General features: G+C 63.6%; 52 protein-coding genes (1 of these 52 only partly in view). 26 read left to right on the forward strand and 26 right to left on the reverse strand.

Going from position 1 to position 56,571, the window contains the following annotated elements:
- Positions 1–28 precede the first annotated feature (28 nt).
- Complete coding sequence (locus tag LB513_RS10155) at positions 29–421, forward strand: Rid family hydrolase (RefSeq protein ID WP_224663360.1); 393 nt, start codon at positions 29–31, stop codon at positions 419–421.
- A 229-nt stretch (positions 422–650) separates the two neighbouring features.
- Entirely contained in the window at positions 651–1,508 is an 858-nt protein-coding gene (locus LB513_RS10160; RefSeq protein WP_224663361.1) for a DNA adenine methylase, read from the forward strand.
- On the opposite strand, the gene LB513_RS10165 is transcribed toward LB513_RS10160, so the two are convergent.
- The 6 genes from LB513_RS10165 to LB513_RS10190 form a co-directional block, all read right to left on the reverse strand.
- A complete protein-coding gene (locus LB513_RS10165) occupies positions 1,509–2,369 on the reverse strand; it encodes a hypothetical protein (RefSeq protein WP_224663362.1) in 861 nt (286 codons plus the stop codon).
- On the reverse strand, positions 2,366–3,352 hold the full coding sequence (locus LB513_RS10170) for a ParB/RepB/Spo0J family partition protein (protein ID WP_224663363.1): 987 nt from the start codon (positions 3,350–3,352) through the stop codon (positions 2,366–2,368). Before LB513_RS10170 ends, LB513_RS10165 begins: the two co-directional genes overlap by 4 nt.
- Positions 3,353–3,467: 115 nt before the next feature.
- A complete protein-coding gene (gene carB, locus LB513_RS10175) occupies positions 3,468–6,959 on the reverse strand; it encodes a carbamoyl-phosphate synthase large subunit (protein WP_224663364.1) in 3,492 nt (1,163 codons plus the stop codon).
- Between the two features lie 363 nt (positions 6,960–7,322).
- The gene (locus LB513_RS10180) at positions 7,323–8,510 is read right to left on the reverse strand and encodes an SH3 domain-containing protein (protein ID WP_224663365.1); all 1,188 of its coding nucleotides are present in this window, start codon (positions 8,508–8,510) and stop codon (positions 7,323–7,325) included.
- Between the two features lie 252 nt (positions 8,511–8,762).
- Positions 8,763–9,518, reverse strand: coding sequence for a metallophosphoesterase family protein (locus LB513_RS10185; RefSeq protein ID WP_224663366.1), 756 nt, complete (start codon positions 9,516–9,518; stop codon positions 8,763–8,765).
- A 361-nt stretch (positions 9,519–9,879) separates the two neighbouring features.
- On the reverse strand, positions 9,880–10,236 hold the full coding sequence (locus LB513_RS10190; RefSeq protein WP_224663367.1) for an ArsR/SmtB family transcription factor: 357 nt from the start codon (positions 10,234–10,236) through the stop codon (positions 9,880–9,882).
- A 206-nt stretch (positions 10,237–10,442) separates the two neighbouring features.
- Between LB513_RS10190 and LB513_RS10195 the strand changes: the two genes are divergently transcribed.
- Positions 10,443–11,621, forward strand: a complete 1,179-nt coding sequence (locus tag LB513_RS10195) for an MFS transporter (protein WP_224663368.1) — start codon at positions 10,443–10,445, stop codon at positions 11,619–11,621.
- Between the two features lie 27 nt (positions 11,622–11,648).
- Here LB513_RS10195 and LB513_RS10200 read toward each other — a convergent pair whose 3' ends face one another.
- The gene (locus tag LB513_RS10200; RefSeq protein ID WP_224663369.1) at positions 11,649–12,107 is read right to left on the reverse strand and encodes a MarR family winged helix-turn-helix transcriptional regulator; all 459 of its coding nucleotides are present in this window, start codon (positions 12,105–12,107) and stop codon (positions 11,649–11,651) included.
- A gap of 189 nt (positions 12,108–12,296) precedes the next feature.
- Between LB513_RS10200 and LB513_RS10205 the strand changes: the two genes are divergently transcribed.
- A complete protein-coding gene (locus LB513_RS10205) occupies positions 12,297–13,091 on the forward strand; it encodes an SDR family NAD(P)-dependent oxidoreductase (protein ID WP_224663370.1) in 795 nt (264 codons plus the stop codon).
- Positions 13,092–13,662: 571 nt separating this feature from the next.
- Here LB513_RS10205 and LB513_RS10210 read toward each other — a convergent pair.
- Positions 13,663–14,259 carry a LysE family translocator gene (locus tag LB513_RS10210; protein ID WP_224663371.1) on the reverse strand — a complete coding sequence of 199 codons (597 nt, stop codon included), beginning with the start codon at positions 14,257–14,259 and terminating at the stop codon, positions 13,663–13,665.
- A 98-nt stretch (positions 14,260–14,357) separates the two neighbouring features.
- Between LB513_RS10210 and LB513_RS10215 the strand changes: the two genes are divergently transcribed.
- On the forward strand, positions 14,358–15,227 hold the full coding sequence (locus tag LB513_RS10215; RefSeq protein WP_224663672.1) for a LysR family transcriptional regulator: 870 nt from the start codon (positions 14,358–14,360) through the stop codon (positions 15,225–15,227).
- Positions 15,228–15,257: 30 nt separating this feature from the next.
- Here LB513_RS10215 and LB513_RS10220 read toward each other — a convergent pair whose 3' ends face one another.
- Together LB513_RS10220 and LB513_RS10225 are read right to left on the reverse strand one after the other, a co-directional pair.
- Positions 15,258–15,908 carry a dihydrofolate reductase family protein gene (locus tag LB513_RS10220; RefSeq protein WP_224663372.1) on the reverse strand — a complete coding sequence of 217 codons (651 nt, stop codon included), beginning with the start codon at positions 15,906–15,908 and terminating at the stop codon, positions 15,258–15,260.
- Between the two features lie 121 nt (positions 15,909–16,029).
- Positions 16,030–17,388: an Nramp family divalent metal transporter gene (locus tag LB513_RS10225; protein ID WP_224663373.1), complete on the reverse strand. Its 1,359-nt coding sequence runs from the start codon at positions 17,386–17,388 to the stop codon at positions 16,030–16,032.
- A gap of 229 nt (positions 17,389–17,617) precedes the next feature.
- Here LB513_RS10225 and mntR point away from each other — a divergent pair, with 229 nt between their 5' ends.
- Both mntR and LB513_RS10235 read left to right on the forward strand, forming a co-directional pair.
- The gene (mntR, locus tag LB513_RS10230) at positions 17,618–18,067 is read left to right on the forward strand and encodes a manganese-binding transcriptional regulator MntR (protein ID WP_224663374.1); all 450 of its coding nucleotides are present in this window, start codon (positions 17,618–17,620) and stop codon (positions 18,065–18,067) included.
- Between the two features lie 102 nt (positions 18,068–18,169).
- Complete coding sequence (locus LB513_RS10235; RefSeq protein ID WP_224663375.1) at positions 18,170–18,358, forward strand: hypothetical protein; 189 nt, start codon at positions 18,170–18,172, stop codon at positions 18,356–18,358.
- A 32-nt stretch (positions 18,359–18,390) separates the two neighbouring features.
- Here LB513_RS10235 and LB513_RS10240 read toward each other — a convergent pair whose 3' ends face one another.
- On the reverse strand, positions 18,391–20,460 hold the full coding sequence (locus LB513_RS10240; RefSeq protein ID WP_224663376.1) for a hypothetical protein: 2,070 nt from the start codon (positions 20,458–20,460) through the stop codon (positions 18,391–18,393).
- Between the two features lie 193 nt (positions 20,461–20,653).
- Here LB513_RS10240 and LB513_RS10245 point away from each other — a divergent pair, with 193 nt between their 5' ends.
- From LB513_RS10245 to LB513_RS10255, 3 genes are all read left to right on the forward strand, one after another.
- Positions 20,654–21,589 carry a neutral zinc metallopeptidase gene (locus LB513_RS10245; RefSeq protein ID WP_224663377.1) on the forward strand — a complete coding sequence of 312 codons (936 nt, stop codon included), beginning with the start codon at positions 20,654–20,656 and terminating at the stop codon, positions 21,587–21,589.
- A gap of 203 nt (positions 21,590–21,792) precedes the next feature.
- Entirely contained in the window at positions 21,793–23,058 is a 1,266-nt protein-coding gene (locus LB513_RS10250; protein WP_224663378.1) for a TCR/Tet family MFS transporter, read from the forward strand.
- Positions 23,055–23,972 (forward strand): aldo/keto reductase family oxidoreductase, encoded by a 918-nt coding sequence (locus LB513_RS10255; RefSeq protein WP_224663379.1) that lies wholly within the window; start codon positions 23,055–23,057, stop codon positions 23,970–23,972. The genes LB513_RS10250 and LB513_RS10255 overlap by 4 nt, the downstream gene beginning before the upstream one ends.
- Positions 23,973–24,098: 126 nt before the next feature.
- On the opposite strand, the gene carA is transcribed toward LB513_RS10255, so the two are convergent.
- Complete coding sequence (carA, locus tag LB513_RS10260) at positions 24,099–25,316, reverse strand: glutamine-hydrolyzing carbamoyl-phosphate synthase small subunit (protein WP_224663380.1); 1,218 nt, start codon at positions 25,314–25,316, stop codon at positions 24,099–24,101.
- A 275-nt stretch (positions 25,317–25,591) separates the two neighbouring features.
- Here carA and LB513_RS10265 point away from each other — a divergent pair, with 275 nt between their 5' ends.
- Complete coding sequence (locus LB513_RS10265) at positions 25,592–26,041, forward strand: GatB/YqeY domain-containing protein (protein ID WP_224663381.1); 450 nt, start codon at positions 25,592–25,594, stop codon at positions 26,039–26,041.
- 8 nt (positions 26,042–26,049) lie between these two features.
- Here the strand turns inward: LB513_RS10265 and LB513_RS10270 are convergent, their stop codons facing one another.
- Positions 26,050–27,042, reverse strand: coding sequence for a murein L,D-transpeptidase catalytic domain family protein (locus LB513_RS10270; protein WP_224663673.1), 993 nt, complete (start codon positions 27,040–27,042; stop codon positions 26,050–26,052).
- Positions 27,043–27,133: 91 nt separating this feature from the next.
- Positions 27,134–28,111 carry a hydrogen peroxide-inducible genes activator gene (locus LB513_RS10275; protein ID WP_224663382.1) on the reverse strand — a complete coding sequence of 326 codons (978 nt, stop codon included), beginning with the start codon at positions 28,109–28,111 and terminating at the stop codon, positions 27,134–27,136.
- Between the two features lie 301 nt (positions 28,112–28,412).
- Here LB513_RS10275 and katG point away from each other — a divergent pair, with 301 nt between their 5' ends.
- Positions 28,413–30,599, forward strand: a complete 2,187-nt coding sequence (gene katG / locus LB513_RS10280) for a catalase/peroxidase HPI (RefSeq protein ID WP_224663383.1) — start codon at positions 28,413–28,415, stop codon at positions 30,597–30,599.
- A 243-nt stretch (positions 30,600–30,842) separates the two neighbouring features.
- Here katG and LB513_RS10285 read toward each other — a convergent pair whose 3' ends face one another.
- Positions 30,843–31,673 (reverse strand): SDR family oxidoreductase, encoded by an 831-nt coding sequence (locus LB513_RS10285; RefSeq protein ID WP_224663384.1) that lies wholly within the window; start codon positions 31,671–31,673, stop codon positions 30,843–30,845.
- Between the two features lie 96 nt (positions 31,674–31,769).
- Here LB513_RS10285 and LB513_RS10290 point away from each other — a divergent pair, with 96 nt between their 5' ends.
- Positions 31,770–32,666 (forward strand): LysR family transcriptional regulator, encoded by an 897-nt coding sequence (locus tag LB513_RS10290; RefSeq protein ID WP_224663385.1) that lies wholly within the window; start codon positions 31,770–31,772, stop codon positions 32,664–32,666.
- Positions 32,667–32,673: 7 nt separating this feature from the next.
- On the opposite strand, the gene LB513_RS10295 is transcribed toward LB513_RS10290, so the two are convergent.
- Both LB513_RS10295 and LB513_RS10300 read right to left on the reverse strand, forming a co-directional pair.
- Positions 32,674–33,858, reverse strand: a complete 1,185-nt coding sequence (locus LB513_RS10295) for an MFS transporter (RefSeq protein ID WP_224663386.1) — start codon at positions 33,856–33,858, stop codon at positions 32,674–32,676.
- 157 nt (positions 33,859–34,015) lie between these two features.
- Positions 34,016–35,680 carry a Na/Pi cotransporter family protein gene (locus LB513_RS10300; protein WP_224663387.1) on the reverse strand — a complete coding sequence of 555 codons (1,665 nt, stop codon included), beginning with the start codon at positions 35,678–35,680 and terminating at the stop codon, positions 34,016–34,018.
- A gap of 383 nt (positions 35,681–36,063) precedes the next feature.
- On the opposite strand from LB513_RS10300, the gene LB513_RS10305 reads away from it, so the two are divergent.
- The 7 genes from LB513_RS10305 to LB513_RS10335 all read left to right on the forward strand — a co-directional run bounded on the left by LB513_RS10305 (position 36,064) and on the right by LB513_RS10335 (position 43,838).
- Positions 36,064–36,429 (forward strand): RcnB family protein, encoded by a 366-nt coding sequence (locus LB513_RS10305; RefSeq protein ID WP_224663388.1) that lies wholly within the window; start codon positions 36,064–36,066, stop codon positions 36,427–36,429.
- A gap of 140 nt (positions 36,430–36,569) precedes the next feature.
- Positions 36,570–38,516 carry a DNA primase gene (gene dnaG, locus LB513_RS10310; RefSeq protein ID WP_224663389.1) on the forward strand — a complete coding sequence of 649 codons (1,947 nt, stop codon included), beginning with the start codon at positions 36,570–36,572 and terminating at the stop codon, positions 38,514–38,516.
- 515 nt (positions 38,517–39,031) lie between these two features.
- Positions 39,032–41,056 (forward strand): RNA polymerase sigma factor RpoD, encoded by a 2,025-nt coding sequence (gene rpoD, locus LB513_RS10315; RefSeq protein WP_224663390.1) that lies wholly within the window; start codon positions 39,032–39,034, stop codon positions 41,054–41,056.
- Between the two features lie 91 nt (positions 41,057–41,147).
- Positions 41,148–42,212 (forward strand): DMT family transporter, encoded by a 1,065-nt coding sequence (locus LB513_RS10320; protein ID WP_224663391.1) that lies wholly within the window; start codon positions 41,148–41,150, stop codon positions 42,210–42,212.
- Between the two features lie 5 nt (positions 42,213–42,217).
- Positions 42,218–42,610, forward strand: a complete 393-nt coding sequence (locus tag LB513_RS10325) for a thiol-disulfide oxidoreductase DCC family protein (RefSeq protein ID WP_224663392.1) — start codon at positions 42,218–42,220, stop codon at positions 42,608–42,610.
- A gap of 157 nt (positions 42,611–42,767) precedes the next feature.
- Complete coding sequence (locus tag LB513_RS10330; RefSeq protein ID WP_224663393.1) at positions 42,768–43,436, forward strand: PadR family transcriptional regulator; 669 nt, start codon at positions 42,768–42,770, stop codon at positions 43,434–43,436.
- Between the two features lie 105 nt (positions 43,437–43,541).
- A complete protein-coding gene (locus tag LB513_RS10335) occupies positions 43,542–43,838 on the forward strand; it encodes an HlyU family transcriptional regulator (protein ID WP_224663394.1) in 297 nt (98 codons plus the stop codon).
- A gap of 28 nt (positions 43,839–43,866) precedes the next feature.
- Here LB513_RS10335 and LB513_RS10340 read toward each other — a convergent pair whose 3' ends face one another.
- The gene (locus tag LB513_RS10340; RefSeq protein ID WP_224663674.1) at positions 43,867–44,340 is read right to left on the reverse strand and encodes a VOC family protein; all 474 of its coding nucleotides are present in this window, start codon (positions 44,338–44,340) and stop codon (positions 43,867–43,869) included.
- A 151-nt stretch (positions 44,341–44,491) separates the two neighbouring features.
- On the reverse strand, positions 44,492–44,950 hold the full coding sequence (locus LB513_RS10345; protein WP_224663395.1) for an Lrp/AsnC family transcriptional regulator: 459 nt from the start codon (positions 44,948–44,950) through the stop codon (positions 44,492–44,494).
- Between the two features lie 171 nt (positions 44,951–45,121).
- Here LB513_RS10345 and LB513_RS10350 point away from each other — a divergent pair, with 171 nt between their 5' ends.
- Both LB513_RS10350 and LB513_RS10355 read left to right on the forward strand, forming a co-directional pair.
- On the forward strand, positions 45,122–45,856 hold the full coding sequence (locus LB513_RS10350; protein ID WP_224663396.1) for an AzlC family ABC transporter permease: 735 nt from the start codon (positions 45,122–45,124) through the stop codon (positions 45,854–45,856).
- The gene (locus LB513_RS10355) at positions 45,853–46,152 is read left to right on the forward strand and encodes an AzlD family protein (protein WP_224663397.1); all 300 of its coding nucleotides are present in this window, start codon (positions 45,853–45,855) and stop codon (positions 46,150–46,152) included. Before LB513_RS10350 ends, LB513_RS10355 begins: the two co-directional genes overlap by 4 nt.
- 30 nt (positions 46,153–46,182) lie before the next feature.
- Here LB513_RS10355 and LB513_RS10360 read toward each other — a convergent pair whose 3' ends face one another.
- The 5 genes from LB513_RS10360 to LB513_RS10380 are packed head-to-tail and all read right to left on the reverse strand — an operon-like array spanning position 46,183 to position 51,237.
- Complete coding sequence (locus LB513_RS10360) at positions 46,183–47,241, reverse strand: ABC transporter ATP-binding protein (protein ID WP_224663398.1); 1,059 nt, start codon at positions 47,239–47,241, stop codon at positions 46,183–46,185.
- Positions 47,242–47,251: 10 nt separating this feature from the next.
- Positions 47,252–48,184 (reverse strand): 3-keto-5-aminohexanoate cleavage protein, encoded by a 933-nt coding sequence (locus LB513_RS10365; RefSeq protein WP_224663399.1) that lies wholly within the window; start codon positions 48,182–48,184, stop codon positions 47,252–47,254.
- A gap of 26 nt (positions 48,185–48,210) precedes the next feature.
- On the reverse strand, positions 48,211–49,053 hold the full coding sequence (locus LB513_RS10370; RefSeq protein ID WP_224663400.1) for a carbohydrate ABC transporter permease: 843 nt from the start codon (positions 49,051–49,053) through the stop codon (positions 48,211–48,213).
- Positions 49,050–49,985: a carbohydrate ABC transporter permease gene (locus tag LB513_RS10375; RefSeq protein ID WP_224663401.1), complete on the reverse strand. Its 936-nt coding sequence runs from the start codon at positions 49,983–49,985 to the stop codon at positions 49,050–49,052. Before LB513_RS10375 ends, LB513_RS10370 begins: the two co-directional genes overlap by 4 nt.
- A gap of 1 nt (position 49,986) precedes the next feature.
- Entirely contained in the window at positions 49,987–51,237 is a 1,251-nt protein-coding gene (locus LB513_RS10380; RefSeq protein ID WP_224663402.1) for an extracellular solute-binding protein, read from the reverse strand.
- 150 nt (positions 51,238–51,387) lie between these two features.
- Here LB513_RS10380 and LB513_RS10385 point away from each other — a divergent pair, with 150 nt between their 5' ends.
- From LB513_RS10385 to LB513_RS10395, 3 genes are all read left to right on the forward strand, one after another.
- Entirely contained in the window at positions 51,388–52,314 is a 927-nt protein-coding gene (locus LB513_RS10385; protein ID WP_224663403.1) for a BadF/BadG/BcrA/BcrD ATPase family protein, read from the forward strand.
- A 2-nt stretch (positions 52,315–52,316) separates the two neighbouring features.
- On the forward strand, positions 52,317–53,336 hold the full coding sequence (locus tag LB513_RS10390) for an SIS domain-containing protein (RefSeq protein WP_224663404.1): 1,020 nt from the start codon (positions 52,317–52,319) through the stop codon (positions 53,334–53,336).
- Positions 53,337–53,475: 139 nt separating this feature from the next.
- Entirely contained in the window at positions 53,476–54,684 is a 1,209-nt protein-coding gene (locus LB513_RS10395; protein ID WP_224663405.1) for an ROK family transcriptional regulator, read from the forward strand.
- 54 nt (positions 54,685–54,738) lie between these two features.
- Here the strand turns inward: LB513_RS10395 and LB513_RS10400 are convergent, their stop codons facing one another.
- Positions 54,739–55,374, reverse strand: coding sequence for an FMN-dependent NADH-azoreductase (locus LB513_RS10400; RefSeq protein ID WP_224663406.1), 636 nt, complete (start codon positions 55,372–55,374; stop codon positions 54,739–54,741).
- Between the two features lie 110 nt (positions 55,375–55,484).
- Here LB513_RS10400 and LB513_RS10405 point away from each other — a divergent pair, with 110 nt between their 5' ends.
- Positions 55,485–56,438: a LysR family transcriptional regulator gene (locus LB513_RS10405; protein WP_224663407.1), complete on the forward strand. Its 954-nt coding sequence runs from the start codon at positions 55,485–55,487 to the stop codon at positions 56,436–56,438.
- 45 nt (positions 56,439–56,483) lie between these two features.
- On the opposite strand, the gene LB513_RS10410 is transcribed toward LB513_RS10405, so the two are convergent.
- Positions 56,484–56,571, reverse strand: partial view of a S1C family serine protease gene (locus LB513_RS10410; RefSeq protein ID WP_224663408.1) — the end only. 863 nt of this gene lie beyond the right edge of the window; the window shows 88 of its 951 coding nt (coding positions 864–951); the start codon falls outside the window, past its right edge; the stop codon is at positions 56,484–56,486.

Here is a 56,571-nt window from a genome sequence, read left to right on the forward strand (position 1 = left end):
GCTCCGTCCACCCAAACGGAGCACCACCATGAAAAAAGAAATCATCGAAGTCCCCGTCATGTCGGCCAAGGTGCGCGCGCTCGGCCTGCCCTGCTCGACGGCGGTGAAGGCCAACGGCTTCGTGTTCATCTCGGCGACGCCGCCGGTGGACATGGTGACCGGCGAGATGGTGCGCGGCGACATCGAGGTGCAGACCGAGGCCTCGCTGAAGGCGCTGATACATTGCCTGGAAGCGGCCGGCACCTCGCTGGAAAACGTGGTGATGGTGCGCATCTACGCCGTAAATTCCGGCTTCTACACCGCCATCAATCGCGTCTACGCGAAGTATTTCAGCGTCAACCCGCCGGCGCGGAGCTTTGTGCCGGTGGCGTCATGGCCGATGGAGTTTGACATCGAGATTGAGTGTGTGGCGGTGGGGTGAGTGGGCGATCTGACGCTGTCGAAAATGGGCGAAATGCTGCTTAGGCCCAGCGGCTGTGGGATCGCCGCCAAGACAGCGATGGTGACACCCACGAGGTCGCCGCAGATCCTTTGGGGGTTTGGAGATTTACCAATGGAACTGAATGTCAGGACCGGCTCTAATGCAATCTCGGTAGAATCAGCAAACGTGGCTGGATTCGTCCTAGCTTCCTCGTGCAAGTGCGATCAGCATGCCCAACACGGAAAATAGTAACTTGCCTATAGTCGTGCCGGATTCTCTGTACGACGAGCGGTCTCGCCCATTTTTGCGCTGGGCCGGATCGAAGCAGCGCCTCCTGGCTCAGATTATCCCGTTAATCCCAAAGTCCTTCGGGCGTTACTACGAGCCCTTTCTGGGTTCCGGAGCCCTTTTTTTTGCCCTTGAGCCTGACCGAGCCACTTTGTCAGATGTAAGCACAGAGTTGGTCGAGACTTGGCGCTCGGTTCGAGATCATTGCAAGGATTTATGTGACTATCTTGATCCGCTAAAGCCATCCAAAGAACTTTTCTATCAGATAAGATCAGGGCGCTCTTCGGAATATCCGAGGAGGGCCGGCGAATTTCTCTATCTCAACAAGACGTGCTGGAATGGCTTATATCGCGTTAATGGAAAAGGGGAATTTAATGTTCCTTACGGGGCTCCGCAAAGTGATTTTATATTTGATAGGGCGAATTTGATCCGCTGCTCGAGGCTGATTTCGAAGAAAAATATCTCAATACTGAATGTTGACTTTCGCGTATCGCTAAAGAGTGTTCGTGAAGGGGATTTGGTATTCCTTGACCCGCCATATGTCACGAAGCATAATTTTAATGGATTTCGGGATTGGAACGAGCAGCTTTTTAGTTGGGCTGATCAAGAGCGTTTGGCGGCCACTGCAAAGCGACTTGCTGACAAGGGGGCCTATGTAGTCGTCTCCAATGCGGATCATCCGGACGTAGCCGAGCTCTATACCGGATTTACTAGATCAAGCCTTGAAAGAGCCTCTACCTTAGCGTCGAACGCTGCACGACGGGGACGGGTTACCGAAGCTCTTTTTCGCTCATTCTGATTAAGCTGCCTTTATCAGATTGCGTGGGAATGGCCCCTCCCACCGATCGTGATTGGCATGAAGAACCGGTAAAGTATTGTTAGGAGTTTTATGGCTTAAAACCAGAGTAAGTCCGCATCCGCCAAATCCGCGAGGATGGTCTTTCCATGCGATCTTTCCGTACTTTTCTAACGCCGCCTTCTCGTCATCCGTAAAAATTTTGCATTCTTCGCTGAAGACATTCTTGCATTTTTCTAATGTTATGCTGGCTCTTAGTTCAAGCTCGGTTTTATCTTTGATTGCCTTTGCTGCGTCGGTAGTAACTGCTGTTAGAAGCAAGTAACATTTCGCCTCCGACGCAACTAATTCTTCCATAATCGGCCAATAGTCAACCATTTGATTTCCTGTCCCAGCGAAATCGTCCACAAATACAACGTGGTCGAACGCGCTAAGTGCAAGTCTAGGAAGGTCTTTTGCCGTAATAAAAAAGCTTTGCCAGCTATCAGACGTCAAACCGTTCGCCTCGCGAAACATTCGAAGCATAGCTGGGCCGCTTTCACCTGCGCTCCCAACTCCGACAAAGTACCAACGTCCAGCTCTCTCTTTTGCGGATTTGCTCCACCCTCCGAGGTCGGCGAGAGCATCCTTGTAGCCCTGATGGATTTCCATTTCTGAGACAACCTGCACCGCATCGAGAAGCTTATGCCCGATGATCACGTGCTCGGGCAAAAAGCGCTCAAGCCACGCCAAAAGCGCCTTCTTGCTCGGCCTGTGGCGATAGTCCGAAAATCGCTCAACCCAACCGACTAGCTGTTCTTCGCTGGCCAATTCAACTTTATCGTTCTCTGCAGGCGCCCTTTTTCCCTCCTCAGTAGCCGTCATAGAACTGAACGCCTCTCCGCCTCTGCCAACTTGTTCCTAACAAGGATTAAAAAATTTTCAATTTCTACCCACAGATCTTCCTCGGCAGAAAAACTATCCGGATCTATAGATGATATGTCTTGACCAAGTTTGCTTAGCTGCTTGGCCAGAGTCTCAGCCTCTCGGTGAATTCTGGCAGCCTCTATCTCTAAATCCGAGATCATAATTTCATCGTTCTCGATCAAATTATGCAGTTTTTTTACAATTTCTGTTTCTCGATCTGCTTTCCTCGCTATCGTAAGGTAAGATTTAATTTTTCTGAAATCAGTGACAGATTTGAACCCCGATTTCTTACCAGTGTATTTATGGATAAATGCATCAACTATCTTCTTGCGGCTGTACCAAGCCGCGTTCCGTACAGACCGGTCGGTCACGATGGGGTACATTTCAATAAATAGGTCTGCCGTTAACCTTCTAGCTGGTTCAGGATCGAGCATTCGATCTTGATACTCTGGCTCGAATGACAGCAGCTTTTTACATCTTGTGACAACCGCGACATCCAGTCCAGTGAGATCTGCCAGTGCTGATTCACGACTTTCCTCTAGCTCGTCGATCAAAACACCTAATTTCAATGCAGTCGGCATAAGCTCCCAATCTTTTCGAAGCTTATGAATTTGAAACATCGTTACGATGTTTTGGGCCAGAGAAGGTTCGGTGACCGCGTTAATCGGTACATCTTTAAGACCGATTCTCTGCGCGCAAATCCAGCGTCGTTGACCGTCGAGAATTGTGTATTTGGCAGACCCTGTCGCGCGGTAAACTGTGAGAGGAACTAAGATTCCGACTTTTCGAATGGACGCTTCCAGAGTCTTTAACGGCTCCTCATCAAAGAGAACTCTAGGATTGTGAGGATTAGGTCGCAGAGAGTCGGTTGGGACTGTCTGTGGTTTAGGCGGCGCCACCGGTGCCGGCTGAATGGAGTCGTTTTTGCTTTCGATGGGCATACTTGCACTATAGGTAGATGCATATCTGACGCAATTGAAAAGAGAAGTCGTCGATCGATAGGTAGTACAGGACTTGACGGGATGGGCGGTTGAGCGTGGCGCGGTTAACAGTCTGCTACGCAAAATACTCCTGCAACGGCCTGACCTCCAGGCTCCCTGCCTTCAGCGCCGCAATAGCCTCCGCCACCGCAGCCGCGCCCGACAGCGTCGTGTAATACGGCACCTTCTGCATCAGCGTGGCGCGGCGGAGCGACTTGGAGTCCGACACCGCTTTCTGGCCATCCGTCGTGTTGAAGACGATCTGCACCTGGCGGTTGCGGATGGCGTCTTCGATGTGGGGGCGGCCTTCCAGGACCTTGTTGATCTTCTGGGCGTCGACGCCGTTTTCGGCGAGGAAGCGGGCGGTGCCGGAGGTCGCCAGCACCTTGAAGCCGAGGCCGGCGAGGCGCTTGACCGCCGGCAATATGCCGGACTTGTCCTCGTCGCGCACCGAGACGAAGACGGTGCCGGAGCGGGGCAGGTCGACGCCGGCGCCAAGCTGGCTCTTGGCGAAGGCCAGCGCGAAGTCGCGGTCGAGGCCCATGACCTCGCCGGTCGAGCGCATTTCCGGGCCGAGCAGGATGTCGACGCCGGGGAAGCGGGCAAAGGGGAAGACGGCTTCCTTGACCGCGATGTGGCCGGGATTGCGCGGGTCGGGCATGGCGCCGTAATGGGCGAAGGCATCTTCCAGCGTCTCGCCGGCCATGATGCGGGCGGCGATCTTGGCGATGGGACGACCGATGGTCTTGGCGACGAAGGGGACGGTGCGCGACGCGCGCGGGTTGACCTCAAGCACATAAACCGTGCCGTCCTTGATCGCATATTGCACGTTCATCAGGCCGCCCACATGGAGTGCACGGGCCAGCGCCGATGTCTGGCGCTCCAACTCGTCGACCAGGTCGGAAGGCAGAGAGTGGACCGGTAGCGAGCAGGCACTGTCGCCCGAATGGATGCCGGCTTCCTCGATGTGCTCCAGAATGCCGGAGACGAAGGTCGCCGTGCCATCGCAGAGGCAGTCGACATCGACCTCGATGGCACCGGAGAGATAGGTGTCGAACAAAAGCGGGTTCTTGCCCAGCAACGTGTTGATCTGGCCGGTCTTGTCGTTGGGGTATTTCTGCTTGATGTCCTCCGGCACCAGGCCGGGCACGGTGTCGAGCAGGTAGCTCTGCAGCATGCTCTCGTCATGGATGATCTGCATGGCGCGGCCGCCCAGCACATAGGAGGGGCGCACCACCAGCGGGAAGCCGAGCTCGCCGGCGACGAGGCGGGCCTGCTCGACCGAATAGGCAATGCCGTTCTTCGGCTGGCTGAGGCCGAGCTTGTGCAGCAGCTTCTGGAAGCGGTCGCGGTCCTCGGCCAGGTCGATCATGTCGGGCGAGGTGCCGAGGATCGGGATGCCGGCCTTCTCCAGCGCATCGGCGAGTTTCAGCGGCGTCTGGCCGCCGAACTGGACGATGACGCCGACCAGCTCGCCCGAGGCCTGTTCGGCGCGCAGGATTTCCAGCACGTCCTCGGCCGTCAGCGGCTCGAAATAGAGCCGGTCCGATGTGTCGTAGTCGGTCGAGACGGTTTCCGGGTTGCAGTTGATCATGATCGCTTCGTAGCCGGCATCGCGCAGCGCGAAGGCCGCGTGACAGCAGCAATAGTCGAACTCGATGCCCTGGCCGATGCGGTTCGGTCCGCCGCCGAGGATGACCACCTTGCGGCGCGACGAGACCTTTGCCTCGTTGGCAAGCGCGCCGGCGAAGGGCACTTCATAGGTCGAATACATATAGGCGGTGGGCGAGGCGAACTCGGCCGCGCAGGTGTCGATGCGCTTGTAGACCGGATGAACGTCGAGCCTGTCGCGGATCTTGGAGATCACCTCGACATCGCTCCTGGTCAGCGAGGCAAGGCGGGCATCGGAGAAACCCATCGCCTTCAGCATGCGCAGATTGACGGCGTCCTTGGGAATGCCGTGCTCGCGGATGCGGGCCTCCATGGCGACGATGTCGGCGATCTGCTCGAGGAACCACGGGTCGATCTTGCACATGGCGTGCACGTCTTCCAGCGAGGTGCCCATGCGGATCGCCTGCGCCACCATGCGCAGCCGGTCGGGCGTCGGCGTGCCGAGCGCGGCGCGGATGGCGTTGCGGTCGTCGGCATGGCTGGCGGAGCCAAGGCCGGGAATCTCGATCTCGTCGAGGCCGGTGAGACCGGTTTCCAGGCCACGCAGAGCCTTCTGCAGCGATTCCTGGAAGGTGCGGCCGATGGCCATGACTTCGCCCACCGATTTCATGGCCGTGGTCAGCACCGGCTCGGCGCCGGGGAATTTCTCGAAGGCGAAACGCGGGATCTTGGTGACGACGTAGTCGATCGACGGCTCGAAGGAGGCCGGCGTGGCCCCGCCGGTGATGTCGTTCTCCAACTCGTCCAGCGTGTAACCGACGGCGAGCTTGGCGGCGATCTTGGCAATGGGGAAGCCGGTCGCCTTGGAGGCCAGCGCGGAGGAGCGCGAGACGCGCGGGTTCATCTCGATGACGACGAGGCGGCCATCGGCCGGGTTGACGGCGAACTGCACGTTGGAGCCGCCGGTCTCGACGCCGATCTCGCGCAGCACCGCGATCGAGGCGTTGCGCATCATCTGGTATTCCTTGTCGGTCAGCGTCAGGGCAGGGGCGACGGTGATCGAGTCCCCCGTGTGCACGCCCATCGGGTCGATGTTCTCGATCGAGCAGACGATGATGCAATTGTCCGCTCTGTCGCGGACAACCTCCATCTCATACTCCTTCCAGCCGAGCACGCTCTCCTCGATCAGCACTTCGGTGGTCGGCGAGGCGTCGAGGCCGGACTGGACGATGTCGTAGAATTCGGCGCGGTTGTAGGCGATGCCGCCGCCGGTGCCGCCCATGGTGAAGGAGGGGCGGATGATGGCGGGCAGGCCGACATGGTCGAGCGCCTGGGCTGCGATCGCCATGCCATGACTGATATAACGCTGCTTGCGGTCGCCTTCGCCGAGGTTCCAGCGGGTTTCCAGCGCATCGAGCGCGGCATCGAGTTCGGCCGGCGCCTCGGCCTTGAGCGCCGCGCGCTCGGCCTCATGCATCTTGCGGTCGGCGTTCTTGACGTCGGTGGCATTGGCCAGCATCGATTTCGGCGTTTCGAGGCCGATCTTCTGCATCGCCTCGCGGAACAGCGCGCGGTCCTCGGCCTTGTCAATGGCCGTGGCGTCGGCGCCGATCATCTCGACATTGTAGCGCTCCAGTACGCCCATGCGGCGCAGCGACAAAGCGGTGTTGAGCGCGGTCTGGCCGCCCATGGTCGGCAGCAGGGCGTCGGGCCGTTCCTTGGCGATGATCTTGGCGACGACCTCGGGCGTGATCGGCTCGATATAGGTGGCGTCGGCCAGTTCCGGATCCGTCATGATGGTGGCCGGGTTGGAATTGACCAGGATGACGCGGAAGCCTTCTTCCTTCAGCGCCTTGCAGGCCTGGGTGCCGGAATAGTCGAACTCGCAGGCCTGGCCAATGACGATGGGGCCGGCCCCGATGATCAGGATCGACTTGATGTCAGTGCGTCTTGGCATGGCGAAGATCCGTTCGGCGGGCGGCTTGCACAAAAAACCGGGACGGGAAGACCCGGCCGGTTGTGCTCGCGATTCTGGTATCAGGCTAGGAGGGCCTTATAGGGAAGAGTCTCGCGGATGTAACCCCGAAAATGCGGGATTGGGCGGGGTTGCCAACAATCAAACGCCGCGATCCGTCGCACCCCCCTCTGCCCTGCCGGGCATCTCCCCCGCAAGGGGGGAGATCGAATGGCGCGACGGCTTTCGTCAATTCTCAACGCTGAAAACGGATGGCTGGGATTGAAGCTGCCAATCTCCCCCCTTGCGGGGGAGATGTCCGGCAGGACAGAGGGGGGTGCTGTCCCGCCGACCTCCGAACATCAGCTAATCCCCCAGCGCCAGCGAGTCCGTGACCTCGAACCGTTCGGCGGCGCCGACGCGGATCATGTTGAGGCTGCCTTCCCTGGTGAAGCGGAAGTCGCTGCGTGAGTTCGAGCCGGCGGGCTGGCCGGCGTAGAAGGAGATGACGCGCGTGCCGCCATCGGGCCATGTCACGATGATGTCGGCCTTGCCGCTGCCGTTGCGCAGGACGCTGACCTCGCAACGCGTCATCGGCTGGCCGAAATAGCGGGCGCAGGGGATTTCGCCGGTCGCGTCGGGAGCACGGGCCAGTGGCTGCGGCGGCTCAACCCGCGCGACGACCTGCGGATCGACGGCGGATGCTTCAACAGTTCGGCCGGGGCGCGGCGTCGGGATCGGGATCCCGCTCGCAACCGGTGCGGTGCTGTCATCGACAGGATCGGGGCCGATGGCCGGATCGGCGACGGCTTCCTCGGTGGGCGCCGTTGCGGCAGCCGGCGCTTCGGCCGCAGGCGCTGGCAGAGACGCCTCTGCGGCGGCTGCGGCGGGCGCTTGCCTGATTTCGCCGGCCGTCGGGTTTTCCTGCGCCGCAAAGGCGAGGCCGTATGCGTCCTGCATCGCCGCGCGGCCGATGTCGGCAGCGGATTTCAGCGTGCTTTCGGCGGGAGGGGCCGGATCAACTCCGCCAAGGCGCGCCGTCAGGTCGGGCGGCGGTGCGGAAAGCCGAGCCCTGGTGGCAGCGTCTGCATCGGAATTGTTCGCCGTGACTTGCGGCGCAGTTTGCGGTCCATCCGTTTCATCACCTGCGCCTGTAGCGGCGACCTGTGGCGCTTCGGCCGGTTTCGCCTCGGCGGCGCGCTCGACATAGGGGGCAGGGTTGAGCGGGATGAGATAGCGCGCCGGCGTCCATCCGGTGAACTTCGTCTTGCCAGCGCCCTCGATGCGGCACCATTTGTAGCCGTTGACATCGTTGCAGCCTAGATTGGTGACGCTGTCGCCATTGACCAGGCGGGTCTCGATCCTGGCGACGGCCGAGGCGGCGGCCCGGACATTAAGAAGGTCGTTCGGCGCCACGCCGTACACGATGGAGATGACGAGATCCGGCTCCTCTTCGGCCATGGCCGGAGCGGCCGAAAGCCATGCCGTCATCAGCAACGGAACGGCGACCAGCGCATGCAGGGGTGTTGGGAGCGAAACTGTGCGCCTCATCATGTGGCCGGTCGCTGATACTCAAATACGATGGCGCGGCGGATCGCGCCCACCGCATGCCCGGCCGGTTTTATAAGGGACCGCGCGCCGCCATGTAAGCCCGAAAATTCGGAGGTTATGTTCAGCCGTTCCGCCTGAGGCATGAACGCTAAGGGGTTCAGCCTGAAGGCACGAACTGCGTTCAGCCTGGCATGAACGAAGACGTTCAGCCTGGAGGCACGAACTGCGTTCGGCCTGGCATGAACGCTAACGCGTTCAGCCTGAGAAGCCCGTCCGCAGAGCGTGCGCCCATTCCGGCCGGCCGGCCTGCTCCGCCTGTCTGGCCGCTGCCTCGTGGTCGTAATCGACGGCGATCCCTTCGAAACGGTCAGGCTCGGCTTGCCCACCCAATGTAACGATGCCGTAGCGAGCGTGCGGCGAACCCTGCTCGGAGACATGCGCCGGCGGCGTCGAATCATCATAGGCGGGGCAGCCGATACTGCCCGGGTTGAAGATGACGGGGCCGTCGGGGATGCGGATCAGTTCCGTCCGGTGGCTGTGGCCGCACAGCGCGATGCGGCAGGCCGGGTCGAGCGCTTCCAGCCGCCGCCGGATCGCGGCCAGCGGCGCGCGCACCAAGCGGCCATCGACGACCGTGTCGGCCAGGTATTTCTCGTCATGATCGGGGCGGGCGTGGAAGGCGATCACGCCGGGCGCGATCTCCAGCGTCAGTGGCTGGGCGAACAGGGCTTCGCGTTGCGCCTGCGTCAGCCGCTCCTGCGCATAGGCATCGGAGGGCCACATGTCGTCATCGGCCGGATCGCGGGCGACGCGGCGGTCGTGATTGCCGCGCACCGTCGGCAGATTCAGCGCCTCGAGCCGCGCCATCGTTTCGCGCGGCCAGAGCGGCCCGGAAACGCTGTCGCCGAGATTGACGGTCAGCTCGGCGCCGCCGCGCTGCCGGAGATCCTCCAGCACGGCGTCGAGCGCCAGCACGTTGCCGTGGATATCGGCGAGGACGGCAATGCGCATGGGTGCGACTCCGTGGAATGAATGACTGGTCGGAACGCTACCCTAGCAGGACTTGGTTTCCTTGCCGCACTTCGGCATTGGCTATTTCCAGATATCTTGATTGATCGGCCCGAGGCTTGATGGCTAGGTGGTTCCCCCAATCCGTCGCTGCTTCGCAGCGCCACCTTTCCCCCCTCCGGAGGGAAAGGAAGGGAGTCTCGTTGGAACAGCGCTGGCGGCAACAGGCTCGCGCCCTTCCTCTACCCCGTCGATCGGGGGAGAGGTGGCTCGGCGAAGCCGAGACGGAGTGGGGGTCGACCAGCGCTGCCATAGCCGCCTCTCCGATATTCACGTGGGGCCAGGAACCCCAAATCCCGCAAGGTCAGGCCGGCACTTCGATATTGTGGCCGCCAATCATCGGCAGAGCGGCATCATCGCCGGCGGCAGTGATGACACTGTCGAGCAGGCCGGGGAAGCGGCTGTCGAGGTCGGCGCGGCGCAACGTGATCAGCCGGCTGGTGCCGACCACTTCAGCGCGCGTGACGCCGGCCTCGCGCAATTTGGCGAGGTGGTAGCTCAGATTGGTCTTGGAGCCGAGATCGAGGAACTGGCTGCAGTTGAGCGGCACGCCCTCCTTGCTTGCGAGGTAGCGCACGATGGCCAGACGCGTCGGATCGCCGAGCACGCCAAGCACGATCGGCAGGCTGATCTGGTCCGTATTGGGATGTGGCAAGGTCATGGCCGGAACCTAAGCACAGTCGCGGCCGATTTCAACGCATCCGTCCTGCCGTGCCCGTACACGCCGTTTCTCCTATCGGATCTATGCCGGCCGGCCGTGCTGACACAGGGCTGTCAGGAGGCTTCAGCTATTTTCGATCGGCTTCATTGACATCATGGCCTGTTATGTCCAATTGTTCAATAACTTTTGAACTAAGGACACATGCCATGGACAAGCGTCTCTTCTGGCTTGCGCTCGGATCGTTCACGATCTCGACCGAAGGCTTCGTCATCTCCAGCCTTCTGCCCGATATCGCCAGGGATGCCGGCATCTCCATCCCGCTGGCCGGCACGCTCATCACCGCCTTCGCGCTGGCCTACGCGGTCGGCACGCCGATCCTGGCGACGCTCACCGGTGAATGGGACCGGCGCCGGGTCATTCTCTGGACGCTGGTGTTCTTCGTCCTCGGCAACATCGCAGCGGCCTTGAGCTCCTCCTTCGAATTGCTGCTGATCGCGCGCATCGTCATGGCGTTGTCGTCGGGCCTATTCGCCGCGACCGCGCAGGGAACGGCCGTGGCACTGGTCGATGACCGTCACCGGGCGCGGGCGATCGCCGTCGTCGTCGGCGGCACCACGGTCGCCGTCGCCGTCGGCGCGCCGCTCGGCGCGCTGGTGGCTGCCTTCGCCGGCTGGCGCGGCACATTCTACGCCATCGCCGGCCTTGGCGCGCTTGCCGGCGCCATTCTGTGGTACCGGCTGCCGCGCGGCATCATCGGCACCAAGCTGCCGCTGCGGCGAAGGCTTGGCGCCGCCCTGCGTCCCGGCGTGATGCCGATCCTGCTGACGACCTTGCTGGCGCTGACCGGCGCCTTCACCGTCTTTGCCTATGTCGCGCCGCTGGCCATCGAAAGCGGCGGGCTGAGCGAGATCGCGCTGCCCGGAATGCTCCTCGCCTTCGGCATCGGCGCCGTCATCGGCAACATTGCCGGCGGCCAGGCGGCCGACCGCTTCGGCGCGACCCGCACCGTCGGCTGGTCGCTAGCGCTGAGCGCGGTCATGCTGGTGCTGTTGTCGGTGGTGCCGACCTTCCTGCCGCGCGAGATCGCCGGTCCGGTGCTGATGGCGATGATGGTGCCATGGGGCATCGTCGGCTGGGCCTTCCCTCCGGCACAGGCCAGCCGCATCATCAGGCTGGCGCCCGACGCGGCGCCGATCGTGCTCTCGCTCAACGGCTCGGCGCTCTATCTCGGCGTGGCGCTGGGCGCAATGGTGGGTGGCGGCGTGCTGCGCTATGGTGCGCCGGCCGACCTCGGCCTGGTCGCGGCGATCTTCCCGCTCATCGGGCTGGGCATCGTGCTGGCCGGCAGGATGTTGGCGAGGCCGGTGGCCGTCGCCGCCGAGTAAACTGGGCCCGTAACGCCGGCGCAATACTCAGAGCGTGGCCGGCGGCGGGTCGAGATCCAGCGAGGCGATATCGTCGAGCGCCTCGCGCAGGCTTGCCGCTTTCTTCTTGCCCACCCTGTCCTCGAAGTGCTGTTGGGCACGGCGCCACAGCCTCATGGCCTCGTCGAGCTTGACCAGCCCCGACGGCGTGAGCCGCACCCGTTTGACCCGGCGATCGTCGGGATCGGCGAAGGTCTCGACATAGCCGTCGCGGATCAGCGGCTTCAGCGTGTGGCCGAGCGCCGAGAGGTCCATGATCAGCGATGCGGCAATGGCGCCCATGGCAGGCTCATCGCCAATATGGATTTGGTAGAGCAGGCCCTGCTGCGTGGCCTTCAGGCCCGAGGGCGCCAGCACATCATCATAATATTGGCCGATCTTGCGCGTCGCCCGGCGCAGCATGGCATTGTTGCAGAGCGTGAGGCCGGGCAGGCTATCCCTGGGCATCATGGGTCCTTGGCGCCGGTATGATAACCAGCTTCTGGCCGAAAGATAATCCCCTATCCACCGGTTGACAAGATAGTGGCATATGCCTATTTGGCAATTAGTGGCATATACCACTAATTGATTTATGCAGCTTGGCGATCGGGAGATGCCGACGCCAGCGGCGAACAGTTAAACAGAAGGAACAAGACAATGAGCGAACAAGGCAACAAGGGAACGGCGGTCGTCACCGGGGCCTCTTCCGGCATCGGCGCGGTCTATGCCGACCGGCTGGCGGGGCAGGGGTACGATCTTGTGCTGGTGGCGCGACGCGCCGACCGGCTGGACGAGCTGGCGGAAAAGCTGCGTTACGCCTACGGCCGCAAGGTGAGCTTCATCACGGCCGATCTCTCCAACGACGATGATGTGCGCCGCGTCGAGCGGACTATAGCCGCCGATGACAGCGTCACGCTGCTGGTCAACAATGCCGGCCTCGGCGGCCAGCAGGTGGTGGCGACGGCCGACGCGGACGCGGCCGAGCGCATGATCAAGGTCAATGTCATCGCCCTGACGCGGCTGACCCGTGCCGTGCTGCCCGGACTGCTGGCCCGGAACCGCGGCGCCGTCGTCAACATCGCCTCCGTGCTCGCCTATGAGACCGCGTTTGGCGGCATCTACAGCGGCACCAAGGCCTATGTCGTCAACTTCACCGAGGCGCTGCAACGCGAGGTGGCGGGCACCGAAGTTACCGTGCAGGCAGTGCTGCCGGGCGCGACGCGGACCGATTTCTGGGAGCTTGCCGGTAGCGACGTCGACGCCCTTCCCAAGGAGATCGTCATGACGGCGGACGATATGGTCGATGCCGCCCTGGTCGGTCTTGCCAGAGGCGAAGCCGTCACCGTGCCGGCGCTGGCCGACCCGGCCAAGCTCGACACGTTCCTCGGCGCCCGCCAGGCCTTCTACGGCAGCCTGCACGCCGACAAGCCGGCGGCACGGTACGGGGTTTGAAGCCCATCCGGCTCGCGATGACGATTGGCGTGATCAGCGCGCGTCCTCGATCATGCCATCGGCCTCGCATGTCGTGACTGATCGGCGCAAGGCTAGATTGCCACGTGGTTCCCCCAATCCGTCGCTGCTTCGCAGCGCCACCTTTCCCCCCCCTCCGGAGGGAAAGGAAGGGAGCCTCTTTGGACCCGCGTAGACGGCAAAAAGCCTAGCGCCCTTCCTCTCCCCCGTCGATCGGGGGAGAGGTGGCTCGGCGAAGCCGAGACGGAGTGGGGGTCGATAGGGGCCGTCGTCCTCACGCCGTCTGTGCCTGGCTTGGATGATCGGCCCGCCGCTCGATTGCCACGTGGTTCCCCCAATCCGTCGCTGCTTCGCAGCGCCACCTTTCCCCCCTCCAGAGGGAAAGGAAGGGATCCTTGGAGGAAGCTTTGGCGGCAAAAGGCTTGGTGCCTTTCCTCTCCCCCGTCGATCGGGAGAGGTGTCGAGCGAAGCCGAGACGGCGTGGGGATCGACCGACGCAGCATACGACAATGGCCGCAGGTGAGGAATTAAAGGTCCTGCCAGAACTACTCTCCTACGACCGCCACATCGGGATGATCGAGGCGGCCAGCACCAGCGCCAGCACGATGTTCAGGGCACGCCATTGCCATTCGGTCTTGAGCAGCCGCGCCAGAACCATGCCGGCGACGCACCACAGCGACAGGGAGGCCGCGGCGGCGAGGCCGAACGTGGCGCCGAGCAGCAGCGCCAGTTGCAGCGGTCCGCTGGCCAGAGCCGCGAAGGACGCCGCCGCTCCCAAACCCATCGCCCAGCCCTTCGGGTTCAGCCATTGCACGCCGGCGCCCCCGAGAAAGCTGTTCGGCGTGGCCATGGTCATGTCGAGATTGGGCGGCCCAGCGCGGCCGATCTTGACCGCCAGCCAGAGAAGATAGGCCGAGCCGGCAATCTTCATGGTCAGCTCCAGCGAAGGCACTGCCAGCAGCAGGCCGGCAAGGCCTGCGCCGGCCGCGGCCGTCACGGTGGCAAGGCCGGCGGCGCTGCCGACCAACAAGGGCACGGACCGGCGGAAGCCGAATTGCGCGCCGGACGCGGTCGACAAGGTCGTGGCGATGCCGGGCGTCGTGGTGGCGACGATCGCGAACAGGACGAGGGGAAGGATGGGCTCGATCATGCGAAGTCCAATTGCACAGGGCTGCCATCGTAGCCGGCACCGAGCTTCAGTAAATGCAATGTTTGCCATGCCTGCCATTAGCAGCCATAATGCTGTGTATGCTTCGAAACCTCGACATGACCCTGATCCGCACCTTCGTGACCGTGGCCGACAAGGGGACCATGACGGCGGCAGCCAACGCGCTGCACCTCACCCAGGGTGCGGTGAGCCAGCAGGTCAAACGGCTGGAGGAGATGTTCGGCGCGAGCCTGTTCGAGCGCGATCGCCGTGGACTTCGGCTGACGCATGCCGGCGAGCGCCTGTTCGGCAAGGGCAAGCGCCTGCTTGGGCTCAATGACGAGATCTGGGCGGAGATGGCTGGTACGCCGGTGGGCGGCAGGGTGCGGCTCGGCGTGCCCTACGATCTCGTCGGCACCTTGCTGGCGCCCGTGCTGAAGGTCTATGCCGAAGCCTATCCGAGGGTCGAGATCTCGCTGGTCTGCGCCTCGTCGCCGGAGCTGGCGTCGGCGCTTGCGGCGGGAACCATCAATCTGGCGGTGATCGAGGAACGGATCGGTCCGACGTCAGGCGAATGCCTGGCGATCGACCGGCTGGTCTGGGTCGGCGCCAAGGGCGGCGTTGCCTCCGCCAAGCGGCCGCTGCCGGTCTCGATGGTCGCCGACACCTGCGCCTTCCGACCGGCGGTGCTGTCGACGCTCGGCGAGCATGGGCTGGAGTGGCGAACAGTGTTCGAGAACGGCAACATCGACGCCACGATGGCGACGGTGCGCTCAGACCTCGCCGTAACCGCCTGGCTGGCCTCGACCGTGCCGGCCGATCTGGACATATTGCCTCTCGAGGCCGGCCTGCCGCCGCTGCCGAATTTCTCGATCAACCTGCATCTGCCGGAGCATGGCGTCAGCCCGGCCGCCCAGGAATTCGCGCGGCATATCAGGGATGGGCTCACCCGGCGGCCGCTGGCGGCCTGAGCTCTAGACTTGGCGCCAAGACCGACCGCCTTACTTCCAGGTCCTGCGCCGCTCGAGTTCGGCTTCGGACGGCTCTTGCGTGGCAAAGGAGCCGACCTTGATCTCGCCGCCGCGCTCATAGGTCGCCATGATGACGCCCGTGCTGGAAGCCTGAGACTTCACAAGCCTGAGCGCGGCCGGGATCGCATCATCGCCGAACAGCCGTTTGCCCTTCCCCAGCAGCAAAGGGAAGATCATCAGCCGGATTTCGTCGATCAGCCCAGCGGCGAGCAGTGCCTGGATCAGTTCGCCCGATCCCTGGATGAGCAGGTCCGGGCCATCTTCCTGCTTGAGCCGTCGCAACGTCGCGACGATATCCGGTCCAAGCCATTGCGTGTTCTGCCAGCTCAATGTGTCCGGGCGATGTGTCGCCACATATTTGGTGGTCGGGTTGAAGACATCGGCGATCGAATCCTTCTGGTACGGCCAGTAGGCGGCGAAGATGTCGTAGGTTCGGCGGCCGAGCAGCAGGTCGAACGGTTTGGAGAACAGGTCCTCCATTGCCGTTCCCGCTATCTCGTCAAAGTAGTGGAAGGTCCAGCCGCCGAACTCGAAGCCGCCGACCGGATCCTCTTCCGGCCCGCCCGGCGCCTGCATCACGCCGTCGAGACTGACGAAGGTTGAGGCGACGATCTTTCTCATGGTTCACTCCTGGGCTCTGCGTCCTGGCCTTCGAAGCCGGACTTCGGCCCAAGGACGGGCGACCGGGCGCCGTCCCGACACGATGCCAGAATTTTTGCAGGCACGGCAGTGGTGGAGGGGCTCAGCCGACCCCGAACATCGTGTCGTAGAGCAGCTTGAAGTTGAGCCCGAGGATCATAGCTGCAACCACCCAGGCGAGCGCGGCCACACCGCGGGGAATGGCGAGGCTGCCCATCTTCTTCCTGTCGGACACGAAATGCACCAGCGGGACGACGGCGAAGGGCAGTTGCATCGACAGGATCACCTGGCTGAACACAAGCAACTGGCCCGTGCCTTTTTCGCCATAAAGGGCGGTGACCACCACAACCGGGATGATGGCGAGGCCACGCGTCAGCAAGCGGCGGGCCCAGTTGGGGATGCGCAGGCGCAGGAAACCTTCCATGACGATCTGACCGGCTAGCGTTGCCGTCACCGTCGAGTTCAGGCCGGAGGCGAGCAGCGCGACCGCGAACAGGATCGAGGCGATGCTCAAGCCCAGCAGCGGCGACAGCAGCTCGAAGGCCTGGCCGATTTCCGCGACATCCTGGTGGCCGGTGCCATGAAAGGCAACCGCCGAGACGATGAGGATGGCGGCGTTGACGAACAGCGCCAGCATCAGCGCGATGGTCGAGTCCGCCGTTGCCCATTTGATGGCGTCGCGCTTGCCCTTGTCGGTGCGCTCATAGGCGCGGGTCTGCACGATCGAGGAGTGCAGGTAGAGATTGTGCGGCATGACGGTGGCGCCGATGATGCCGATGGCGATGTAGAGCATTGCGGGGTTGGTGACGATCTGCGACGAGGGGACGAACATGGCGTGCAGGATCGAGCCCGGCGGCGGCGCGGCGACGAAGATCTGGATGGCGAAGCAGCTGAAGATGATGATCAGCAGCGCGACGACGAAGGCTTCGAGATAGCGAAAGCCCCTGTTCATCAACAGCAGAACGAGGAAGGCATCGAGCGCGGTCAGCATTGCGCCGCCGATCAGCGGAATGCCGAACAGCAACTGCAGCGCGATCGCCGTGCCGATGACTTCGGCCAGGTCGCAGGCAATGATGGCCAGTTCGCAGGCGATCCAGAGCACGAAATTGACGGGGCGCGGATAATAGGCGCGGCAGGCCTGGGCGAGATCTCGGCCGGTGGCGATGCCAAGCCGTGCCGCCAGCGCCTGCAAGAGGATCGCCATCAGGTTGGACAGCATGATGACGAACAGCAGCGTGTAGCCGAACTGGGCGCCGCCGGCGAGATCGGTCGCCCAATTGCCGGGGTCCATATAGCCGACGGAAACCATGTAGCCGGGGCCCATGAAAGCGAACAGGCGGCGGAACCAGGCGCCGGAGCTCGGCACGGCGATGGAGGAATTAACTTCCTGCAGGCTGGGCTGATCGTCCTCGTCAGGCCTGGCGAACCGCCATGAGGAACTTCGGGCTGTGGCTTCGGACATGCAGAAAACTTCCCAGGCGCATTGGCTACGAATTCATAATCTATGGCGCGCCCAACATTATGCAATAGGCTATATTTCATTGTTTGTGCTTTTTGGCCGGCGTGCGGCAAGATTGTCGGGAGGCGCCGAAAATGGGACGATTGCGCCGTCGCCGCGATGCGGATAGACCCATGAAGAATGAAAGCCTGTGCTATGAAAGCACAAAGGGATCATTCTGGAGGAGCCTGTATTGCCGTCGAAGAACAGTCCGGTCCGGCGCTTGCCGCTGCCGGACGCGGAAATTCATTCCGAGGGCTTCCGGCAGCAGCGCGAAGCCCGGCGCGGCGCGCTGGTCGAGGATTATGTCGAACTGATTGCCGACCTGATCGAAGACGGCAATGAGGCACGGCAAGTCGATATCGCCGCGCGGCTCGGCGTTGCCCAGCCGACCGTGGCCAAGATGCTGACCAGACTGTGCGCTGACGGGCTGGTTTCCAGAAAACCCTATCGCGGCGTTTTCCTGACCGATGCCGGCCGCAAGGTGGCGCAGGAAAGCCGCATCCGCCACCAGACTGTGGAGGCCTTCCTGCGCTCGCTGGGGGTCAGCGCCGAGACGGCGCGCATCGATGCCGAGGGCATCGAGCATCACGTCAGCGCCGAGACGCTGGAAGCGTTCCGCAAGGCGATGACGGCACGCTGACCGCACCTCCGCCAGTCTGTCGACCGACGCCATCGGAACCGCTCGATGCCATGGGCGTTGTTTCGGGATCGCGCGAATTGTCGTGCGGCAAGGGAGGAAGCAATGGGCGTCGAACAGGCACCGACCGAAAAAGGCAAGCAGGCGGCCAAGGGGCTGCGCGAGGCAGCAGCCAAGGATGAGCGCAAGACCGAAGGTGAAACCGGCCACCCGCTGAAGAAAGGCGCCGACCGTTTCGAGGAGCGTTCGAAGAGCTCGGACGGCAAGAGCGCCGGCGCCAAGCAGAAGGACTAGGGGCTCGGCAGCTTAATCGAAGCGATGGCCATCTAGTCGCGGACGTCCTGCACCCAGCTGCGCGGGTGGCCGTCGACGCGGAACTGGAAGATGAAATAGGGCGGGATGCAGGTGCCTTTGCCGGGCTTGGCCTGGGCCAAATCATCGTAGCCGGCGGTGCAGATATAGTCCTCACGGCACGGATGCGCCTTGTCGCAAGCGCGCAGGCCCGCCGTCTTGGTAAACTCCTTGGTGCAGAATTTGTGGTCCCTGCCGGAAGCGATGCAATCGTTGAAGCCGGTCTTGGCGAGGCGGCCGCATGTCGCTTCGTCGGGAAGTTTGTCGCAGCTTGCCTTGCGCAGCATGCCGCCGGGAAAGCCGCCGGTCATCTGCGGCGGGTTGTCGTAGCGCTGCCGCGCCGCGCCGTATCCGGCGAATTTCACGAGAGGCTTCTTGTCGCGCGCCGGATCTATCGCGCACGCCTTGGCGGTGGCTGGCGAGAGGCGACAATATTGGTCGCTCCCCCATGTCGACATCTTGATCTCGCCGAACTCAACCGGGTCGCCGACCGCCGTTCCCGCCTCGCTGACGCAGGTGCCGAAACCGGGATGGATGGCGCTTTCATGCACGCCGGCGCAGCGCAGGCCGGCGCCGCAGGTCCAGTCCTTGAAGCTCTCATCGACGCCGCGATAGCAGATCGAACCCCAGCCGTCATAGAGGTCGGTTCCCTTCAGCGCCTCGGCGTATTTGCGGTCCGGGCGGGCGGCGAAGCCGCGGGTGAAATCCGGGTGGCCGCCGGCGGCGAACTGCTCGACGATGGCGCGGCGTCGCGGCAGATCCGCAAAGAACACAGCGGAGCCCGGCACGAAGACGGCGTTGCGGCGCGGCTCGCCGGCCGGATCGGCTCCGGTGTAGTGAAAGCCGGCTATGCCGTGCGTCTGATGGCAGCCGGTGCAGCTCATTTCATTGAGCCTTAGATTGAAGCCGGCAACCGATTTGATGGTCGAAAGCGTGTTGCCTTTGGCGACGTAATCCCTGAGTGCCTTATCGATCTCGCTATCGTCGACCAGACCGTAGGCGATGTTGTTCTGCGACCGGCCGAGCCCGCCCGGGGCCACGGAAACTGCGCTCTTGGCGAGGAATTTCTCGTCAATGACCAGCCGGCCGTGGTCGAGGTCATAGATATTGCGGTCGGTGAGCAGCCATTTGGAGAAGGACTTGACGTCGGCCAGGACCGTTGCCCGGTCGATCTGGTTTTCCATCTTCGCTTCGTAGAAGGTCGATGTGGACGGGTCCCACTTGAAGATCTTCAGGAGATATTCGGCATGGCCGCCGAAATCGCGGCGCGTCGAAGCCGAGAGGCGCAACACCTGCATGTTGAGTTCAAGCCGCATGATCTGTGAGGAGTTCAGCATGGCGCCGGCTAGCGGACCTTCTTCCGACCGCAGCCAGGCGGCGAGCTGTTCGGGCGGCAGGTCCTTGCGCCCGGCGGACAGCCATCGTTGCGCGACATCGGCACAGGACGGATCGGTGGCGCTTGGCAGATCCTTGGAGCCACGTGCCTGAGCCTGCCTTGGCCTGGCGTTGAACACCAGGCTCATGGTCAGCGGCAGGCGCGAAGAGATGCGCTGCCCGGCCTTGCCCTTTGCCGGCTTTTCCGCGACCGAATAGTGGAAGCGGTAGATCAGCCGGATCTCGCCGCATTCGGTGTGGCCGAGATAGCCGCGATCCATGCGGTTGACGACACCTGTAAGGTCGAGCGTCGAACCGTCGTCATCGATGTAGTTCGGATTGAAGCGCTGGCTCGTGTCCTTGGACCTGGCCATGGCGGCGACATAGGGGTCGGGGCTGGTCTTCGGTTCGTCGGCGATCTGTCGCTTGACGGTATCGCGCACCGTTGCCAGGGCCGGCACCGAAAAGAGACCGCGATTGTCGACTTCGCGAGTGAGGCCGAGCGCCGGCCCGAGCAGGCGGCTGATCGAAAGGCCATTGCGTTCGAGCGCCTGCAAGGTAGCGGGATCGGTGATGGCGACGCTGGAATCGAGCGTGACCGCGCCGGCCTGCGCCAGACCGAGGCAGACCATTGCTGCAAGCAGCGACAGGAGTTCAGCGATGGTCTTCAAGCCGCGCTCACCCCGGTTGCGGGCCTCTCTTCCACGCGGATGCTACAGATGTTCTCGCGCCGCTGCCAGAGCGGAGAACGGGCTAGCGCGCTCCTTAGGGGTCGAAAAATGCTGTGACTTGGCGCAACCATTGGGCTAGTTGTGTGTTGGATGCAGCCGGCTTTGCCGGAACACCGGAACGCGAGGAGTTGCCATGCTCTGGAGAGGCCGTCGTCAGAGTGACAACATCGAGGACGATCGCGGCGGCGGCGGCATCGGAGGCGGGCCCGGTCAGTTCCGCATCCCGATCGGCGGCGGCGTCGGCGGCGGGCGCATGTCGCTGTCGAGCATCGTTATCCTTGGCGTTGTGGCGCTGATCGCATGGGGCGTATTCGGCATCAATCCGCTGCAGCTTCTCACCGGTGAAGGCGGATCGCTGCTGCCCGGCGGCAACGGCCAGATCACCACCGACAATAGCGGCGGCCAGGACAGCGGCGCCGGCGCACCGGCCAATGACGAGACGAAGCAGTTCGTGGCCACCGTGCTGGCCGAGACCGAAGACACCTGGAGCGGCATCTTCCAGTCGATGGGCAAGACCTACGAAGACCCGAAGCTGGTGCTGTTCAGCGGCCAGATTCGCTCGGCCTGCGGCACCGCGTCTTCCGCTGCGGGCCCGTTTTATTGCCCTGGGGACCGCAAGGTCTATCTCGACACGAGTTTCTTCCAGCAACTCGAGCAGCAGTTCGGCGCGGCCGGCGAGTTTGCCCGTGCCTATGTGATCGCGCATGAGGTCGGCCATCACGTGCAGAATCTGTTGGGCACCATGTCTCAGTTCGAACAGGCGCGCCAAGGCGCGAGCCAGGCCGAGGCCAACCAGATGTCGGTGCGCATCGAATTGCAGGCCGACTGCTACGCCGGCGTGTGGGCTCACTTCACCGCCCAGAAAGGTATTCTGGAGCAGGGCGACATGGAAAGCGCGTTGAACGCTGCCCAGAAGATCGGCGACGACACGCTGCAGAAGGAGACGCAGGGCTATGTCGTGCCGGAGAGCTTCAACCACGGCACCTCGCAGCAGCGGCAGACCTGGCTGGCGCGCGGCTACAAGAGCGGTAAGGTCTCCGACTGCAACACGCTGAGCGGTCCCCTCTAGAGGCTGTCCTCCCTCCCGTCGTCAGAACGATTTCGAGTCGGACCCGACTTCGCGCATTCCGATGTCGACCTGATGGCGCGCATGCGTCAGGAATAGGCAGGAATAACAAGTTCCTCCTGTTCCCTCATTGTTCCTTGAGGCGAGCATGATTATAAGGTTCGGCCGCCTTCGCCCCGGGGCGCATGCAGGAGACCTTGACCGTCATGATCGACCCCAAGACCGCCAGGCGGGGCCTCGCGCTGGTTTTCACCACGCTGCTGCTCGACATCATCGGCTTCGGCATCATCATGCCGGTGCTGCCCGCCTATTTGCAGGAGTTGAGCGGCGTCAGCATAAGCGGGGCGGCGATCGAGGGCGGCTGGCTGTTCTTCGTCTACGCCGCGATGCAGTTCTTTTTCGGGCCGATCATGGGCGGTCTCAGCGACCGGTTCGGACGGCGACCGATCCTGCTCGCCTCGGTGCTGACGTTTTCGATAGACAATCTGATCTGCGCGGTCGCATGGTCCTATCCCATGCTGTTCATCGGGCGGGTGCTGGCCGGCATTTCCGGCGCCAGCTATTCGACGACTTCCGCCTTCATCGCCGATATTTCCAACGACGAGAACCGTGCGAGGAATTTCGGCCTGCTCGGCATGGCCTTCGGCGTGGGCTTCGTTATCGGACCGGTGCTCGGCGGGCTGCTCGGCACGTTCGGGCCGCGCGTCCCGTTCTATTTCGCCGCCGGCCTGGCCTTCCTCAACTTCCTGATCGCCCTGGTGCTGCTGCCCGAAACGCTCGATGAGAAGCACCGCCGTCCCTTCGACTGGAAACGCGCCAATCCGGTCGGGACGCTGTTGCAGATGCGCCAATATGAAGGCATCGGCTGGATCGGGCTGGTCTTCTTCCTGATGACGCTGGGTCACATGATGTATCCGGCAGTCTGGTCCTTCGTCTCCAGCTATCGCTACGGCTGGAGCGAGCAGCAGATCGGTTTTTCGCTGGGCGCCTTCGGCCTGTGCGGCGCGATCGTCATGGGCACCGTGCTGCCTCGCGTGGTGCCGTGGCTTGGCGAGTGGAAGACGGCTGCCGTCGGGCTGGCCTTCACGGCGCTTGGGGCCTTCGGCTACGCTTTCGCGTCGCAAGGCTGGATGGTCTATGCGGTGATCGTCGTCGGCTGTCTCGAGGCGCTGGCCGATCCGCCACTGAGAAGCCTTGCCGCCGCCAAGGTGCCGCCTTCGGCGCAGGGCGAACTCCAGGGAGCCATGACCTCGATCTTCTCGATCACCTCGATCATCACCCCGCTGCTCTACACGGCCGTCTTCTCCTGGTTCACCGGGCCAAGCGCGCCTGTGACGTTCGGAGGCGCACCCTATTTGGTGGGCGCATGCTTCCTGGTGTTGGCGCTAATCGTCTTCGTCACCAAGGTGGCGAAGCCGGTAGCGCGCGCAACTGTAACAAGCGGCGTCGCCGAGGATGCGGCACAGGGATGAGCTGCGACAGCCGCATCGCGTTGACAAAGGACGTTTCGCTATCGCGGCTGGTCCTTGGCGCCCGCCGCCTGCTTGACGGCGATAGCGGTCGGGATGCCGACCAGATCGCGTGGCTCATCGCCAGCGCCATTGATCTCGGCCTCACCAGTTTCGACCATGCCGACATCTACGGAAATTGTGAGGTACATGCGGCTTTCGGGGCTGGAATGGCCCGCTGGCAAGGCCGGCGGGAGAAGATCGAACTGGTCTCGAAATGCGACATCATGCTGGTCTGCGCCAACCGACCGCAAAACCGGCTGAAGCACTACGACACCAGTGCTGGCCATATCGCCGCCTCGGTCGACCGTTCGCTGGCCAATCTCGGCACGGACTATCTCGACCTGTTGCTGCTACACCGGCCCGACCCGTTGATGGATGCCGACGAGACGGCCGCGGCACTTGCCGACCTAGTCAAATCAGGAAGGGTGAGGGCGATTGGCGTTTCGAATTTCACGCCCTCGCAGTTCGAACTTTTGGCCTCGCGGCTGCCGTTTGCGATCGCCACCAACCAGATCGAGATGTCGGTGCTGAAGACGACGGCGCTCACCGATGGCAGCCTCGACCAAGCGCAGCGCCTTGGCTATGCGCCGATGATCTGGTCGCCGCTCGGCGGCGGCTCGCTGTTCACCGGCAAGGAAGGGCGTGAGGCCCGGGTGCGTGCGGCGCTCGCGGCGGTAGCCGCCGAACTCGGCTCCGGTGAGCTTGTCTCGGTGGCCATTGCGTGGCTGCTGCGCCATCCCGCCCGACTTGTGCCGGTAATCGGATCGATGAAGCCGGAAAGGTTGGCGTTGATGGCGAAGGCGCTGGAGATCGATCTCGATCGTCAGCAATGGTTCACTATCCTAGAGGCCAGCGAAGGGCGGCCAGTGGCCTGAGCCGGGACAGGACGTCAAAATTCTCCGCCATCACGACACTGTCGAAGGGCTCATCGCCGAGCGGAAACTGAAAGTCGGTTGACGCGTCACAGGTTGCTCAGGCGTCGACCATCAAGCTCGCTGCGATCAGGCCCGTTCCGCCATCAAATCTTCGCCGCGCTTTTCGCGGATCAGGTTGACGAAGCGGCGGAACAGGTAGTGCGAGTCCTGTGGGCCGGGCGAGGCCTCGGGGTGATGCTGGACCGAGAATACCGGGCGGCCGGTGAGGGCGATGCCGCAATTGGAGCCGTCGAACAGAGAGACATGGGTCTCCTCGACGCCGTCGGGCAGGGAATCGGCATCGACGGCGAAACCGTGGTTCATCGAAACGATCTCGACCTTGCCGGTGGTGTGCTCCTTGACCGGATGGTTGGCGCCGTGATGGCCCTGGTGCATCTTGGCGGTTTTGCCGCCGAGCGCCAGCGCCAGCATCTGGTGGCCGAGGCAGATGCCGAACAGCGGGATGTCGGTCTTGAGCAGGTCCTGGATGACCGGCACGGCGTAGTCGCCGGTGGCTTCCGGGTCGCCGGGGCCGTTGGAGAGGAAGATGCCGTCGGGCCGCATGGCGAGGATGTCCTCGGCGCCGGTGCTGGCCGGTACCACGGTGACCTTGGCGCCGAGGCCCGAGAGCAGCCGCAATATGTTGCGCTTGACGCCGTAGTCGATGGCAACCACGTGCAGGGTCGGGTCATCCTGCTCGCCAAAGCCCTCGTTCCACACCCAGGGCGTCTCGCGCCAGACCGAGGATTGGCCGGATGTGACTTCCTTGGCGAGGTCGAGGCCGATCAGGCCTGACCACGCCGCTGCGCGGCTTCTCAAATCGTCGATATCGAAGACGCCATCGGGCGCGTGCGCGATGACGGCATTGGGCATGCCTTTTTCGCGGATCAGCCCTGTCAGGGCACGAGTGTCGATGCCCGATAGCGCGACGATGCCGCGCTTCTTCAGCCATTGGTCGAGACCGGCGGCGGCCCGATAGTTGGACGGATTGGTCACATCAGCCTTGAACACGGCGCCGACGGCGCCGGCGCGGGCGACCGGGTTCAGGTCTTCGATGTCCTCGTCATTGGTGCCGATATTGCCGATATGCGGGAAGGTGAAGGTGACGATCTGTCCGGCATAGGACGGGTCGGTGAGGATCTCCTGGTAGCCGGTGAGCGCGGTGTTGAAGCAGACCTCGGCGACGGCGGAGCCCGTCGCCCCCAGCCCCCGACCCTCGATGACCGTGCCGTCGGCCAGCACCAGCAAAGCGGTCGGCTTTTCAATTGCCCAAGCGGGGGTCGACGCGGCGGTCATCTCGGCCATGGCGGCACTCCTATCGAGCCGCGCTGCAAGCGGCCCGTCGAGCCATCCGCGCGGCAAACGGCGCGAAGCGGCGAAATCGCGGCTTCCACGCAGTCAAGCTTCAGTTCATGCAAGGCCCAGTACATAGGGGAAGGGGGCAGGCTGGTCAATGACGACGCCAAACCGCCCCGGCTTTTATTTCATCAAGCAATATCAGCGGTTTGCCAGACAGTATCGGTGTTTGCCTTGGCTTGCGCCCGGCGCTATTGTCCGCGCCGACCGAAGGAGACAGCATCATGCGTGGCAAAATCGCCGAATCCCTGAAGACCGCGATGAAGGCGCAGGACAAGCACCGCCTGCCGACCTTGCGGCTGATCCAGGCCGCCATCCATGACCGTGATATCCTCAACCGGGGCTCGGCCAAAGAGCCCGCGAGCGACGAGGAAATCCTGCAGATCCTGGCCAAGATGGTCAAGCAGCGCGAGGAAGCGGCCAAGGCCTTCGACGACGGCAAGCGACCTGAGCTGGCGGCGCAGGAGCGCGGCGAGATGGAGATCATCCGCGCCTTCCTGCCCACGCAACTCGACGATGCGGCTGTTACGGCGGCGGCGCGCGACGCGATCGCGGCGACGGGAGCGGCCAGCCAGAAGGACATGGGCAAGGTGATCGCGGCGCTGAAGCAGAAATATGCCGGCCAAATGGATTTCGGCAAGGCGAGCGGCATCGTAAAGAGCCTGCTGCAGTAGCCGTAGTTTTACGATTCCTTGCACATGGGCAGCGGCTGCGGCGGCGCTGCCGGATGATCCTTCCTGTATTGTTCGATCATCGGCTCGAGGGTCTTGCGCGGCCAGAATTTCGGCGCGCCGATTTCCTTCAAGCAGGATGCATTCCAGTAGGGGGCCGACGCTGAATGGTTCTTTGCGGCTTGCGCAACGGCGGCGATATCGCGCGATTCCGGATAGATATAGAGGGTCGTCGGGTTGCCCTTGACCATCGCGATGATCTGGCTGGCATCCGCCTGCGACCAGCTGGTGCAGCCATTGCTGCGTCCGCCGGCATAGTCCACCAGCTTGCCGAAAGGCACCAGACCGTCACGGTCGGCGTAGGAGCTGTTCGGATTCTTGCGCATGCAGGTGGCGCGCAGCACTTGGGCCGCGTGGCCGCCGATCACCCGCGGCCTGGCGTTCGCGGCCTCGCCTTCGCCATCGAACTGGATGAAGGTGCGCAGGAAAGCGGCGTCCTTTTTTGCGCCTGCGCGATAGAAGCCCTTGAACGAGGTTTTCGCCTCGCGGGTGATGTAGGCACCGCCGGCCGTCAAGGACGAATCCATGGCATTGCCGAAGTTCTTCGCGCACCGTTTGCCATTTGAGAAATCGACGACCCCTTTCAAATTCCGTCCGCTGCCGTGACCGGACGAAATCGCGCGAAACGAATGGTCGGCTTCGCACATGACGTAGTAACGGCGCCCAAGCACGCCGTTGCCCAAATCGCTGGGGCGAGTCGCATCCATGGCAAAGTAGCAGGGGTTGCTGACGGCGCCCTGCGCGACCTTCTTCAGGTACAGCGCGCGCGCCCGTTCCAGCACCACCTGGCTGATCTGGCCGTCGCCGTCGCCGACATGGGCCTGCAGCCAGGCCGGTATGCCGGATGGCTGCAGCGCGGCGAAGGACCTTGCCGACGCCGTCAGCACCATGAAGGCGACGAGAAGGGTGGCGACGACACCCAGCGGAACAGATACCAACCGCAATGGACCGGTGCTCATTTCGAAGGACGATTGTGATTCCAATCATAAATCGTCGCGCGCCGGACGGCGACACACATCTTGTTCAACGCCTGATTCAGGTTGGCGATCTGCCCGACCCTGCCGAGCGACCGCCCATGGAGCGGCGGGCCGAGGGGAGCGGTTTTTTATTGTGCTGCAGGCGCGTGGTCTCGGCCGAGTTGCGAACCACATCGGCAATTTGCAGGAGCTGCCTGGCGATCGGGCTCGTCTTGCGCCAGATCATGCCGATCGTCCGCGACGGCTGGGGATCGGCGAAGCGGGCTATCGAAACGGATGCGGAGCGGGTCTCGACGGGCACGGCCATTTCCGGGATCAAGGTGACGCCAACGCCGGCGCCGACCATCTGGACCAGGGTGGACAGCGAACTGCCGTCCAGCAATTCGCGTGGCCGCACCGAATGCATGTTGCAGAACGACAGGGCCTGGTCGCGAAAACAATGGCCTTCCTCGAGCAGAAGCAGCCGCATCTCGCGCAGCATTTCGCGGTTGGGCACCGGCTTGCCTTCGTCCTCGCCGGGGCGGACCAGCACGAAGTCCTCGGTGAACAGCATGATTTCCGTCAATGACGGTTCCGACACCGGCAGGGCGACGATGGCAGCGTCGAGCCGGCCGTCGGCCAGTTCCTGGATCAGCTTCTGCGTCTGCGTCTCGCGCACATGGATATCGAGACCGTCATGAATGCGCGCGAGGTTGCCGATGATGGCGGGCAGAAGGTAGGGCGCAATCGTCGGAATCACGCCGATGCGCAGCCGTCCCACCAGATGGTCGCGGGAGGCGCGCGCCAGATCCGTCAGCTCGTCCACGGAGCGCAGGATGTCGCGGACCCGAGGAGCGAAGGCCTCGCCGAAATTTGTCAGCCGGACCTGGCGCGGACCTCTTTCGAACAGCTCGGAACCCAGCGTTTCCTCCAATTCCCTGATCTGCACCGAGATGGCGGGCTGCGAGATCGCGCACGCATCCGCCGCACGCCCGAAATGGCTGTGCCGCGCCAGCGCCTCGAAATAGCGCAGCTGCTTCAGCGTCAGATTTGTCATAATGTCATCTTATCGCTGTAATCAGGAAATCCAACTTAAAATAATCGGTTTGTACTGTTATAGGGACTCTGAGGGAGACCAGAGCTGCCGGTGTCACGACGCCCCGCACGTGTGCGAGCGGGCGATGCGACACGGTTTTGGGACCGTCTTTGTCCAGGGCACGCTCGCCGCAGCAGGACATTCGCATATTCGAGCTCCTTACCGCCCGGCCGGCGATGGAGCGGACCTATCCAAGGGCATCGAGCCCTTGTTCACGCAGCGGTTGGCACGACGCTCAACACAGCCACGATCGGAGACTATCATGGACGCACATACGGATGATCCCAGCACGGGCAAATGCCCGGTCGTGCACAGCGCCGTCGGTCGGATCAACCGCGATTGGTGGCCCAATCAGGTCAACGTCCAGGTTCTTCATCAGCAGTCGCCCTTGTCCGATCCGATGGGCGAGGCGTTCGATTATGCCGAGCAATTCAAGAGCCTCGATCTTGATGCCGTGATCAAGGATTTACACGCGCTGATGACGGATTCGCAGGAATGGTGGCCGGCCGATTTCGGCCATTACGGGCCCTTGTTCGTGCGCATGGCGTGGCACAGCGCCGGCACTTACCGGATCGCCGACGGCCGGGGCGGCGCCGGGGCGGGTCAGCAGCGTTTTGCGCCGCTGAACAGCTGGCCTGATAACGTCAATCTCGACAAGGCCCGCCGGTTGTTGTGGCCGATCAAGCAGAAGTACGGCCGCAAGATATCCTGGGCCGACCTGATGATCCTCACCGGCAATGTCGCGCTGGAATCGATGGGCTTCAAGACTTTCGGCTTCGCCGGCGGCCGCGCCGATGTCTGGGAACCCGAGCAGGACATCTACTGGGGTCCGGAAGGCAAGTGGCTGGCCGACGAGCGCTACAGCGGCGACCGCGATCTGCAGAGCCCGCTCGGCGCCGTGCAGATGGGCCTGATCTACGTCAATCCCGAAGGGCCGAACGGCAAACCCGATCCGCTGGCTTCGGCGCGCGATATCAGGGACACGTTCGGGCGCATGGCTATGAATGACGAAGAGACCGTCGCGCTCATCGCCGGCGGTCATACATTCGGCAAGACGCATGGCGCCGGCGACGCGGCGCTGGTGGAGGAGGAACCGGAAGGCGCCGACATCGAGCAGCAGGGGCTGGGCTGGGCGAGCAGGTTCGGCAGCGGCAAGGGCGGCGATACGATCAGCAGCGGCCTGGAGGTGACTTGGACCACGACGCCGACAAAGTGGAGCAACGACTTTTTCGACAATCTGTTCGGTTTCGATTGGGAATTGACCAAGAGCCCCGCCGGCGCGCACCAGTGGACGCCGAAGGGCGGCGCCGGTGCCGGCACCGTGCCGGACGCGCACAATGCGGCCAAGCGCCATGCGCCCTCCATGCTGACCAGCGATCTGGCCCTGCGCTTCGATCCTTCCTATGAGACGATCTCGCGGCGCTTCCACGAGAACCCGGACCAGTTCGCGGACGCTTTCGCCCGCGCCTGGTACAAGCTAACCCACCGCGACATGGGGCCGGTGGCACGCTATCTCGGCCCGCTCGTGCCCAAGGAAGAACTGCCCTGGCAGGACATTATTCCGGCAGTAGACCATGTGCTGATCGACGAGCAGGACGCCGAGGCGCTCAAGGCCCGGATCCTGGAGTCCGGCCTCTCGGTCTCGCAGCTTGTATCTGCGGCGTGGGCTTCGGCCTCGACCTTCCGCGGTTCCGACAAGCGCGGCGGCGCCAATGGCGCGCGCATCCGTCTCAGCCCGCAAAAGGACTGGGCCGTCAACCAGCCGGCGGAACTCGCCAAGGTGCTCGAGCAACTGGAAGCGATCGCCAACGACTTCAACGCATCGCAGACCGGGAACAAGAAGGTCTCGCTGGCCGACCTGATCGTTCTGGGCGGCAATGCGGCCATCGAGAAGGCCGCCGGACACAGCGTGGAAGTTCCCTTCTGGCCGGGTCGCATGGACGCCTCGCAGGCGCAGACGGATATCCACTCCTTCGCGCCGCTCGAGCCGACCGTCGACGGCTTCCGCAACTATGTCAGCGGCAAGCAGCGGTTGACCGTCGAGGAGGCGCTGGTCGACCGCGCCCAATTGCTGACGCTGACGGCGCCGGAAATGACGGTCCTGGTCGGTGGCCTGCGCGTTCTCGGCGTCAATGCCGGGCAGTCGAAGCACGGCGTCTTCACCAACCAGCCGGGGACGCTGAGCAACGACTTCTTCCTCAACCTGCTGGACATGGGCACGGAGTGGAAAGCGACCTCCGACGCCAAGGACGTGTTCGAAGGCCGCGACCGCAAGACCGGCGACGTGAAGTGGACCGGCACCCGCGCCGACCTCATCTTCGGCTCGCATTCGCAGTTGCGGGCGCTGGCCGAAGTCTACGCGACAGCGGACGCGAAGGCGAAATTCAAGAGGGATTTCGTAGTGGCCTGGACCAAGGTGATGAACGCCGACCGCTTCGACATCGCCTGAGTTCGCACAGTCCGGCGCGGCATGCGCCGGCCAAGAACTTCCGTCCTCCCAAGGACACAAGCAGGGCCGCGTTTCCAGCGATGGAACGCGGCTTTGCCGTAAATAAGGACGGGTCGGGCTGTCCCTCTATCCTCGACCGTGGTGGTCGGCGCACAGCGCGATGCGCGACGAGCCGAGGCCGGATGCGGCCGCGGCAATCGCGGCGCTGAAGGCGCAGGTATCCCTCGAGGCCGATCCCCCCAATCAGGCGTCGATGTCCATCGCCAGTGCGATGCCCTTTTGTGCCTCCAGTTCCGCCAGCCTGCCTTGGAGCGCGTCGCGGATCGAGGCGTAGGCCGTCGCGCCAAAGGTCAGTCGTCGTGGCGCGGAATCCTGCGCCACGGAGGCGATCATCGCCTCGACCATCTTGGCGGGATCGCCCTTGAGCTCGAAAGAGCCCTCGGAGAAAGCCCGGCGCAAGTCGCCGACGGGCGTGTTCGCATAGTCATTGACGGGCTTGGCACTGACCAGGCTGCCGCCGAAGTTCGTAGATGTCGGGCCAGGCTCGACGAGCGTCATGCCGATGCCGAAGGGTGCGACCTCCTGCCGAACGGATTCCACGAAGCCTTCGATGCCCCATTTGGTGGCGTGATAGAGGCTGAAGCCGGGATAGGCCATCTGTCCGCCCTCCGAGGAGACTTGTAATATCCGGCCGCCTCCCTGGCGCCTCAGATGCGGCAAGGCTGCCCGGATCAGCTGGATGGAGCCGATGAGGTTGGTGTCGATCACGTCGCGGATCTGGTCTTCGCCCAACTCCTCGGCGGCGCCGAACAGGCCGTAGCCGGCATTGCTGACGATGACGTCGATGCGGCCAAGCTCGGCAAAGGCCTTGTCGATCGCTGCCCGGATCGCGTCGCTGTCGGTCATCTCGAGCGAGGTGATCCACAGGCGATCGCCATGCGATGCCTGCAGATCGGCGAGCGCCTGTGGCTTGCGCACGGTGGCGGCGACACGGTCGCCGCGCGCCAGCAGCCTTTCGGTGAGAAGCCTGCCGAAACCGGAGGAGGTGCCGGTGATGAACCATGTCCTGGTCATGGGATATGTCCTTTCATTGTTGACTTCGCCCAAGACTACGCTTCCCAATTCATGATACTATCCGTTCAGTTTTGCATGACTTGATGAAGATATCCCATGAATGGCAGGCCCGGACTCCCGGAGTTGACGGCGCTCACCGCGATCGTCTCGCATCGCAGCTTTCGCAAGGCAGCCGACGATCTCGGGCTTTCCCCCTCGACGCTCAGCCACATGATGCGGACGCTGGAGCGGGACATCGGCGTGCGCCTGCTCAACCGCACGACGCGCAGCGTGGCACCCACCGAGGCAGGCGAGCGGCTGGTCACGCGCTTGCAGCCGCTGCTGTCGGATATCGATGCGGCCCTGGCCGAGGTCGATGATCTTCGCGGCCTCGCGTCAGGCACGCTGCGGATCAACACCAGCGAGATCGGCGCCCGGCTGCTGCTCGGCTCCGTGGTGCCGGCATTTCTGGCGCGCTACCCGAAGCTCTCGCTCGATCTCGTCACCGAGGGCAGGCTGGTCGATATCGTCGCCGAAGGCTTCGACGCCGGCATCCGCCTGGGCGAGGCCGTGCCACGGGACATGATCGCCGTGCGCTTCGGCGGGCCGGCACGCTTCATTGCCGTCGCATCGCCGGCCTACCTTGCCGGTCGACCGGCTCCGAAGGTGCCGGATGATCTGAGGGCTCACACCTGCATCCGGTTCCGGCTGCCGAGCGGCAAGCTCTATCGATGGGAGTTCGAAAGACATGGCCAGGAGATCGCCATCGATGTCCCCGGCGCACTGACGCTGGACACGATGGAGCTGATGGCCGAGGCGGCCGCCCGCGGCATGGGGATCGCCTATCTCTCGGACAAAGCCGCGAAGCCGTATTTCGAGCGGGGCGAGCTCGTTCAGGTGCTCGACGACTGGTCTCCGCCCATTCCCGGCCTGTTCCTCTATTATCCAGGCCACCGGCTGGTGCCGCCGGCGCTTCGCGCCTTCATCGATGTGTTGAAGGAGGCGAAGGGATAAGAGCCGACTACTCCGCCAGGGCCGGCTGCGGCGGCGTCGCTTTTGCGCGCCCCTCCCAGATATAGGAGGCCAGCGCCACCACGACTGCAACCAGCATGGCGATGGCGCCCAGCATCGGCAGGCTGCGGTAGCCATAGCCGGCATTCAGCATCGCGGCGCCTAGCGAGGCTGCCAGCGCGATGCCGACATTGAAGCCCGACGGGATCAACGACGAGGCCAGGTTGGAGGCATCCGCCGTCCAGGACAGGATGCGGGTCTGGATCGGGGTGCCGATGGCGAAGTTGAGGCCGCCCCAGACGGTGATCGCCGCGACCATCGGCACAGGGTAGGGGCTGACGGCATAGATGACGGCGAGTGTGGCTGCCTGCAGGGCAAGCATGATGATCAATGACGGCATCAGCTTCCAGTCGGAGAGCCTGCCGCCCAGGAAGACGCCAAGCGTGGCGCCGACACCGTTGAGCAGCAGCACCCATGGCACGAGATCCTCGTCCAGCCCGGTCACCTCCAGCAAGGTCGGGGTGATGTAGGTGAACAGGCCGAACTGGCCGATCATCAGCATCAGCATGAGGATCAGCGAGGTCCACACCTGCTGGCGCGCCAGCACGCGGACCTCGCTGGCGAAGGCGGCGGGCTTTGCCTGACATCCCGTTGTGCGCGGCAGCAGGATCGCCATGGCCAGCGTTGCCGCCACGCCCAGTCCGCACATCACCCAGAAGGTGGCACGCCAGCCCCAGATGGTGCCGATCGCGGTGCCGGCGGGCACGCCGATGACGTTGGAGACGGTGAGGCCGGACAGGATGATCGCCACCGCCATGCCGCGCTGGTCTTGGCGCACCAGGCCGACGGCAACCACCATGGCGATGCCGAAATAGGCCCCATGCGCAACCGCCACGGCAATGCGCAACAGCAGCATCGAGGTGAAATCCGGCGCCAGCGCGCAGGCCGCCTGGCCGATGGTGAAGGCGATGGCGAGCCCGAGCAGCAGGGTCTTGCGCGACAGCGATTTGGTGGCAAGCGTCAGCAGCGGGCCGCCGATGGCGATGCCGCAGGCATAGCCCGAAACAAGATAGCCCGATGTCGGAACGGAAACGCCAAGCCCCTGCGCCACCTGCGGCAGCACGCCGGCTATGACGAATTCGGTGGTGCCGAAGGCGAAGGCAGCAATGAACAGGGCGATGAGCGGCAGCGACATGAAACGGCCTTGGCTGGGAACGGCCTCAAACCACGGATGGATGCGGGGAGCAATCCAGAAATTTTGGACGCGGGTTTAGGTTTTCTTGAGTGGAGGAGTGCGAGGCAGTGACGAGCCAATCTCCCCCTTCGTCGAGGAGATTGGCAGCTTCGATGCCTCAGCCGACCTTCAGCCGGGAACCGGTCAACAGGCCGCGCTCTTCGAGGACGGGATAGGCCATCGATGCGAGCAGGGAGTTGATCTGCTTGAGGTCGCGAATGGTGTCGAGATGGATCGAACTGGTTTCGACGCTTCTGGCGGTGCCGTCGCGCAGGCGCACGAAATGGCTGGCGCTGGTTTCCTTTTCGCGGGCGCGCAACTGGTCCTTCTCGAGCACAAGCTGGCGCGCGGTCTCGGGATCGCGTGACACCAGGACGTTGAAGGCAAGCCGCGCATTGGCCAGCACCGAGCCGTGGAAGGCGAGCAGCTCGCTCCAGCCCTCTTCGGTGAATTCCAGCCCGCGCTCGAACTTCTTCTTCACATGCATCAGCATGTTGCGAACGATGATGTCGCCGACCTGCTCCAGCTTGACGCAGGCGCCGATCAATTCCTGGCAGCGCAGCGCCTCGTCCTCGCTCAGCGGGTTCCGGGTCAGCTTGGCGAGATAAAGTTTGATCGCCGCATGCTTGCGGTCGACGCGGTCGTCGAGCGCCGCCAGCGCCTTGATCTTGTCGGCGTCGGCGCTTTCGTAGAGCTCGATGATGCGCTTGAGCATGATCTCGACTGTTTCGCAGACCCGCACCACTTCGCGCGTGGCGTTGGCCAAGGCCTGGCTTGGCATGTCGAGTGCGCTTTCGTTGAGCGCGGAGAGCTCGATGACGTCGAGCGAGGCGGCAGGCGCCGGCTTGGTGCCGAGCGCCACGATCCTTTCGGAGGCGCGATAGACGAGGCTGGCCAACGGCAGGCCGGCCAGCAGGATCAGCACGTTGAACAGGATGTGGGCGTTGACGATCTGGTCCGCCGCCGTGGTGCCCAGGAAGGCGAAGCTCGGCTTGGCGATCATGACCAGGATCAGCATGACCAGGGAGCCGAGACCGCGCATCAGCAAATTGCCGATCGGCACGACGCGCACTTCGGGGCTCGACGAGCGCGTCAGCATCGGTGCGATGATCGAGGAGCCGAGATTGACGCCGAGGATGAGGACGACGCCGAGTTCCGGCGTGATCAAGCCACGGCCTGCCAGCGTCGCCATCAGCAGTACCGCCGCGATGCTCGACTGGAACAGCCAGGTGACGACGGCGGCCAGAAGATAGGCGGTGATGGAATCGCTTGAGAAGTAATTCAGGATTACCGGCAGCAACTGGCTGTTGCGCAACGGCTCCGACGCCTGGCCGATCATTTCCAGCGACAGGATCAAGAGGCCGATGCCGACCAGGATGCGGCCGGTCTGGCGCCAGTCGCGCCGCTCGGTGGCCATGAACATCACCGTGCCGGTGATCAGGCAGAGCGGCACCAGCAAGGTGAGATCGAAGGTCAGCAGCTTGACCACCAGGGCCGAGCCGATCTCGGCGCCGCGCACGGCAAGTTGGCCGGCGGCGCCCGAGACGATGCCTGAACCGGCGAAGGAGCCGACCAGAAGCGTGACGGCGGTGGAGCTTTGCAAGGCGATGGCAAGCCCGGTGCCGGCCAGCACCGCCATGACCGGATTGCGCATGGTGGCGCGCAGGCGATGGCGCAGAACGTCGCCATAGGCGCGTTCGACGCCGGTCTTCACCATGCGTGTGGCAAACAGCATCAGCGCCACGGCGCCGGCCAGATGCAGGAGGACGACGGAGCCGCTCATCGAAGCGTCCGAGCGCTGGTCGCCGCTCGGCTGCGGAGAGCGCGGCCGTCAGTGCGGAAGAGGGGGATTCGAATCATGGCGCTACAGTCGTGGATGGGTATCGGAACATTTTAGCCGGATAATAATAATTTGTCGATTTCAAGGACCGCCGGCAGGCGACGGACGCTGTCGTGATATCGACGGACCATCCAGCAACCAGCAGAAGCGCGTCTTCTCAAGGTGGGCATCGGAGTCATGGCGAGCCCCTCAGCTGAACTTTGTCACGATGTTCAAATTCTTGAATTAAGTGGAGGATTTCATTACGAAATTGTAATGCTGACGTTCAGTTTCGGTTCATCCGCCGGTTGCTATTTGTTGCGCATCGACAACCAAGGAGAGATTTCATGAAACGCATCATCCTGTCCACGCTCGCTTTTTCCATGCTCGCCGCCACGTCGCTCACCGGCCAGGCAGCCCCGGTGAATGCCCCGGTCGCGCCGCGCTCCGACTACACCCAGGTCGACTGGAAAAAGCCTACCCACAGGGACGTCAAGAGACACGTCATCAAGAAGAAGGTCGTCGTAAAGCGCAGCAACTGGCGCAATGGCCAGAGGTACTCGTCTTGGAAGCGCCACCAGCCGATCCGCGACTATCACCGCTACGGTCTGCGTCGCCCGGGTCCCGGCCAGGAGTGGATCCGCGTCGGCAACGACTATGTGCTGGTCAGCATCGTCTCCGGCATCATCTTCGGTGCGATCGCCGCGCGGTAGTTTTCGCTACACGCCGGACATGGGAGGCGGCCAGCAATGGCCGCCTCCTTGCTTTTGCCCTGTGGAAACCGGGTATGGCCCGTATTGGGGGTCGTCGGATTTGGCGCGCATGATTATATGGGTGGCAAACGAGTTGCCCAATGCGCTTTCCACCCGCCTTCCTCGACGAGATACGCGACCGCGTGCCGATTTCATCGGTCATCGGCCAGCGCGTTGCGTGGGACAGGAAGAAGACCAACGCGCCGCGCGGCGACTACTGGGCCTGCTGCCCCTTCCACGGCGAGAAAAGCCCCTCCTTCCACTGCGAGGACAAGAAGGGCCGCTACCATTGCTTCGGCTGTTCCGTGTCGGGCGATCATTTCAAGTTCCTTACCGAACTCGACGGAATGAGCTTCCCGGAGGCGGTCGAGAAGATCGCCGACATGGCCGGCGTACCGATGCCGGTGCGCGATGCGCAGGAGGAGCGGCGCGAGAAAGAGCGCGCCAGCCTGACCGACGTCATGGAGATGGCGACCGCCTTCTTCCAGGACCGGTTGCAGGGGCCTGAGGGGGCAAAGGCGCGCGCCTATCTGCGCGACCGAGGGTTGACGCCGGCGACGCAGCAGTCGTTCCGGCTGGGCTACGCGCCTGACAGCCGCAACGCGCTGAAGGAGCATCTGGCGGCCAGGGGCGTGCCGAAGGCCGATATCGAGGCGTGCGGTCTGGTACGGCATGGCGATGACATCCCGGTTTCCTACGACTGGTTCCGCGACCGCATCATGTTCCCGATTCCGGATTCGCGCGGCAAGATCATCGCCTTCGGCGGCCGGGCGCTGGCGCCGGACGCGCTGGCCAAATACATGAACTCGCCGGACACGGAGCTCTTCCACAAGGGCAATGTGCTCTACAATTTCGCCCGCGCCAGAAAGGCGCTGGCAAAGGGCGGCACGGTCATCGCGGTCGAAGGCTATATGGACGTGATCGCGCTGGCGCAGGCCGGTTTCGAGAATGTCGTTGCGCCGCTCGGCACCGCGCTCACCGAAAACCAGCTCGAACTGTTGTGGCGCATGGCGGCCGAGCCGACGCTTTGCTTCGACGGAGACAAGGCCGGACTGAAGGCTGCGTGGCGTGCCGCCGACATGGCGCTGCCTTCGGTGCAGGCCGGGCGCTCGGCGCGCTTCGCGCTGCTGCCCGAGGGCAAGGATCCCGACGATCTGGTCAAGGCCGAGGGACCGGACGCCTTCCGTCTGGTCCTGGCCGAGGCGCGGCCGCTGGCCGACCTGTTATGGATGCGCGAGACGGCCGGCGGTGTGTTCGACACGCCCGAGCGGCGGGCGGAACTCGAAAAGACGCTGCGGGAATTGACGAGCCGCATCCGCGACGAGAGCCTGCGCTACCACTATCAACAGGAAATGCGCGAGCGGGTGCTGAGCTTCTTCGGTGCGCAGCGCGGCGCGCGGCAAGGCCGTCCGGGCGGACGCCAGGACTGGCGCCCTGGCCAGGGCAAGGCCGCCGCGCCCGGCGGACAGTTCGCCAAGGCCGGCGGCGGGCGCACCGCGATCACCGAAAGCCTCGGCCGTTCAGCGCTGGTCAAGCGCGGCAGCGAGGGCATGTCGGTGCGCGAGGCGACGATCATCGTGGCGCTGATCAACCATCCGGCGCTGATCGACGAGAATTTCGCCCATGTCGAGTTCCTCGACCTCGCCAATTCCGATCTCAGGAGGCTGCACGCCGCGATCCTCGACGCGATGGCGCATGACACTGCCGATGACCGGGAGGCCGTGATCGCGACAATAGCGCGCGCCGGCTGCATGGAGATCTGGGAGCGGGCGGTCGGGCTGATCAGGCGGGCGCGGCAATGGCCGGCGCTCGAGGATGCCGCCCTTGACGATGCCCGCGACGCCCTGAACCAGGCGCTGCACTTGCAGCGCAGCGCGCGCACCTTACATAAGGAACTGAAAGAGGCGGAGGCGGCGATGGATGCGGATCCGTCGGATGAAGTCTTCCGCCATATCGTAGAGATCCAGGCCCAGTTGGATGACGTGCAGGCAAAGGAAGCGCTGATCGAAGGATTTGGCGTGTCCTCCGGCAGGGGCGGCCGGGCCTGAGCATATTGGAAACGCGAAACGTTTGCGCAGGAAGATCATGCGCAAAGCACAAGAACGCCGGAGAACTTTACCGGCCTGGAAGGGCGCAAAGGCTTCGGTACGCGAGCAAAAGCGTCAAGACGTCGTCGGGCTTTTGGACGCCGCGAAGCGGGCTAAGTCGGGTAATTGATTCGCTTTTTTCATGCGAATCATGCGAGAGGCGCTTGACCTTCTGGCAGAATGGCGGAATCAGGACGATTCGAAACGTTAACCCGAACCCGCGTCGACGGGAAACAAGCGATGTGAGGAACTGATCACTGGACAGGCACGATGCCTGCCACAGATATCAGGGTTAATCTGGACTTAATGCATGTCGCCCAAGAGTGGAACCCGGTTTTGGGGCAACGGTATGCACCAGGCAAAGTCAATGCGGTTACTGGCCCGGTGAAGCGCGTTTCATAAGCGAGCCCATCCGGTTTGACTGGTCCGACAGCTTACGCGGCTTCGATAGCAGCCGCTTGGAGAAGATAAAAATTATGGCGACTAAGGAAAAGGAAGAGGCCGAGACCGAACGCGAAGGCGCCACCGATGGGCCGCTGCTCGACCTTTCCGATGATGCTGTCAAGAAGATGATCAAGGCCGCCAAGAAGCGCGGCTATGTCACCATGGATGAGCTGAATTCGGTGCTGCCCTCGGAGGAAGTCACCTCCGAGCAGATCGAGGACACGATGGCAATGCTGTCCGACATGGGCATCAATGTTGTCGAGGACGACGAGCAGGGCGAGGAGCCCGAAGCCACCGACACCGCGGCCGATGCCGAGGAAGACGCCAACGAGCTGGCCGAGCAGACCGGCACCGCCGTTGCCGCCACGACCACCAAGAAAGAGCCGACCGACCGCACCGACGATCCGGTGCGCATGTATCTCCGCGAGATGGGCTCGGTCGAGCTTCTGTCGCGCGAGGGCGAAATCGCCATTGCCAAGCGCATCGAGGCCGGCCGCGAGACGATGATTGCGGGCCTTTGCGAAAGCCCGCTGACCTTCCAGGCGATCATCATCTGGCGCGACGAGCTCAACGAATCCAAGATCCTGCTGCGCGAGATCATCGATCTTGAAGCGACCTATGCCGGACCCGAAGCCAAGCAGGCGCCGGTGGTCGAGCGCGTCGAGGAAGCGCCGAAGGCCGAGGAAAAGCCACGCCGCGGCCGCGACGAGGAGGACGACATCACCAATGTCGCCGCCGACACGCGCGGGCTGGTCGATGACGACGAGGAAGACGAGGACGAAGCCAGCCTGTCGCTGGCGGCGATGGAAGCCGAGCTGCGCCCCCAGGTGATGGAGACGCTCGACGTCATCGCCGACACCTACAAGAAACTGCGCAAGCTGCAGGACCAGCAGGTCGAGAACCGTCTGGCTGCGGCCGGCACGCTGTCGCCCAGCCAGGACCGCCGGCTGAAGGAACTGAAGGATCAGCTGATCAAGGCGGTGAAGTCGCTGTCGCTCAACACGGCGCGCATCGAGGCGCTGGTCGAGCAGCTCTACGACATCAACAAGCGCCTGGTGCAGAACGAAGGCAAGCTGCTGAGGCTGGCCGAGAGCTATGGCGTTCGGCGCGAGGAATTCCTGAAGGAATATCAGGGATCCGAACTCGACCCGAACTGGACACGGGCGATCGGCAACCTGACCTCGCGCGGCTGGAAGGAATTCACCAAGAACGAGAAGGACGCCATTCGCGACCTGCGTGCCGAGATCCAGCATCTGGCCACCGAAACCGCGATCTCGATCCTGGAATTCCGCAAGATCGTCAACCAGGTGCAGAAGGGCGAGCGCGAAGCCGCGATCGCCAAGAAGGAAATGGTTGAGGCCAATCTTCGCCTCGTCATCTCCATCGCCAAGAAATACACCAATCGCGGCCTGCAGTTTCTCGACCTGATCCAGGAAGGCAATATCGGCCTGATGAAGGCGGTGGACAAATTCGAATACCGCCGCGGTTACAAGTTCTCGACCTACGCGACATGGTGGATCCGGCAGGCGATCACGCGTTCGATCGCCGACCAGGCGCGCACCATCCGCATCCCGGTGCACATGATCGAGACGATCAACAAGATCGTGCGCACCTCGCGGCAGATGCTGCACGAAATCGGCCGCGAGCCGACGCCGGAGGAACTGGCCGAAAAGCTCGCCATGCCGCTGGAGAAAGTGCGCAAGGTGCTGAAGATCGCCAAGGAGCCGATCTCGCTCGAAACGCCTGTGGGCGACGAGGAGGATTCGCACCTGGGCGACTTCATCGAGGACAAGATGGCGATCCTGCCGATCGACGCGGCGATCCAGGCCAATCTGCGCGAGACGACCACGCGCGTGCTGGCTTCGCTTACACCGCGCGAGGAGCGTGTGCTCAGGATGCGCTTCGGCATCGGCATGAACACCGACCACACGCTGGAAGAGGTCGGCCAGCAGTTCTCGGTCACCCGCGAACGTATCCGCCAGATCGAAGCCAAGGCGCTGCGCAAGCTCAAGCATCCGAGCCGGTCGCGCAAACTGCGCAGCTTCCTCGACAGCTGAGGTTTTCGAGTTCTAAAGATCAAGGGCGCTCGTCGAGGCGCCCTTTTTCATTTGAGCGTGGCCCCGCGCCATGCCGTGGTAGGATGCAGATATGTCGCAATCGCATTCTCACTCCCATCTGTGGCCCGGCGTGCCGCTTGCGCTTGGCTCGGCCGCGCTGTTCGGGGCGACGCCGCCGCTCTCCAAGCTGCTGCTTGTTACGGTCAATCCGTTCATGCTTGCCGGCCTGCTCTATCTTGGCGCCGGTGTTGGCCTTGCCTTGTATCGCCTGCTTCGGGGCAAGCAGGCCATGGACGGCGAAGCGCAACTGAGGAGCGGGGATATTCCCTGGCTCGCCTTAGCGATCGGCATGGGTGGTGTCGTCGCGCCCGTGCTGCTGATGTACGGCCTCAGCCTCAACACGGCATCCAGTTCTGCATTGCTGCTTAACGTGGAAGGGCTGGCAACGATGGCAATCGCCTGGCTTGCCTACCGCGAAAATGTCGATCGCCGCCTGCTGTTCGGCGCTTTTGCCATTCTAGCCGGCGCGGTGCTGCTATCGTGGGATGGCAATGGCGTTGCCCTCAATCCGGGCGCCCTGCTGGTGGTGGGAGCCTGTGTGGCATGGGGGATCGATAACAATTTCACCCGCATGATCTCGGCGACCGACCCGGTGGTGGTCGCCATGCTCAAGGGTCTGGTGGTGGGCGTCGTCAATGTCGGGCTGGCGCTTGCCGACGGCGCATCTTTTCCCGCGGCGTCGATCGTCGCTGCGACCGCGGCCGTCGGCTTCCTCGGCATCGGCGTCAGCCTGGTGATGTTCATCCTGGCGTTGCGCCATCTCGGCACCGCGCGGACCGGGGCCTATTATTCGCTGGCGCCGTTTATCGGCGCGCTGCTGGCGATCGCCATCCTTGGCGATTCCGTCACGGTCAAGCTGGCGATGGCCGGATTCCTGATGGGTGTCGGTTTGTGGCTGCATCTGTCGGAGCGCCATGAGCATGAGCACGACCACGAGACACTGGAACACGAGCACAGCCATGTGCATGACGAGCACCACCAGCACCATCATGACGGCCCGGTCAGCGAACCGCATTCGCATTGGCACCGGCATGCTCCGATGCGCCACCGGCATCCGCACTATCCAGACCTGCACCATCGGCATGGCCACGGCTGAGGATGATGCCCGAGCAAGAGAGCAGTCCTGATCTGACCGTCTGGTACAACACGCGATGCCCGGTCTGCAACGCCGGCATCGGTCGGCAGAAGCGGCGGCTTCTCACAGCCATACGGGCCGGTCGGATTGAATTTCGCGACATCAATCTGGAGCCGGCAGCCCTTGCCCGTTTTGGCGCCTCGCTGGAGGATATACGCCGGCGACTTCATGCGACAGATGGGCAGGGCCGCCTGCTGGCCGGCGCCGATGTGGCGATCGCGGTCTGGGAGGCCACGCCGGGCGAGAGCTGGCTGGCATCCCTGTTCGGCAATCCGATCGCATTGCCGCTGACCCGCTTTGCCTATGATCGTTTTGCCGCCCTGCTCTACGCCTGGAACCGGCGCCAAGGCCGCTGGTGATCCTGCCTGTCGCGTAGCGCGTCCTTCTCGAAAAGCAGTTGCACCCCTTCCGCTAGGGGAGCGTCGAAGATCAGATACATCGTAAGATATATCTTGACTCGTCGACTGTACTTCCCTAATTGAGATATATCGTAAGATACAACTCAAGGAGAAACTCATGCACAATCATTTCGGACATCATCATTTCGGCGAGCGCATGTTCATGCATATGGCCGGCAAGTTCGGCGGCCGCGGCGGCGGTTCCGGCCCGTTCGGCGGCCGGGGTGGCGGCGGACGCGGCGGGCCGGGCGACCTGTTCCGCGCCGGGCGCATGCTGGCCGATGGCGACCTCAAGCTGATTACGCTGTCGCTGCTGGCCGAGGCGCCGCGCCATGGCTACGACATCATCAAGGCGCTGGAGGAGCGCACCAGCGGCATCTATAGTCCAAGCCCCGGCGTGGTCTATCCGACGCTGACATTCCTGGAGGAGGCCGGCTATGCCGCCTCTACAGCCGACGGCAACAAGAAGGTGTTTTCGATTACCGAAGCCGGCCAGGCGCATCTTGCCGACAATCGCGAGATGATCGACGGCGTGCTCGAGCACCTTGAGCGCTTCGGCCGCAAGATGGCCAAGGCGCGCGACTGGTTCGGCTGGAACGATGAGGGCGAGGGCCGGCGCGAAGGCCGGGGCGGCCGTTCTGAAGCGCGCGACGAGTTTCGTGCCGTGCGCCACCGTTTGCGGGCGGCACTTGGCGATTTTGTCGATGCCTCCCCTGAAAAGCAGGCGGAAGCCATCGCTATCCTCGAAGGCGCCGCCGAGGCCCTGGAAGCGCTGTCGCGCAAGTAACAGGGCTCCCTTCCGCCGGCCCTTGCCCGTTGCGCAAAGGACCGATAGTGAAATTCATCCCGCGCAATCCTAGTTGCGCGGGATGAATGCTGTTGGAGGAAGCCCATGTCTTTTCTGAAGCGTCTTTTCGGCGGTGGTGGCGATGGCGAAGCGGCCGCTCCAAAGAGCACGGCGCCGGCCAAGCAGGTCGAGCACAAGGGCTTCCTGATAAGCGCCACGCCCTACAAGACGGACGGTCAATACCAGACCTGCGGCATTGTTTCTAAGGAGATCGACGGCGTGGTGAAGGAACACAAATTCATCCGCGCCGACCGCTTCGCCGGGCTCGATGATGCCGTCGACATCTCGATCAAGAAGGGCATGCAACTGGTGGACGAGCAGGGCGAGCGGGTCTTCAGCTAGCGCCCTGCTTGACTGCGGGTGCGACAGCTCAGCCCCGCCTCGCTGCCTCGATCGCGTCCACATCGATCTTGCGCATATCCATCATCGCCGTGAACGCCCTCTTGGCCTCGGCGCCGCCGGCGGCCATGGCCTCGGTCAACACACGCGGCGTGATCTGCCAGGAAATACCCCAGCGGTCCTTGCACCAGCCGCACGCGCTTTCCTGGCCGCCATTGCCGACGATGGCGTTCCAGTAGCGGTCCGTCTCCTCCTGGTCATCCGTGGCGATCTGGAAGGAGAAGGCCTCGCTGTGCTTGAACATCGGCCCGCCATTGAGGCCGAGGCACGGAATGCCCGCAACGGTGAATTCTACCATCAGGACATCTTGAGCCTTGCCGGACGGATAGTCGGTGGGAGCGCGGTGCACGGCTCCCACCGAACTGCCGGGAAAGGTCTCGGCGTAAAACCGGGCTGCGGCCTCTGCGTCCTTGTCATACCAAACGCAGATCGTGTTCTTTGCGATTGCCATGTTTTGTCCTTTCGCTTCCGAAGTTTTTTCTTTGTCCCGCCGCGCAACGCTTTGCGTGCTGCCTCCCAAGGACGGCGTCGGCCTCGCCGGTCCTACAATCGGCCTCGATTTTATCCTCGAAGGGCGGGGAGGCAACCTGCCCGGATCAGATCGGCAGTTCCGACGTCTGCTTGATCGTCCAGCTCGGCACGTCGGTCTTGACGTTCTGGACACCCCGGATCCGGCTCAGATGCTCCGACTGGAAGCGGCGGTAATCGTCGATATCGGCCGCCACGACGCGCACCATGGCGTCGCAATCGCCAAGCATCAGATAGCATTCCATGACCTGGGGCAGCTTGGCCACTTCGGTCGCGAAATGCGCGATCGTGTCCTCGTCCTGCGTCTTCAGCCAGATCCGGGTGAAGAAGGTGAGGCTTTTGCCGATCTTCGCCGGGTTGAGCACGGCGACGTAACCATCGATGATCCCGGCTTCCTCCAGCAGCTTGACCCGCCGCAGGCAAGGCGAAGGCGACAGGCCGACTTCGCTGGCCAGATCATTGTTGGCCATGCGCCCGTCGCGTTGCAGCGCGCGCAGAATCCGCTTGTCGATCTCATCCAATTTCATGGCCAATAATTCCAACTGTCAGCTCTTTCCTAGCATAGCATGCCAATTTGAAATAAATTCTGACAATCTTTGCAACCAAATTGCGGTCCGAAATGGCTATGGTTGCTCCGACATCATCCGAGAGCAGACGCAACCAAAGGCGGCAGGCGGCGAGCTTGCCGATCGCAAGGCATGAGCATGTTACAGTCCGCCGAAGCCCGGGCCGATGCGCCGCGATCCGAGCTGCGCCGCGGCGTAGCGTCAAGCGGCCCAGTGCTGCTCGGCACCATTCCCTATGCGCTGGTGCTGGGCGCGCAGGCGACGCAGAAGGGGCTGAGCGCGCTGGAATTGTCGACGATGACCGGCCTGAATTTCGCCGGCGGCTCGGAATTCGCGGCGATCCAACTGTGGACCTCGCCGCCGCACATCCTGCTCATTGTCGCCGTCACGTTCCTCGTCAACAGCCGTCATCTGCTGATGGGCGCGGCCCTTGCGCCATTCCTGCGCGACTTGCCGCGGCGCAAGGCGTTTCCGGCGCTGTTCTTCCTATGCGACGAAAGCTGGGCGCTTGGCCTGGCTGACGCCCGGCGGCGCGCTGCGGACGGGACCGTCCCCGCGTTCAGCCTGCCCTACTATATGGGCGCGTCGCTCGCCGTCTATGCCACCTGGGTCGGCTTCACCACGCTCGGCGCCTTGCTCGGGCCGGTGCTGGGAGATGTCGAGGCTTACGGTTTCGACATGGCGTTTCCGGCCGTCTTCCTCGTGCTGATGCGTGGCATGTGGACCGGCATGGCGGCGGCGCGGCCCTGGCTGGTCAGCCTCGTCGTTGCGGCCCTTGTCTACCTCTTCGTTCCCGGCGCCTGGTATGTCGCGGCCGGTGCGGCGTCGGGGCTATTTGCTGCCTGGCTGATGGCGAGTGACGCATGATCGACGCAACAATTGTCCTGACGATCGCGCTTATGGCCGGCGTGACCTATCTGACGCGGATCGGCGGCTATATCGTGCTGCGCAATCGACCGCTCGGCGTCCGCGCCACGGCGGTGATGGCGGCGGCGCCCGGCTGCGTGCTGATCTCGGTCATCGCGCCGGCCTTCGTTTCGAGCCACCCCGCCGATCTTATCGCGCTTGCAATCACCCTGATCGCGGCGACGCGGCTCTCCATGCTACCGACGGTGCTGATTGGCGTTTTTGCCGCCGGCCTGCTGCGGCATCTTATCGGCTAGCGATCGCCGGACGTTCGTCCGGGCCCAGCCCTACTGGACCGGCAGCGTAATGCGGCGTTCCTGCGCGTCGAACAGATGCAATTGCGTCAGGTCCGGCGCCAGGAAGATGTGTTGACCCGGTATCACGGGGACGCGTTCGCGCAGCAAAGCGATCAGGGTGTTGGCGCCGGCCTTGGCGATGACGAGGGTTTCGGCGCCGGTCGGTTCGACCACTTCGACCAGCGCCGGCACGCCGCTGTCGGAGAGCCTGAGATGTTCGGGCCGGATGCCCCAGGCCATGGCGTTCTCCGCCTTGCCGAATGGCGGCGAGGGTAACACGGTGCCGTCGCTCGCGGTGAAGCCGTCAGCCGTGGTGCGGCCCTGTACGATATTCATCGACGGCGAGCCGATGAACTGCGCCACAAACAGGTTGGCCGGCCGGTCGTAGAGATCGAGGGGCGCGCCGACCTGTTCGACGACGCCGCCATTCATGACGACGATCTTGTCGGCCATCGTCATGGCCTCGACCTGGTCGTGGGTGACATAGACGATGGTGGTTCCCAGGCGCTGATGCAGGGCCTTGATTTCGGTGCGCATCTGCACGCGCAGCTTGGCGTCGAGGTTCGACAGCGGCTCGTCGAACAGGAACACTTTGGGGTCGCGCACAATGGCGCGGCCCATGGCGACGCGCTGGCGCTGGCCGCCGGAAAGCTGGCGCGGATAGCGGTCCAGCAGATCCTGCAGGCCCAGGATGGTCGCGGCGCGCGCGATCTTTGCGTCGATCTCGCGCCTTTCGGCCTTCTTCAGCGTCAGCGCGAAGGCCATGTTGTCGCGCACCGTCATATGCGGGTAGAGCGCGTAGTTCTGGAACACCATGGCGATGTCGCGCGACTTCGGCGCGACGTCGTTGATCACCTGGCCGTCTAGCGCGATCTCGCCGGCGCTGATCTCCTCCAACCCGGCAATCATCCTGAGCAGGGTCGACTTACCGCAACCGGAGGGGCCGACGAGGATGACGAATTCGCCCGACGCAATGTCCACCGACACGCCGTGGATGACCTTCGCCTTGCCATAGGCCTTCTCGACGCCCGAAATGCTAACCGTGCTCATAGAGAATTCCTCAGAAAGAGACCTTGTCACCGCCCTTGAGTTCAAGGATCTGCCGCGCTTCGTCAGGGGTGGCCACCGAGGCGCCGAGACCCTCGATGATCTGGCGCACCTTGCGCACCTGGTCGGCGTTGGATTTCGCCAGCTGGCCCTTGCCGATCCACAGCGAGTCCTCCAGCCCGACACGCACATTGCCGCCGAGCGCGATGGCCTGGGTGGCGATCGGCAACTGGCTGCGGCCGGCACCCAGCACCGACCAGCGATAGTCCTGTCCGAACAGGCGGTCGGCGGTGCGCTTCATATGGGCGACGTCCTCTGGATGGGTGCCGATGCCGCCGAGGATGCCGAACACGCTCTGGACGAAGAACGGCGCCTTGACGAGGCCGCGCTCGACGAAATGGGCGAGCGTGTAGAGATGACCGATGTCGTAGCATTCGATCTCGAAACGCGTGCCGTTTTCGGCGCAGGTTCGCAGGATGTGCTCGATGTCGCCGAAAGTGTTGCGGAAGATGCGGTCGCGCGAGCCTTCGAGATAGGGCCGCTCCCACTCATGCTCGAAAGTCTTGAAACGCTCGAGCATCGGGTAAAGGCCGAAATTCATCGAGCCCATGTTGAGCGAGGCGACTTCCGGCGCGAAGGTCGCGGCCGGCTTGACCCGCTCTTCGACGCTCATCGTCGCCGCGCCGCCGGTGGTGATGTTGACGACGCAGTTCGAGCGCTGCTTGATTACTTTCAGGAAGGGCGCGAAGGCCTCCGGGGACTGGTCCGGCCTGCCGTCGGCCGGGTTGCGCGCATGCAGATGGACGATCGCCGCGCCGGCCTCCGCGGCCCCGATCGCGGCGTCCGCGATCTCCTGCGCGCTCACCGGCAGATGGGGCGACATTGACGGCGTGTGGATCGAGCCGGTGACCGCGCAGGTAATGATGATCTTGTTCTGGTTCGCCACGTCTGGGATCCTCGTTATTGGCCGGCCTATTTCACCGCACCTTGGGTGATGCCGGAGATGAACTGCTTCGACAGCACGATGTAGAGCAGGGTGATCGGCAGTGCCGCAAGGGTCAGCCCGGTGAACAGCACGCCCCAGTCGGTGGTGAACTCGCCGACGAAGACGGTCAGGCCCTGCGGCAAGGTCTTGAGTTCGTCCGAGGTGATCAGCACGAGGGGAAAGAAGAAATCGTTCCAGATCGGCACCGCGTTCTGGATCGCGACGATGACCAGAGCCGGGCGCGCCAGCGGCAGCATGATCGAGCGCATGATGCGCAGTTCGCTGGCGCCGTCCATGCGCGCCGACTCTTCCAGCTCGCGGGGCAGGGTCCTGAGGAATCCGGTCATGATGAATACGGCCGAAGGAATCCCCATCGCCACATAGACCAGCACAAGGCCGGCATAGCTGTCGACCAGTCCGAGCGAATCCAGCTGGATGAAGAGCGGGATGATTGCCAGCTTCAGCGGCACCGTCATGCCGCTCAGGAAAAACATCAGCACCAGCGCGCCCAGCCTGAATTGGTAGCGGGCAATGGCGTAGGCGGCCATCGTGCTGAACAGCAGGATCAGCGCCACCGCGGCGGCCGTGATGCCGAGCGAATTGGCGAGGTAGCGCACGAAGTTGGTCTCGTTCCAAACCCGCTCGGCGTTGGAAAGCGAGAAATGCGCAGGCAGGGCGAAGGGCGACGAGAAGATCTCGGCATTGGTCTTGAAGGACGACATCACCATGACGAACAGCGGGTAGACCATGATCAGCGCGTTGATCGCCAGCATCAGCTGGATGGCGCCGTTCTTCAGCAGCTCACCCTTGGGGGCGGTGGCCGCGCTCATAGCTCGATCTCGCGGCGGCGCAGGAAGCGGAGCGCGATCGCCGTGACCCCGGCCACGATGATGAACATCATCACCGCCAGCGCGCTGCCCTGGCCGAAATCCTGGATGCCCGTGGTCGTCGAGCCGAAGGCGGTGCGGTAGAAATAGAGGCCCAGCACGTCGGTGGCGCCGCCGGGCGAACCGGTGAGGCCCGCCATGACATAGGGGATTTCGAACCAGTTGAAGCTGCCGATGAAGGTCAGGATGGTCACGATCGTGACGCTCGGCGCAATCAGCGGCCAGATGATGCGGGTCATCAGGACATAATCGCCGGCGCCATCAAGACGGGCGGCCTCGATCACCTCCTTGCCGACCCGCTGCATGCCGGCAAGAAGCACCAGGGTGGGGAAGCCCAGCCAATGCCAGACATTGGCGAACAGGATGCTGCCCAGCGCCGTATGCTCATTGCCCAGCCACGGAATGGCGCCGATGCCGACCAGCGCCAGCGTCTGGTTCACCAGGCCGAACAGCGGATGCAGGAACAGTTTCCACAGGAAGCCGACGATCACGGCCGAGAGCACGACAGGGAGAAACACGATGACCTGGTGGATGCGATGTCCGGGCAAGGCCTTGAGCAAGGCGTAGGCGAGCAGGAAAGCGGTGCCGTTCTCGAACACCATCAAGGCCACGAAGGCGATGATGTTGTGCTTGAAGGCGTTCCAGGTCCAGCCGCTATAAGGCTGTTCGAACAGCACCTTGCGGAAGTTTTCGAAGCCGATGAATCCGGTCGGCTGCAAGCCGTTGAACTCATAGAAGGCGAGGCGGAAGGCGGACAGCAGCGGCCACAGCACGAAGAGGACCATGACGATCAGGGCCGGTGTCAGCAGGGCCGCGATCCAGAGAGACCGGCGCCACGGAAAGGCTTTTGTGATGTGGCGCCGGCCGCTGTTCATGTCACTTGCCCTGGAAAGGCTTGTACCATTTTGCAAGGCCGTCGGTCAGGTCGGCGGCCAGCTGGTCGGGCGTGATCGAACCCGACATCATCTTGGTGATGTCGCCCTGCAGCAGTTCCGATCCCGTCGGCTTCTCGAAACGGAAGTAGACGACATTGATATGCGGCATGGCGGTCTCGTTCAACTTGGCGACATGAGAAAGCAGTTCGTCCTTGATGACGACGCCCTTGATGGGCGAGATGTTGCCGAGCAGTGCAGAGAACTTGTCGCCGAACTCCTTGGTGCCCATCCAGTTGACCAGCTTGAGCGCCGCCTCCTTGTTGGCCGACTTGGCGTTGACCGCATAGCCACCGTCGAAGAACTTGGTCACCTGCGGCACGTCGCCGGCCTTGGCCACCGGCGGTGCGACAAAGTCCATGTTGATTGAAGGGTTCTGGCTGCGGTAGCTGGCGATGTCGAAGCTGCCGCCGGCGAGCATGGCCGCCTTGCCGCTAATGAAGAGCTGTCCGGCGGTGTCATAGTCGATGCCTTCGAAGCCGTCGGGCATGTAGTCACGCAACTCGAGCAGTTTGCCCAGCGCGGCGACATAGCGAGGATCCTTGAAAGTGGTCTTGCCCGATGTCAGGTCGGTGACAAAATCCTGACCCAGGAACGGGTTGGTGAAGATGGCCACGAACATCTCGTTGAACCAGCTGGTGCCCATTCCGTTGGCGAGGGGATAGATGCCCTTTTCCTTCAGCGCCTTGCTGACGGTGATGAACTCGTCCCAGGTCGTAGGCGGCGTCAGCCCGGCCTTGGCGAAGACATCCTTGTTGATGAACAGGCCGAGCGTCTGCGAGGCGAAGGGCAGCGAATAGACCTTCTTGTCGGCGCGATAGGTGCCCGCGATCAGCGCGTCGGCGGGCTGGTTGGCCAGAGAAGGCACGGTCTTGAGATCCTGCGGCTCGAAATAGCCGGCCTTCACGAACTGCTCCAGCCAGCCATAGGCGTGGGTGTGGATGACATCGCCACCCTTGCCCGCGGCCAGCGCCGTAGAGACGATCGTCGGATAGTTCTCGTCGGGGAACGACTCGAACTTCACATGAATGTCCGGGTTTTCCTTGGTGAAATCGGCGAAAAGTTCGTTGTAGGCGGCCTTGTCTTCCTGGCGCCAGGTCCAGAACGAAATGTCGGTGGCATGCGCCACGCCGGCTGCCAGTCCCCATGCGAAAGACGCGGTGGCGACGGCCAGACCAATCCTTCTTTTGCTCATGTTTGCAATCTCCCAATGCGCTTCATGCGCTTTTTACGACGATTATCAAATCATAGTTCTTGCCGTCTGGAAAGATAGTTTGTAAAGTTTCCTAACTAATATCGATTTGGGCGAGGCAGCCCGCTTCGACCGGCTTTGCGGTGGACATTCGTGACCCAGGAAATCATTGCAGGCGTGGACATAGGCGGCACCAAGACACGTGTGATGGCGTGCCGAGGCGAGCGCACCATCGCCGACAAGGTTCTGGTGACGGAGAGCTGGCGCATCCGCCAGATGGAGACCGATGCGGTCACGCTGGCGGGCGTCGTCACCGATCTGTGCGGCGGCGTCGCGCCTGCCGCTTTGGCGGTCGGCGCGCATGGCTGTGACACCGGCGAACAATGCCTTCGCTTCCAGGCGCTGCTGGCCGAAAGGACCGGCGGTGCCGTCCAGGTGGTGAACGATGCCGAACTGATGGTGCCGGCCGCGGGTCACCTAGACGGCATCGGCGTGGTTTCCGGCACAGGCTCGATCGCCGTGGCGCGCACCGCCGATGGCAGGATGCTGGCCGCCGGCGGCTGGGGCTGGATCCTCGGCGACGAGGGCAGCGCTGCCGCTCTGGTGCGCGAGGCGGCCAAGGCGATCCGCCGCTCGTTCGACCGCGGCGAGGATGGCGGCGACCCGCTGATCGGAGCGCTGATGCGCGAACTCGACACCGGCGACCAGACCAAGCTCGGCATCCTGCTCAACGAGACGCGTGGCGCTGCCGTCTGGGGCCGCTATGCCAATGCCGTGTTCGATGCGGCAAAGGCCGGTTCGCCTCTGGCCATCCGCGTCATCAGGGATGGTGGGGCGGGTCTGGCCGCGCTGGTCGAATTGTTGATCCGGCGCGGCGCCAATCCCAACCTTGTCGTGGCCGGTGGCGGCGTCATCACCGAGCAGCCGATGCTGATGACGGCTTTTGTCGACGCCATGGCGAAGGTTTCGCCGTCCAGCCAGGTGGTGTTGCTGCGCGAACCGCCGGTGATTGGCGCTGTCGCCTTGGCCAAGCGGCTGCTCTTCGGCCGGTCGCCCCTCCCGGAAATTGGAGCTGTTTGAAAATGATGAAGCGTATCGGCTACCGCCAGGCGGTGGCGCGGCAGACGGAAAGTCTCGAGATCGGCCGGCGCTCGGTGGCCGGATCGCTGGATGGTCTCGAGCTCGGCGCTTTCGCCGGCAAGACGATCGGCCTGGCAGGCATCGGAGCCAGCTATCAGGCCGCTCTGGCCGGCGCGCTCTATCTGCGCGCCGCCGGCATCAGGGCTTTCGCCTATACGCCGACCGATCTCTATGGCCGCACCGATGAAGCCGCCGATGCCTTCATCGCGCTGTCGGCTTCCGGGCAGAGCCGCGAAATCTTCGACATCATGCGCGAGGCGTCGGCTTCACCGCGCCTCGCGGTCTGCCGTGGCGCCGACAATCCGCTGGCCGATCTCACCGGCGCCGTGCTCGCCACGGATTCGGGTGACGACAATGGCGCGAGCTCGACCGGCTACACCGGCACCTTGCTCGCGCTCGGAATGCTGATCGACAGGCTTGCCGGCAACGGCTTCGACTGGACCGGTTTGCCGGCCGCGGTCGCAACCGTGCTCTCCGACACGCAACGGGCAGGGGAGGCGGCGCGGTTGCTGCGGGGCCGGACATCCATCGATATTGTCGGCGCCGGCATTGGCTTCGCCAACGCCGGCGAAGCGGCCATGCTGATCCGCGAGGCGGTGCGGATACCGGCGTCCGGATGGGATACGCTGAACTATCTGCACGGGCCGATGGAGTCGCAGGACTCGGCAACCGGGCTGATCGCCATCGGCGATGGCCGCGAGGTCAAGATCGCGCAGGACGTTGCCGGCTTCGGCTGTCCTTCGGTCCTGGTGACTAGGCGCAGCGATGTGGCTTCCGCCGACGGGCTGGTGGTGATCTCCATTCCGGCGCTCGGCAATGCGATGGCCGACGCCATCCTGGAGATCATCGCCATTCAGCTTATTGTCGGCGACATGCAGGACGCCGCCGGCCTGACCAACATCACATTCCGCTACCGCCAGACCGATACGAAGCTGAAGCCATGGTCGCCGACCGAGGTCTGACGCCCTGTTCCCGGAAGCATGGAAATTGCCAAACCGCCCGGCAATGAGGCATTGAGGTCAGCATAGGGGCTTGAGTCGTGAGTAGATCGGGCTCTCCTCGACAGACGGCGGGATTTCGGAGCGAGGTGGGACGGCTGAGATGGCGGCTGCTGACATCCCCAACCTGACCGACAGCGCGCGCGCCGTGCTGCGGGTGCTGGCCGCGCATGGGCCGATGACGCGGCCGAAGCTCGGCGCGATGCTCGATCTGTCGAAGCCGACCATGTCGGCGGCGGTGTCGGAGCTGAGCGCGCTCGGCCTCGTTGCCTCGCGCGGGCGGGAGCGCGGCGCCATCGGGCGCACAGCGACGATCTACGGCATCGGACCGGGTGCGGGCTATGCAATCGGCATCGATGTCGGAGCCGCGCAGGTGCGTGCCGTCGCCTATTCGATAGATGCCCAGCCACTGGCTGCGGCGGAAGAGCCGATACCTGAAGACGGTGCCAGCGATCCCGACGAGGTCGGCGCGATCGTGTTGTCCGTTGCGCAGGCCACCATGGCTGCGATGGGCAAGGGGCCCAATCCCCTCCGTGCCATCGCGGTGGCGGTGCCGCGCATCGTCTCCAACGACCGCTTTGACCGGCCGGGTGGACCGTCGGCCGTGCTTGGCCATCTGCGCCGCCATGTCGACGTACCGATCATCCTGGAAAACAACGTCAACTGCGCGGCCATCGGCGAGATGCATTTCGGCGCGGCGCAAGGCCACCAGACCTTCGCCTTCCTGCAGGTCGGCGTGCGGGTCGGCCTCGGCTTCATCACCGAGGGCCGCCTGTTCCGGGGCGCCAGAGGGGCGGCAGGCGAAATCGGCCGCATGCCGTTTCCGTGGTCGGCCAGCGAGACGCCCTATCGCGAGGGCCTCGAACATTATCTCGGTTCGCGCTCGCTGGTCGAGCGCTGCCGCGCCGACTGGCCAGACGGGGAAGGCGCGCCACCCGATTCGGCCAAGGACCTTTTCGCACGCGCGCTTGAGGGCTCGGCGCCGGCGGCGGCAGCCGTGGCGCGCCATGCCGCCGATATAGGCAGGCTGGCGGCCGGCTGCATCGGCATGCTCGACCCCGGCCTGATCGTGCTTGGCGGTGGTGTCGGCAGGAACCCGCTGATGACGCAGACCGTCGAGCAGGTGGCGGCGGAGCTTGCCTGGCCGACGCGCATCGCCGTCAGTTCTCTTGGCGATGCCGGCACGGCGCTCGGCGCCATGAAGCTGGCCGTCGACTACAGCCTCGGCCTGATGCTGCGCGAAGGCCGCCATCCGGCCGTCGTACTGCCGCCGCTCTCCGACGTGCGGCAGGACGAGGCGAAGGAAGCCTGACGACGAAAGGCAGGCGTGCAGGCCTGCCTTTCGTTCGGATTGGATCCGGCGCCGTTACGCGGCGGCCGCTATGGCGCGGCTGGCGGCAACGACAGCGTCGACCTTGGCGTTTGCCTTGCCGAGCGCGGCGGCTACCGCGTCAGGGCCCATGGCGACACCCTCGATGCGGATGACCTCGACATCGGTCATGCCGAGGAAGCCCAGCACGCTGCGCAGATAGGGTACTGCATGATCGAACTGCACTGCCGCGCCTTCGGAATAGACGCCACCCGAGGCGAGGACGATATAGACCTTTTTGCCGGTAACGAGGCCCTTGGGGCCGTTCTCGCCATAGGCGAAGCTCCTGCCGGAGCGGGCGATGTGGTCGAGCCACGACTTCAACGTCGAGGAAATGTTGAAGTTGATGAAGCCGGTGGCAAGGATCACCGTATCGGCGGCGAAGAGTTCGTCGAGCACCGCGTCGGAAACACCGACGACTTCGGCCTGGCGCGCGGTTCGCGACTCGGCAGGCGTGTAGATGCCGGCCGTATAATCCGCGTCGATGTGCGGCAGCGGGTTGGCGACGAGGTCGCGCACGACAAGCGTCTCCGCCGGATTGGCGGCGATCAGTTTCTCGGCGAATTCGGTGGCGATGCGCGTCGAATGCGAAGCCGCACCGCGCGGGCTGGACGTTACGAGAAGTATGGACATCTGAGGTCTCCAGAGTTTGGAAATGAATTGTCCTCGTCCATATGGATCTTTTGACCCATTCGAAAAACTGGCATATTATCGATATAATCAATCGACTATCTGGATGAGCCATGCAGCCAAACCCAACGCTCGACCAGCTGCAGATCTTCGTCACCGTCGCCGAAACCGGCAGCTTCTCGGCGGCCGGCCGTCGGTTGAACCGCGCCCAGTCCGTCATCAGCTACGGCATCGCCAATCTCGAGAGCCAGCTGGGCCTCAAGCTATTCCAGCGCGAGGGCACGCGCGAGCCACAGCTGACCGAATTCGGTCAGGCGATGCTCGAGGATGCAAGGCGCATGGTCAGCGTCCTGCAACGCATCCGCTCACGCGTCGACGGCCACCATCAGGGGCTGGAGGCCGAAGTCGCGCTCTCGGTGGACGCGGCGCTGCCGGCGCCGGTGCTGGTGCGGGTGCTGAAGGCGTTCGAGGCGCAGTTCCCCACGGTCATGCTGCGCTTGCATATCGGCACGCTCGGCCTGATTCCCGACCATGTCGTCAGCGGCCAGGCCGACCTTGGCATTGGCGGCCTGCTGGGCGATGTCGAGGTGCATCTCACGCGCATCGGCTTCATGTCGATCGTGCTGGCCGCCGCGCCCACCCACCCCTTGGCGTTGCTGCCCGGACCGGTGGCCATCGAAGATGCTCGCGAGCACACGCAACTCGTCGTCACCGACCAGTCCGAACGCACAAAGGGGCGCGATTTCGGCGTCTTCGCCTACCGCACATGGCGGCTCACTGATATGCGCACCAAGCATATGCTGATGCGCGAGGGCCTTGGCTGGGGCGGCCTGCCGCGCTGGCTGATCGCCGATGATCTGGCCAGCGGCCGGCTGGTGGAAATCGATCTCGAACCGTTCAGCGAAACGCGTTCACCGCTGTTTGCCATGCGGCGCTACGACACCAGCCCCAAGCCTGCCGCAGCCTGGCTCATCGATCGGTTCAAGCGCCAGCTGCGCTGCTTCAACGAGTTCGAACCGGGCGAGGTGCCCGAGGACGAGCCGGAGCCCGCCACGCAGGCCTCTTGACGCCTCAGCGACGCCCCCGCCTTTCGGTCCAAGCGGCGTGCCGCCTCAACCGGCCCTCGCCACTGGCATCACCGTTACCTGGCTGACGCCGGTGCGGCGCACCACGGTGCACAGCGTCTCGCGGCCGATGCGC

Source organism: Mesorhizobium sp. ES1-1 (assembly GCF_020164785.1).
GTDB lineage: Bacteria > Pseudomonadota > Alphaproteobacteria > Rhizobiales > Rhizobiaceae > Mesorhizobium.

What these genes read in the sequence shown, in the direction of transcription:
- LB513_RS10155 (WP_224663360.1), top strand. Translation starts at nt 29, where the DNA reads ATGAAAAAAGAAATCATCGAAGTCCCCGTCATGTCGGCCAAGGTGCGC.
- LB513_RS10160 (WP_224663361.1), top strand. Translation starts at nt 651, where the DNA reads ATGCCCAACACGGAAAATAGTAACTTGCCTATAGTCGTGCCGGATTCT.
- LB513_RS10165 (WP_224663362.1), bottom strand. Translation starts at nt 2,369, where the DNA reads ATGACGGCTACTGAGGAGGGAAAAAGGGCGCCTGCAGAGAACGATAAA.
- LB513_RS10170 (WP_224663363.1), bottom strand. Translation starts at nt 3,352, where the DNA reads ATGCCCATCGAAAGCAAAAACGACTCCATTCAGCCGGCACCGGTGGCG.
- carB (WP_224663364.1), bottom strand. Translation starts at nt 6,959, where the DNA reads ATGCCAAGACGCACTGACATCAAGTCGATCCTGATCATCGGGGCCGGC.
- LB513_RS10180 (WP_224663365.1), bottom strand. Translation starts at nt 8,510, where the DNA reads ATGATGAGGCGCACAGTTTCGCTCCCAACACCCCTGCATGCGCTGGTC.
- LB513_RS10185 (WP_224663366.1), bottom strand. Translation starts at nt 9,518, where the DNA reads ATGCGCATTGCCGTCCTCGCCGATATCCACGGCAACGTGCTGGCGCTC.
- LB513_RS10190 (WP_224663367.1), bottom strand. Translation starts at nt 10,236, where the DNA reads ATGACCTTGCCACATCCCAATACGGACCAGATCAGCCTGCCGATCGTG.
- LB513_RS10195 (WP_224663368.1), top strand. Translation starts at nt 10,443, where the DNA reads ATGGACAAGCGTCTCTTCTGGCTTGCGCTCGGATCGTTCACGATCTCG.
- LB513_RS10200 (WP_224663369.1), bottom strand. Translation starts at nt 12,107, where the DNA reads ATGCCCAGGGATAGCCTGCCCGGCCTCACGCTCTGCAACAATGCCATG.
- LB513_RS10205 (WP_224663370.1), top strand. Translation starts at nt 12,297, where the DNA reads ATGAGCGAACAAGGCAACAAGGGAACGGCGGTCGTCACCGGGGCCTCT.
- LB513_RS10210 (WP_224663371.1), bottom strand. Translation starts at nt 14,259, where the DNA reads ATGATCGAGCCCATCCTTCCCCTCGTCCTGTTCGCGATCGTCGCCACC.
- LB513_RS10215 (WP_224663672.1), top strand. Translation starts at nt 14,358, where the DNA reads ATGCTTCGAAACCTCGACATGACCCTGATCCGCACCTTCGTGACCGTG.
- LB513_RS10220 (WP_224663372.1), bottom strand. Translation starts at nt 15,908, where the DNA reads ATGAGAAAGATCGTCGCCTCAACCTTCGTCAGTCTCGACGGCGTGATG.
- LB513_RS10225 (WP_224663373.1), bottom strand. Translation starts at nt 17,388, where the DNA reads ATGTCCGAAGCCACAGCCCGAAGTTCCTCATGGCGGTTCGCCAGGCCT.
- LB513_RS10235 (WP_224663375.1), top strand. Translation starts at nt 18,170, where the DNA reads ATGGGCGTCGAACAGGCACCGACCGAAAAAGGCAAGCAGGCGGCCAAG.
- LB513_RS10245 (WP_224663377.1), top strand. Translation starts at nt 20,654, where the DNA reads ATGCTCTGGAGAGGCCGTCGTCAGAGTGACAACATCGAGGACGATCGC.
- LB513_RS10250 (WP_224663378.1), top strand. Translation starts at nt 21,793, where the DNA reads ATGATCGACCCCAAGACCGCCAGGCGGGGCCTCGCGCTGGTTTTCACC.
- LB513_RS10255 (WP_224663379.1), top strand. Translation starts at nt 23,055, where the DNA reads ATGAGCTGCGACAGCCGCATCGCGTTGACAAAGGACGTTTCGCTATCG.
- carA (WP_224663380.1), bottom strand. Translation starts at nt 25,316, where the DNA reads ATGGCCGAGATGACCGCCGCGTCGACCCCCGCTTGGGCAATTGAAAAG.
- LB513_RS10265 (WP_224663381.1), top strand. Translation starts at nt 25,592, where the DNA reads ATGCGTGGCAAAATCGCCGAATCCCTGAAGACCGCGATGAAGGCGCAG.
- LB513_RS10275 (WP_224663382.1), bottom strand. Translation starts at nt 28,111, where the DNA reads ATGACAAATCTGACGCTGAAGCAGCTGCGCTATTTCGAGGCGCTGGCG.
- katG (WP_224663383.1), top strand. Translation starts at nt 28,413, where the DNA reads ATGGACGCACATACGGATGATCCCAGCACGGGCAAATGCCCGGTCGTG.
- LB513_RS10285 (WP_224663384.1), bottom strand. Translation starts at nt 31,673, where the DNA reads ATGACCAGGACATGGTTCATCACCGGCACCTCCTCCGGTTTCGGCAGG.
- LB513_RS10290 (WP_224663385.1), top strand. Translation starts at nt 31,770, where the DNA reads ATGAATGGCAGGCCCGGACTCCCGGAGTTGACGGCGCTCACCGCGATC.
- LB513_RS10295 (WP_224663386.1), bottom strand. Translation starts at nt 33,858, where the DNA reads ATGTCGCTGCCGCTCATCGCCCTGTTCATTGCTGCCTTCGCCTTCGGC.
- LB513_RS10300 (WP_224663387.1), bottom strand. Translation starts at nt 35,680, where the DNA reads ATGAGCGGCTCCGTCGTCCTCCTGCATCTGGCCGGCGCCGTGGCGCTG.
- LB513_RS10305 (WP_224663388.1), top strand. Translation starts at nt 36,064, where the DNA reads ATGAAACGCATCATCCTGTCCACGCTCGCTTTTTCCATGCTCGCCGCC.
- dnaG (WP_224663389.1), top strand. Translation starts at nt 36,570, where the DNA reads ATGCGCTTTCCACCCGCCTTCCTCGACGAGATACGCGACCGCGTGCCG.
- rpoD (WP_224663390.1), top strand. Translation starts at nt 39,032, where the DNA reads ATGGCGACTAAGGAAAAGGAAGAGGCCGAGACCGAACGCGAAGGCGCC.
- LB513_RS10320 (WP_224663391.1), top strand. Translation starts at nt 41,148, where the DNA reads ATGTCGCAATCGCATTCTCACTCCCATCTGTGGCCCGGCGTGCCGCTT.
- LB513_RS10325 (WP_224663392.1), top strand. Translation starts at nt 42,218, where the DNA reads ATGCCCGAGCAAGAGAGCAGTCCTGATCTGACCGTCTGGTACAACACG.
- LB513_RS10330 (WP_224663393.1), top strand. Translation starts at nt 42,768, where the DNA reads ATGCACAATCATTTCGGACATCATCATTTCGGCGAGCGCATGTTCATG.
- LB513_RS10335 (WP_224663394.1), top strand. Translation starts at nt 43,542, where the DNA reads ATGTCTTTTCTGAAGCGTCTTTTCGGCGGTGGTGGCGATGGCGAAGCG.
- LB513_RS10345 (WP_224663395.1), bottom strand. Translation starts at nt 44,950, where the DNA reads ATGAAATTGGATGAGATCGACAAGCGGATTCTGCGCGCGCTGCAACGC.
- LB513_RS10350 (WP_224663396.1), top strand. Translation starts at nt 45,122, where the DNA reads ATGAGCATGTTACAGTCCGCCGAAGCCCGGGCCGATGCGCCGCGATCC.
- LB513_RS10355 (WP_224663397.1), top strand. Translation starts at nt 45,853, where the DNA reads ATGATCGACGCAACAATTGTCCTGACGATCGCGCTTATGGCCGGCGTG.
- LB513_RS10360 (WP_224663398.1), bottom strand. Translation starts at nt 47,241, where the DNA reads ATGAGCACGGTTAGCATTTCGGGCGTCGAGAAGGCCTATGGCAAGGCG.
- LB513_RS10370 (WP_224663400.1), bottom strand. Translation starts at nt 49,053, where the DNA reads ATGAGCGCGGCCACCGCCCCCAAGGGTGAGCTGCTGAAGAACGGCGCC.
- LB513_RS10375 (WP_224663401.1), bottom strand. Translation starts at nt 49,985, where the DNA reads ATGAACAGCGGCCGGCGCCACATCACAAAAGCCTTTCCGTGGCGCCGG.
- LB513_RS10380 (WP_224663402.1), bottom strand. Translation starts at nt 51,237, where the DNA reads ATGAGCAAAAGAAGGATTGGTCTGGCCGTCGCCACCGCGTCTTTCGCA.
- LB513_RS10390 (WP_224663404.1), top strand. Translation starts at nt 52,317, where the DNA reads ATGATGAAGCGTATCGGCTACCGCCAGGCGGTGGCGCGGCAGACGGAA.
- LB513_RS10395 (WP_224663405.1), top strand. Translation starts at nt 53,476, where the DNA reads ATGGCGGCTGCTGACATCCCCAACCTGACCGACAGCGCGCGCGCCGTG.
- LB513_RS10400 (WP_224663406.1), bottom strand. Translation starts at nt 55,374, where the DNA reads ATGTCCATACTTCTCGTAACGTCCAGCCCGCGCGGTGCGGCTTCGCAT.
- LB513_RS10405 (WP_224663407.1), top strand. Translation starts at nt 55,485, where the DNA reads ATGCAGCCAAACCCAACGCTCGACCAGCTGCAGATCTTCGTCACCGTC.